Source organism: Vibrio casei (assembly GCF_002218025.2).
Lineage (GTDB): Bacteria > Pseudomonadota > Gammaproteobacteria > Enterobacterales > Vibrionaceae > Vibrio > Vibrio casei.
In genome coordinates this window covers 1-57,671 of sequence record NZ_AP018680.1, presented here as the reverse complement: position 1 = coordinate 57,671, position 57,671 = coordinate 1, and the positions used below count along the sequence as shown (strand labels likewise).

General features: G+C 40.6%; 57 protein-coding genes, 1 pseudogene and 1 riboswitch. Of the genes and pseudogenes, 26 read left to right on the top strand and 32 right to left on the bottom strand.

What is annotated here, in order from left to right:
* Positions 1 to 312: 312 nt before the first annotated feature.
* Positions 313 to 768, top strand: a complete 456-nt coding sequence (locus VCASEI_RS00290; RefSeq protein ID WP_086958996.1) for an RNA recognition motif domain-containing protein — start codon at positions 313 to 315, stop codon at positions 766 to 768.
* Here VCASEI_RS00290 and murI read toward each other — a convergent pair.
* Together murI and VCASEI_RS00280 are read right to left on the bottom strand one after the other, a co-directional pair.
* Positions 731 to 1,537: a glutamate racemase gene (gene murI / locus VCASEI_RS00285; protein WP_086958998.1), complete on the bottom strand. Its 807-nt coding sequence runs from the start codon at positions 1,535 to 1,537 to the stop codon at positions 731 to 733. The genes VCASEI_RS00290 and murI overlap by 38 nt on opposite strands.
* 137 nt (positions 1,538 to 1,674) lie before the next feature.
* Positions 1,675 to 3,492, bottom strand: coding sequence for a TonB-dependent receptor domain-containing protein (locus VCASEI_RS00280; protein WP_089110377.1), 1,818 nt, complete (start codon positions 3,490 to 3,492; stop codon positions 1,675 to 1,677).
* A gap of 35 nt (positions 3,493 to 3,527) precedes the next feature.
* Positions 3,528 to 3,775, bottom strand: a riboswitch (cobalamin riboswitch).
* A 166-nt stretch (positions 3,776 to 3,941) separates the two neighbouring features.
* On the opposite strand from VCASEI_RS00280, the gene trmA reads away from it, so the two are divergent.
* Positions 3,942 to 5,051, top strand: a complete 1,110-nt coding sequence (trmA, locus tag VCASEI_RS00275; protein WP_089110383.1) for a tRNA (uridine(54)-C5)-methyltransferase TrmA — start codon at positions 3,942 to 3,944, stop codon at positions 5,049 to 5,051.
* A gap of 71 nt (positions 5,052 to 5,122) precedes the next feature.
* On the opposite strand, the gene fabR is transcribed toward trmA, so the two are convergent.
* Positions 5,123 to 5,746: an HTH-type transcriptional repressor FabR gene (gene fabR / locus VCASEI_RS00270; RefSeq protein ID WP_086959002.1), complete on the bottom strand. Its 624-nt coding sequence runs from the start codon at positions 5,744 to 5,746 to the stop codon at positions 5,123 to 5,125.
* Between the two features lie 257 nt (positions 5,747 to 6,003).
* Here fabR and sthA point away from each other — a divergent pair, with 257 nt between their 5' ends.
* Positions 6,004 to 7,404 (top strand): Si-specific NAD(P)(+) transhydrogenase, encoded by a 1,401-nt coding sequence (sthA, locus tag VCASEI_RS00265; protein ID WP_086959004.1) that lies wholly within the window; start codon positions 6,004 to 6,006, stop codon positions 7,402 to 7,404.
* A gap of 69 nt (positions 7,405 to 7,473) precedes the next feature.
* Here the strand turns inward: sthA and dinF are convergent, their stop codons facing one another.
* The 3 genes from dinF to lexA form a co-directional block, all read right to left on the bottom strand.
* The gene (gene dinF / locus VCASEI_RS00260) at positions 7,474 to 8,823 is read right to left on the bottom strand and encodes an MATE family efflux transporter DinF (protein WP_089110376.1); all 1,350 of its coding nucleotides are present in this window, start codon (positions 8,821 to 8,823) and stop codon (positions 7,474 to 7,476) included.
* A 78-nt stretch (positions 8,824 to 8,901) separates the two neighbouring features.
* Positions 8,902 to 9,738: a class I SAM-dependent methyltransferase gene (locus VCASEI_RS00255; RefSeq protein WP_086959008.1), complete on the bottom strand. Its 837-nt coding sequence runs from the start codon at positions 9,736 to 9,738 to the stop codon at positions 8,902 to 8,904.
* 86 nt (positions 9,739 to 9,824) lie between these two features.
* Entirely contained in the window at positions 9,825 to 10,448 is a 624-nt protein-coding gene (lexA, locus tag VCASEI_RS00250; RefSeq protein ID WP_086959010.1) for a transcriptional repressor LexA, read from the bottom strand.
* A gap of 362 nt (positions 10,449 to 10,810) precedes the next feature.
* Here lexA and plsB point away from each other — a divergent pair, with 362 nt between their 5' ends.
* Positions 10,811 to 13,237: a glycerol-3-phosphate 1-O-acyltransferase PlsB gene (gene plsB, locus VCASEI_RS00245; RefSeq protein ID WP_089110375.1), complete on the top strand. Its 2,427-nt coding sequence runs from the start codon at positions 10,811 to 10,813 to the stop codon at positions 13,235 to 13,237.
* 129 nt (positions 13,238 to 13,366) lie between these two features.
* Here the strand turns inward: plsB and ubiA are convergent, their stop codons facing one another.
* From ubiA to ftsY, 8 genes are all read right to left on the bottom strand, one after another.
* The gene (gene ubiA / locus VCASEI_RS00240) at positions 13,367 to 14,221 is read right to left on the bottom strand and encodes a 4-hydroxybenzoate octaprenyltransferase (RefSeq protein ID WP_086959013.1); all 855 of its coding nucleotides are present in this window, start codon (positions 14,219 to 14,221) and stop codon (positions 13,367 to 13,369) included.
* 5 nt (positions 14,222 to 14,226) lie between these two features.
* The gene (locus VCASEI_RS00235) at positions 14,227 to 14,775 is read right to left on the bottom strand and encodes a chorismate lyase (RefSeq protein ID WP_086959014.1); all 549 of its coding nucleotides are present in this window, start codon (positions 14,773 to 14,775) and stop codon (positions 14,227 to 14,229) included.
* Positions 14,776 to 14,878: 103 nt separating this feature from the next.
* Positions 14,879 to 15,706, bottom strand: a complete 828-nt coding sequence (gene glpG / locus VCASEI_RS00230) for a rhomboid family intramembrane serine protease GlpG (protein WP_086959015.1) — start codon at positions 15,704 to 15,706, stop codon at positions 14,879 to 14,881.
* Between the two features lie 50 nt (positions 15,707 to 15,756).
* Entirely contained in the window at positions 15,757 to 16,080 is a 324-nt protein-coding gene (glpE, locus tag VCASEI_RS00225) for a thiosulfate sulfurtransferase GlpE (protein ID WP_089110374.1), read from the bottom strand.
* 482 nt (positions 16,081 to 16,562) lie between these two features.
* Positions 16,563 to 17,417: an RNA polymerase sigma factor RpoH gene (gene rpoH / locus VCASEI_RS00220; protein ID WP_086959019.1), complete on the bottom strand. Its 855-nt coding sequence runs from the start codon at positions 17,415 to 17,417 to the stop codon at positions 16,563 to 16,565.
* Positions 17,418 to 17,690: 273 nt separating this feature from the next.
* Positions 17,691 to 18,662 (bottom strand): permease-like cell division protein FtsX, encoded by a 972-nt coding sequence (ftsX, locus tag VCASEI_RS00215; protein WP_086959021.1) that lies wholly within the window; start codon positions 18,660 to 18,662, stop codon positions 17,691 to 17,693.
* Positions 18,652 to 19,326 carry a cell division ATP-binding protein FtsE gene (gene ftsE / locus VCASEI_RS00210; RefSeq protein ID WP_086959023.1) on the bottom strand — a complete coding sequence of 225 codons (675 nt, stop codon included), beginning with the start codon at positions 19,324 to 19,326 and terminating at the stop codon, positions 18,652 to 18,654. Before ftsE ends, ftsX begins: the two co-directional genes overlap by 11 nt.
* A gap of 72 nt (positions 19,327 to 19,398) precedes the next feature.
* The gene (gene ftsY, locus VCASEI_RS00205) at positions 19,399 to 20,673 is read right to left on the bottom strand and encodes a signal recognition particle-docking protein FtsY (protein ID WP_086959025.1); all 1,275 of its coding nucleotides are present in this window, start codon (positions 20,671 to 20,673) and stop codon (positions 19,399 to 19,401) included.
* A gap of 203 nt (positions 20,674 to 20,876) precedes the next feature.
* On the opposite strand from ftsY, the gene rsmD reads away from it, so the two are divergent.
* Together rsmD and VCASEI_RS00195 are read left to right on the top strand one after the other, a co-directional pair.
* Positions 20,877 to 21,476, top strand: coding sequence for a 16S rRNA (guanine(966)-N(2))-methyltransferase RsmD (gene rsmD / locus VCASEI_RS00200; RefSeq protein ID WP_086959027.1), 600 nt, complete (start codon positions 20,877 to 20,879; stop codon positions 21,474 to 21,476).
* Positions 21,477 to 21,491: 15 nt separating this feature from the next.
* Entirely contained in the window at positions 21,492 to 21,764 is a 273-nt protein-coding gene (locus tag VCASEI_RS00195; protein WP_086959030.1) for a DUF1145 domain-containing protein, read from the top strand.
* A 23-nt stretch (positions 21,765 to 21,787) separates the two neighbouring features.
* Here the strand turns inward: VCASEI_RS00195 and VCASEI_RS00190 are convergent, their stop codons facing one another.
* Both VCASEI_RS00190 and VCASEI_RS00185 read right to left on the bottom strand, forming a co-directional pair.
* Positions 21,788 to 22,450, bottom strand: a complete 663-nt coding sequence (locus VCASEI_RS00190; protein ID WP_086959032.1) for a lysoplasmalogenase family protein — start codon at positions 22,448 to 22,450, stop codon at positions 21,788 to 21,790.
* Between the two features lie 821 nt (positions 22,451 to 23,271).
* Positions 23,272 to 23,637 (bottom strand): DUF4145 domain-containing protein, encoded by a 366-nt coding sequence (locus tag VCASEI_RS00185; protein WP_086959183.1) that lies wholly within the window; start codon positions 23,635 to 23,637, stop codon positions 23,272 to 23,274.
* A 175-nt stretch (positions 23,638 to 23,812) separates the two neighbouring features.
* Between VCASEI_RS00185 and VCASEI_RS00180 the strand changes: the two genes are divergently transcribed.
* Entirely contained in the window at positions 23,813 to 24,145 is a 333-nt protein-coding gene (locus VCASEI_RS00180) for a DUF2500 domain-containing protein (RefSeq protein WP_086959034.1), read from the top strand.
* Here the strand turns inward: VCASEI_RS00180 and VCASEI_RS00175 are convergent.
* On the bottom strand, positions 24,142 to 25,155 hold the full coding sequence (locus tag VCASEI_RS00175; RefSeq protein ID WP_089110373.1) for an acyltransferase: 1,014 nt from the start codon (positions 25,153 to 25,155) through the stop codon (positions 24,142 to 24,144). The genes VCASEI_RS00180 and VCASEI_RS00175 overlap by 4 nt on opposite strands.
* A gap of 219 nt (positions 25,156 to 25,374) precedes the next feature.
* On the opposite strand from VCASEI_RS00175, the gene VCASEI_RS00170 reads away from it, so the two are divergent.
* Both VCASEI_RS00170 and VCASEI_RS00165 read left to right on the top strand, forming a co-directional pair.
* On the top strand, positions 25,375 to 26,388 hold the full coding sequence (locus VCASEI_RS00170; protein WP_089110372.1) for an alpha/beta fold hydrolase: 1,014 nt from the start codon (positions 25,375 to 25,377) through the stop codon (positions 26,386 to 26,388).
* A 118-nt stretch (positions 26,389 to 26,506) separates the two neighbouring features.
* Complete coding sequence (locus tag VCASEI_RS00165) at positions 26,507 to 27,343, top strand: Cof-type HAD-IIB family hydrolase (protein WP_089110371.1); 837 nt, start codon at positions 26,507 to 26,509, stop codon at positions 27,341 to 27,343.
* Positions 27,344 to 27,422: 79 nt separating this feature from the next.
* Here VCASEI_RS00165 and VCASEI_RS00160 read toward each other — a convergent pair whose 3' ends face one another.
* Positions 27,423 to 27,875, bottom strand: a complete 453-nt coding sequence (locus VCASEI_RS00160) for an EVE domain-containing protein (RefSeq protein WP_089110370.1) — start codon at positions 27,873 to 27,875, stop codon at positions 27,423 to 27,425.
* A gap of 130 nt (positions 27,876 to 28,005) precedes the next feature.
* On the opposite strand from VCASEI_RS00160, the gene VCASEI_RS00155 reads away from it, so the two are divergent.
* A complete protein-coding gene (locus tag VCASEI_RS00155) occupies positions 28,006 to 29,046 on the top strand; it encodes a hypothetical protein (RefSeq protein ID WP_086959043.1) in 1,041 nt (346 codons plus the stop codon).
* A gap of 34 nt (positions 29,047 to 29,080) precedes the next feature.
* Positions 29,081 to 29,704: a tRNA-uridine aminocarboxypropyltransferase gene (locus VCASEI_RS00150; protein ID WP_089110369.1), complete on the top strand. Its 624-nt coding sequence runs from the start codon at positions 29,081 to 29,083 to the stop codon at positions 29,702 to 29,704.
* Positions 29,705 to 29,876: 172 nt separating this feature from the next.
* Here VCASEI_RS00150 and VCASEI_RS00145 read toward each other — a convergent pair whose 3' ends face one another.
* The 7 genes and pseudogenes from VCASEI_RS00145 to lptM form a co-directional block, all read right to left on the bottom strand.
* Positions 29,877 to 30,182: an NIPSNAP family protein gene (locus VCASEI_RS00145; protein WP_086959047.1), complete on the bottom strand. Its 306-nt coding sequence runs from the start codon at positions 30,180 to 30,182 to the stop codon at positions 29,877 to 29,879.
* A 27-nt stretch (positions 30,183 to 30,209) separates the two neighbouring features.
* The gene (gene yigB, locus VCASEI_RS00140; protein WP_089110382.1) at positions 30,210 to 30,944 is read right to left on the bottom strand and encodes a 5-amino-6-(5-phospho-D-ribitylamino)uracil phosphatase YigB; all 735 of its coding nucleotides are present in this window, start codon (positions 30,942 to 30,944) and stop codon (positions 30,210 to 30,212) included.
* 28 nt (positions 30,945 to 30,972) lie between these two features.
* Positions 30,973 to 31,905: a tyrosine recombinase XerC gene (xerC, locus tag VCASEI_RS00135; RefSeq protein WP_086959049.1), complete on the bottom strand. Its 933-nt coding sequence runs from the start codon at positions 31,903 to 31,905 to the stop codon at positions 30,973 to 30,975.
* Positions 31,895 to 32,614 (bottom strand): DUF484 family protein, encoded by a 720-nt coding sequence (locus VCASEI_RS00130; RefSeq protein ID WP_086959051.1) that lies wholly within the window; start codon positions 32,612 to 32,614, stop codon positions 31,895 to 31,897. The genes xerC and VCASEI_RS00130 overlap by 11 nt, the downstream gene beginning before the upstream one ends.
* A 68-nt stretch (positions 32,615 to 32,682) precedes the next feature.
* Positions 32,683 to 33,513 (bottom strand): diaminopimelate epimerase, encoded by an 831-nt coding sequence (gene dapF / locus VCASEI_RS00125; RefSeq protein WP_086959052.1) that lies wholly within the window; start codon positions 33,511 to 33,513, stop codon positions 32,683 to 32,685.
* A gap of 60 nt (positions 33,514 to 33,573) precedes the next feature.
* The gene (lysA, locus tag VCASEI_RS00120; RefSeq protein ID WP_086959055.1) at positions 33,574 to 34,827 is read right to left on the bottom strand and encodes a diaminopimelate decarboxylase; all 1,254 of its coding nucleotides are present in this window, start codon (positions 34,825 to 34,827) and stop codon (positions 33,574 to 33,576) included.
* A gap of 137 nt (positions 34,828 to 34,964) precedes the next feature.
* Positions 34,965 to 35,063 (bottom strand): annotated as a pseudogene (lptM, locus tag VCASEI_RS19585) (LPS translocon maturation chaperone LptM); the annotation flags it as partial.
* Between the two features lie 121 nt (positions 35,064 to 35,184).
* On the opposite strand from lptM, the gene cyaY reads away from it, so the two are divergent.
* Positions 35,185 to 35,499, top strand: coding sequence for an iron donor protein CyaY (cyaY, locus tag VCASEI_RS00110; protein WP_086959058.1), 315 nt, complete (start codon positions 35,185 to 35,187; stop codon positions 35,497 to 35,499).
* A 232-nt stretch (positions 35,500 to 35,731) separates the two neighbouring features.
* Complete coding sequence (gene tusA / locus VCASEI_RS00105) at positions 35,732 to 35,980, top strand: sulfurtransferase TusA (protein ID WP_086959060.1); 249 nt, start codon at positions 35,732 to 35,734, stop codon at positions 35,978 to 35,980.
* 84 nt (positions 35,981 to 36,064) lie between these two features.
* Here the strand turns inward: tusA and VCASEI_RS00100 are convergent, their stop codons facing one another.
* Positions 36,065 to 36,301 carry a hypothetical protein gene (locus tag VCASEI_RS00100; RefSeq protein WP_089110381.1) on the bottom strand — a complete coding sequence of 79 codons (237 nt, stop codon included), beginning with the start codon at positions 36,299 to 36,301 and terminating at the stop codon, positions 36,065 to 36,067.
* 94 nt (positions 36,302 to 36,395) lie between these two features.
* A complete protein-coding gene (locus VCASEI_RS00095; RefSeq protein ID WP_089110367.1) occupies positions 36,396 to 36,944 on the bottom strand; it encodes a manganese efflux pump MntP in 549 nt (182 codons plus the stop codon).
* A gap of 189 nt (positions 36,945 to 37,133) precedes the next feature.
* Between VCASEI_RS00095 and glyQ the strand changes: the two genes are divergently transcribed.
* From glyQ to VCASEI_RS00075, 4 genes are all read left to right on the top strand, one after another.
* Positions 37,134 to 38,063 carry a glycine--tRNA ligase subunit alpha gene (gene glyQ, locus VCASEI_RS00090; RefSeq protein ID WP_089110366.1) on the top strand — a complete coding sequence of 310 codons (930 nt, stop codon included), beginning with the start codon at positions 37,134 to 37,136 and terminating at the stop codon, positions 38,061 to 38,063.
* A 2-nt stretch (positions 38,064 to 38,065) separates the two neighbouring features.
* On the top strand, positions 38,066 to 40,147 hold the full coding sequence (gene glyS, locus VCASEI_RS00085; RefSeq protein ID WP_089110365.1) for a glycine--tRNA ligase subunit beta: 2,082 nt from the start codon (positions 38,066 to 38,068) through the stop codon (positions 40,145 to 40,147).
* 160 nt (positions 40,148 to 40,307) lie between these two features.
* The gene (locus VCASEI_RS00080) at positions 40,308 to 41,336 is read left to right on the top strand and encodes a potassium channel family protein (protein ID WP_174208752.1); all 1,029 of its coding nucleotides are present in this window, start codon (positions 40,308 to 40,310) and stop codon (positions 41,334 to 41,336) included.
* A 150-nt stretch (positions 41,337 to 41,486) separates the two neighbouring features.
* The gene (locus VCASEI_RS00075) at positions 41,487 to 42,746 is read left to right on the top strand and encodes a valine--pyruvate transaminase (protein WP_089110379.1); all 1,260 of its coding nucleotides are present in this window, start codon (positions 41,487 to 41,489) and stop codon (positions 42,744 to 42,746) included.
* Positions 42,747 to 42,840: 94 nt separating this feature from the next.
* Here the strand turns inward: VCASEI_RS00075 and VCASEI_RS00070 are convergent, their stop codons facing one another.
* The 5 genes from VCASEI_RS00070 to dnaA form a co-directional block, all read right to left on the bottom strand.
* Complete coding sequence (locus VCASEI_RS00070; RefSeq protein WP_089110364.1) at positions 42,841 to 43,275, bottom strand: Hsp20 family protein; 435 nt, start codon at positions 43,273 to 43,275, stop codon at positions 42,841 to 42,843.
* A gap of 342 nt (positions 43,276 to 43,617) precedes the next feature.
* Entirely contained in the window at positions 43,618 to 46,056 is a 2,439-nt protein-coding gene (gene gyrB / locus VCASEI_RS00065) for a DNA topoisomerase (ATP-hydrolyzing) subunit B (protein WP_086959074.1), read from the bottom strand.
* Positions 46,057 to 46,074: 18 nt separating this feature from the next.
* On the bottom strand, positions 46,075 to 47,154 hold the full coding sequence (gene recF / locus VCASEI_RS00060) for a DNA replication/repair protein RecF (RefSeq protein ID WP_089110363.1): 1,080 nt from the start codon (positions 47,152 to 47,154) through the stop codon (positions 46,075 to 46,077).
* Complete coding sequence (gene dnaN, locus VCASEI_RS00055; protein ID WP_086959078.1) at positions 47,155 to 48,255, bottom strand: DNA polymerase III subunit beta; 1,101 nt, start codon at positions 48,253 to 48,255, stop codon at positions 47,155 to 47,157.
* Between the two features lie 64 nt (positions 48,256 to 48,319).
* Positions 48,320 to 49,729: a chromosomal replication initiator protein DnaA gene (dnaA, locus tag VCASEI_RS00050; RefSeq protein ID WP_086959079.1), complete on the bottom strand. Its 1,410-nt coding sequence runs from the start codon at positions 49,727 to 49,729 to the stop codon at positions 48,320 to 48,322.
* 331 nt (positions 49,730 to 50,060) lie between these two features.
* On the opposite strand from dnaA, the gene VCASEI_RS00045 reads away from it, so the two are divergent.
* From VCASEI_RS00045 to mioC, 9 genes are all read left to right on the top strand, one after another.
* Positions 50,061 to 50,822 carry an amino acid ABC transporter substrate-binding protein gene (locus VCASEI_RS00045; protein ID WP_086959083.1) on the top strand — a complete coding sequence of 254 codons (762 nt, stop codon included), beginning with the start codon at positions 50,061 to 50,063 and terminating at the stop codon, positions 50,820 to 50,822.
* Between the two features lie 321 nt (positions 50,823 to 51,143).
* Entirely contained in the window at positions 51,144 to 51,815 is a 672-nt protein-coding gene (locus tag VCASEI_RS00040; protein ID WP_086959085.1) for an amino acid ABC transporter permease, read from the top strand.
* The gene (locus VCASEI_RS00035; RefSeq protein ID WP_086959087.1) at positions 51,812 to 52,549 is read left to right on the top strand and encodes an amino acid ABC transporter ATP-binding protein; all 738 of its coding nucleotides are present in this window, start codon (positions 51,812 to 51,814) and stop codon (positions 52,547 to 52,549) included. The genes VCASEI_RS00040 and VCASEI_RS00035 overlap by 4 nt, the downstream gene beginning before the upstream one ends.
* Positions 52,550 to 52,772: 223 nt before the next feature.
* A complete protein-coding gene (gene rpmH, locus VCASEI_RS00030) occupies positions 52,773 to 52,907 on the top strand; it encodes a 50S ribosomal protein L34 (RefSeq protein WP_017024264.1) in 135 nt (44 codons plus the stop codon).
* A 46-nt stretch (positions 52,908 to 52,953) separates the two neighbouring features.
* The gene (gene rnpA, locus VCASEI_RS00025; protein ID WP_238321410.1) at positions 52,954 to 53,277 is read left to right on the top strand and encodes a ribonuclease P protein component; all 324 of its coding nucleotides are present in this window, start codon (positions 52,954 to 52,956) and stop codon (positions 53,275 to 53,277) included.
* Entirely contained in the window at positions 53,244 to 53,501 is a 258-nt protein-coding gene (yidD, locus tag VCASEI_RS00020; RefSeq protein WP_086959090.1) for a membrane protein insertion efficiency factor YidD, read from the top strand. Before rnpA ends, yidD begins: the two co-directional genes overlap by 34 nt.
* 2 nt (positions 53,502 to 53,503) lie before the next feature.
* Positions 53,504 to 55,159: a membrane protein insertase YidC gene (gene yidC, locus VCASEI_RS00015; protein WP_089110362.1), complete on the top strand. Its 1,656-nt coding sequence runs from the start codon at positions 53,504 to 53,506 to the stop codon at positions 55,157 to 55,159.
* Positions 55,160 to 55,295: 136 nt separating this feature from the next.
* On the top strand, positions 55,296 to 56,657 hold the full coding sequence (gene mnmE / locus VCASEI_RS00010) for a tRNA uridine-5-carboxymethylaminomethyl(34) synthesis GTPase MnmE (RefSeq protein WP_086959094.1): 1,362 nt from the start codon (positions 55,296 to 55,298) through the stop codon (positions 56,655 to 56,657).
* A 39-nt stretch (positions 56,658 to 56,696) separates the two neighbouring features.
* Positions 56,697 to 57,137 (top strand): FMN-binding protein MioC, encoded by a 441-nt coding sequence (gene mioC / locus VCASEI_RS00005; protein ID WP_086959096.1) that lies wholly within the window; start codon positions 56,697 to 56,699, stop codon positions 57,135 to 57,137.
* Positions 57,138 to 57,671 lie beyond the last annotated feature (534 nt).

The following is a 57,671-nucleotide window of genomic DNA, read 5'->3' as shown; positions in this document are numbered from 1 at the left end:
TTTTGAAACTTATTTTCTAATCCTTTTTGAGAAGGTTTTGACCTCTGACTCGCAGCGCCGTTAGGCTGTGTGCTCCGTGTCAGTGAGGGCGCATTATAGAGAAGCTCATCATATTGGCAAGTACTTTTTATAAAAAAACAATCAACCGCTTAAAATTAAACCAAATCATTATTTTATGATTATAATTTAAACATTTGAGCGGTATCACAGCAATAAGTTGGCAAATGTTAGTTATTAAACGTAAGATCAATATGTCTATTATTAATATAGATGTATTCTTACTTTCTTTTATTCAACATGTAGTATGCAAATATGAACTCAAAAAAATCGATTATTATGATCATCGCTCTTGCAGTACTTGGAACCGCTTTATTTTTCTCGTTAAATACGATTCACCCAGCTATTAGCTTTTTAATTGGTGTTGTCGCAACCGTTTTTATCCAATCAGTTTCAACGTCAACCCAGTCTAGCTCTAATTCAGAGAAAGCATCGACTCAAACCCTTTATGTTGGAAATCTTCCTTATAAGGCTAATGAATCAAATGTGCGCCAAGTTTTCTCTGAACATGGTGAAGTTTTTGCTGTTCGTTTGATGAAAGACAAAAGAACCGGAAAGCGCCGTGGATTCGGTTTTGTTGTCGTAGCGGAATCAGATGCCGACGAAGTTATTGCCGCTTTGAATGAAAAAGATTATATGCAAAGAACTTTAAAAGTTCGCGTTGCTAATGATCCTAAGCATCCTGAAGGCGGAATGTCTGAACTGGACTAAACCCAAACTGTTGTAACCCCTTATTCAGTGCCGCGCCTTCCCAGGGAGCGGCACTGCTGTATATAAAATGTTGCTTTTGAACTTCACCCAAATGTTTAATTTTCGATAACGATATTTTACCTTGCACTAAGTCTCTGACTCTTTTTGCTATCGCTAATCCAGAATCAACCAGAGTGACATCCAGACCTAAAACAGTTTGTATCTCATCATGTAACAATGGAAAATGAGTACAGCCTAAAACAGCAACGTCAATCTGCCCAATTAATGGGCTTAATACTCCCTTCAACTCAGCCATATCAACCCTTTTTCCTCTTAGCTTTTCTTCTGCCATCATAACTAATCGAGTCGTCCCAAGTAATTTAACTGGAATTAACGGTGAAAACTCATCAATTAAATCATGAGTATACTTCCGATTAACTGTCGCAGGAGTAGCAATTAATCCAATCGCTTTTTTTGATATTAAGGCGGCCGGTTTAATAGCAGGCACAACCCCTACAATAGGAATAAGCAATTGTTGGCGTAGAAACGGCAGCACAATGGTACTGGCAGTATTACAAGCAATAACTACCATATCGATATTTAAGCGTTCCACTATCGTGCACACCAAAGATGTCACACGAGAAATTAATATTTCAGGTTTTAGCTCCCCATATGGATACGCTTCGTTATCAAATAGATAAACATAATTCAGCATAGGTAATTGACTCTGTATTTCCTGAAAGACAGAAAGCCCTCCTACTCCTGAATCAAAAATCAAAATATTGGCCAACGTCTTCACCTACTTAACATCAAAAGTACCGACTCATGATTATAACGGAACTGGTTTAGTTTATATTCATACAAAATAAAAAAGTGCTCACCAATCATGATGAACACTTTATATTAATGTAATAAAAAATCTAACACCTAGAATTGATAGGCAATTGAGCCGTAGTAAGATCTTTCCGGTTGAACGTATGTGGCAGCCGTTTCATAATCGGCATCGAGTAAGTTGTCGATACGCGCCGATAAAACCCACTGACGGGTCAACTTATAACTCGCAGCTAGATTCACCAAGCTATAACCATCTAGACGAACATCGCCAGAGTCATATCGCTTACCTTGATAAAGGTAGCTAATATTCGCCTGCCAAGAATCCGCTTGATAACCTACTTGCCATTTAAAGTTATCTCGGGCGATACGAATAGCATCTTTACCTGTGTCTTTATCTTCTGGATCTAAATACTCTAAAGAGACTTGATGGCTTAACAAACCTGTATTAAAGCTACCAACCCATTCGACACCTTGAATAATAAGGTTGTTATTTGTACAAGTTGAAAAAGCCGATTGACAACTAATACGGTTATCGACATCGTTATAAAAACCTGCGAAACGCCAATTTAAAAAGATGTGTTCCCCCTCTAAAGCAACTTCATAATTTGTTGACTCTTCAGGTTGTAAGTTAGGATTCGCAAAACCGGGATAATACAACTGATTAAAAGTAGGCGCTTTAAAGCCAGTGCCAACGTTCGCCGTTAAGCGCAACGCTTCAACAAATTGCCAACCAGTGCCTAGTTGCCATGTAGTTTTATCACCAAATTGTTCATTGTCATCAAAGCGAACACTACCTTCGAGCTGAACGACTTCTCCATCATGGCCCAATGTTAAGTAAGCCGCCTTATTATCACGCTCTTTCACGTCATAAATAGTATCGGAATCCCCCACATCATCGTTAATATACTCAGCACCAAAGCCCACGCTATTCACTTTAGTAAATTGATAATTATTACGCCAAGTCACTTGTTGTCTTTGCGTTACTGTTTGAGAAGACGGTACGTTATGTTGTGTTTTTGACTTATCTTGGCTGTTACCTAAGGTTAAATTAGACACAAAGCGCTCTGTAGTATAAATAACTTGCCCATTCATACTGTAGTTATCCGTCTTATTTTGGTCTGCACTCGCACCCCAAGCAGGATTATAGTCATATTCTGTCTGGCCTTGATGATAATAACCATTCATACGGATCAACCAATTTGGATCTAATTGCACTCCCCAATCTGCCACGAAGTTATTATTCTCCAATCCATCACGATCATCATCACCAAAAGTAGCAACGTTATAACCATCTGAATGCTGATACTGTGCAGTAATGTTTAACCAAGCTTTATCGCTTGGTACCATAAAGGTGCTGGCAGTATAACTTTGATACCCATTCGAACCACCGGTCGCTTGTACACTCCCTGTCGTTTCTTGGTTATTACCACGTGTCATAATATTGATCACACCGGCACTCGCATCGGCGCCATACACAGCAGCTCTTGAGCCTCGTAAATATTCAATTTTTTCAATACCAGCTAACGGAAGCTGACTAATATCAGAATACCCTAACGTAGCACTGCCGAGCCGAACACCATTAAATAGAATGACAACATCGCTGCTACCACGTACATAAATACGGCTTGGTTGGTTATAACCACCATTAGAGCTAAGCTGCACGCCTGGCAATTGTCTTAATACTTCAGCCAATGTGTTTGCTTGAGATGCCAGAATATCTTGCTTGGTAATTTCAACGATAGGTGTCACTAAATTGGTAACCGGATCGGTTCTCTTGATCGCAGTCACTAACATAACATCGGTCGCTTGAGCTGACGACGATGCCACATCTTGTGCTTGAACATATAAAGGCAGAAAAATACTACTACCAACGACAGTGCTGATGATAGTATCTAAGGTTGTTTTTTTCATTATTGTAGTCCTAAAACGCGAGAAACATAGCGAGCTATTGCTCTGAATCACTGGCAGGTTTTCGGACTTAAAGCTCAACAAAACAAAATTTGTTTCATTACCTACTTCTTTCGACTTCCCATCTCATCCCTGTGAGACAGTGTCAACATACCTAGATTAAAGTACTTGAAAGTTTCGTTCTTCTCACCGCTGCGCGTCAGTTCTGGATTTACACCAAATTCCCTTTTAAACCACCCACTTTCATTACAAAAACTTGTGGTCACCAGCTGCATGCATCCTAAGGTGCTAGGATTTTCATGTCTACCTATAGTTAATAAGAATAGATGACTTTCTTATTATTCATTCAAAAAAATGATGGATTAACGACAAAACTGGACATCTCCCTCTCGATGGATAAAATCTGCCCTCCTTGTTCTAATCCTGTTCTGTTCAAAGTAAAAGGTTTTTTTATGTCTAACCAAACTGGCGACACCGATCGCTACACAAAACAATTAAATGAAAAACTACAACGTTTAGATGAAATGTTTGGTGACTTTACAACACCTAAAGTGGAAATTTTTGAATCCCTAGAACAGTATTACCGTATGCGCGCTGAGTTTAGAGTTTGGCATGAAGGCGAAGATATTTATTACATCATGTTCGATCAAAAGACGCGTGAGAAATACCGAGTTGATCAATTCCCAGCCGCCAGTCGTTTAATCAATGATCTCATGCCAATGCTGCTTGATGCGATTAAAGATAACCGTAGCCTGCGCCATAAACTTTTCCAAGTAGACTTCTTATCCACCCTTAGTGGCGAAATTTTAGTTTCTTTGCTTTACCATCGCCAGCTTGATGATGAATGGAAAAAAGAAGCCCGAGCTTTAAAACAACGTCTGAATGATGAAGGATTCAACTTAGATTTAATTGGCCGCGCTCGCAAAATAAAAATTGTCATGGATAAAGATTATGTAGTCGAAAAACTGCACGTGAATAGCAAGCCTTACATTTATCAGCAGGTTGAAAATAGTTTTACTCAGCCAAACGGCATTGTGGCGCAAAAAATGTTAGAATGGGCCGTTGATTGCACCCAAGACAGCCAAGGTGATTTACTCGAGCTCTATTGTGGTAACGGTAACTTCTCACTCGCGTTAGCACAAAACTTTGAACGGGTACTTGCAACCGAACTAGCCAAACCATCGGTAGATTCTGCGCAATACAACATCAAAGCAAACAACATTGAGAATGTACAAATCATTCGTATGTCAGCGGAAGATTTTACCGATGCAATGGAAGGCAAGAGAGAATTTCGTCGATTAAAAGATAATAATATTGATTTAGCCAGCTATAACTGTAATACCATTTTCGTCGATCCACCTCGTTCAGGTATGGATGAAGGAACTTGTAAAATGGTGCAAGGTTATGAGCGCATTATGTATATCTCTTGTAACCCAGAAACCTTGAAAGACAATTTAGAGATTCTAGCGCAAACCCATAACATTACTCGCTTTGCTCTGTTTGATCAGTTCCCATTCACCCATCATATGGAAGTGGGTGTTTTCCTTGAACGAAAAGAATAAATGATAAAAACAAAGCCGCAGAGTTTAACCTCTGCGGCTTTTGTTGTATCAATCCAACCAGATGAACTTAACTAGTCATCAATATACTTCTTTTTGGATTGAGTTCGCATCACTACTGCCCCTTTCGACAACATTCTTAATTGAAGAATCATTCGCTCGGCTAAGGCTTCCCTTGCTTCTAGCTCTAAATCCAGCGCCTCAGCACCAGAGGTGAATACAATGGTAACCGACGCTTCCGCTTGAATGGATGCTTGCTCCCGCCCCATACCAACATGGACTAGATACTCAGCCAATTCAGCACCAAAATGTTGAACCTCACGAGCCACTGCCATACGAAACTCAGCAGACGTTCCAGAACGTTCACGTAATAATAGACGGAAAATATTTGGGCTTTTCTCGATAAACTCCATAAAAGTGTGGACTGATGTACGAATCAAACTCCCTTCGGCAACAATACGTTGACGAGCTTGACGCATAAGTTGGCGCAATAATAAGCCACCTTCATCCACCATCACCAAACCAAGCTCATCCATATCCTTAAAATGGCGATAAAAAGAAGTCGGTGCGATCCCAGCCTCTCGAGAAACTTCTCGTAAACTTAAATTGGAAAAACCGCGATCTGCACTCAACTGCCCGAAAGCAGCATCAATTAAAGATCGACGCGTTTTTTCTTTCTGTTGAGCTCGAATACCCATAATTCTTTTCTATTTATCAACCAGATGTCTAATATACCGATAAATTGAGTCATGTCCTATTGATGCTATAAAATAATTTTATTCTCTTCCTTGTAAATTACGTTATGAAAGTTCGATCTATGTGATCGCAACGACTGTCTGTCATGCTGACCATTTACCCATAAAATGAATAGGTTAATATCCCATTCATCAGTATCAATAAAATGACTCGTTTAATTAAACGCTTATCAGTCATTTAGGTAAAGCAAGGGAGCAGCATGAAAGATTCAACACACTTTGATGTCATAGTCATCGGTAGCGGGCCTGGTGGCGAAGGCGCCGCTATGGGATTAGCAAAAGCAGGATTAAATGTTGCGATTGTTGAAAAAGAAAGTAGTGTTGGGGGCGGGTGTACTCACTGGGGAACCATCCCATCTAAAGCACTTCGCCACGCCGTTAGCCGCATTATTGAATTCAACAGCAATCCACTTTTTTGCAAAAATAACACCAGTTTAACCGCCTCTTTTTCCGATATTCTTAATCACGCCAAAAGTGTTATTGATAAACAAACACGACTTCGCCAAGGGTTTTACGACCGAAATGATTGCGCTTTAATATTTGGTAGTGCGCAATTTACTGGTAGCCATAGTATTTCTGTTGCTCAAGCAGATGGCACTTTTGAGCATTACACCGCAGATAAATTTGTTATTGCGACCGGATCTCGCCCATACCAACCTGATGATGTCGATTTTAAACATGAACGCATCTACAACAGTGATACCATTTTAAGCCTTAAACACGATCCAAGGCACATCATCATTTATGGTGCAGGAGTGATTGGCTGTGAATACGCCTCTATTTTCCGTGGATTAGGCGTCAAAACGGATCTCATAAATACCCGAGATCGCCTTTTAGCCTTCCTTGATAACGAAACTTCCGATGCACTTTCTTACCACTTTTGGAATAGTGGTGTCGTAATTCGTAATGATGAAACCTATCAAAAAGTCGAAGGGACAGATGATGGAGTCATTGTTCATTTAGAATCCGGTAAGAAAATGAAAGCCGATTGCCTACTCTATGCCAATGGCCGAACCGGTAACACAGACAAACTTAACTTAGACGCTGCGGGACTAACACCTGATTCTCGAGGGCAACTATCGGTCAATAAACACTATCAAACCGCCGTCGAGCATGTTTATGCGGTTGGTGATGTGATTGGTTACCCAAGCCTTGCCAGCGCCGCTTATGACCAAGGTCGATTTGTCGCTCAAGCGATCGCAAGAGGAAAAGCCGATAACTTCTTAATTGATGATATTCCAACGGGTATTTATACCATTCCTGAAATCAGCTCTGTCGGCAAAACCGAGCAAGAATTAACCGCAGCAAAAATCCCGTACGAAGTTGGCAGAGCATCATTTAAACACTTAGCTCGAGCACAAATTGCCGGTAAAGATATTGGTAGCTTGAAGATTTTATTCCATCGAGAAACTAAACAAATTTTAGGGATTCATTGCTTTGGAGAAAGAGCGGCTGAGATCATCCACATTGGACAAGCTATCATGGAGCAAAAAGGAAAAGCGAATACTATCGAGTATTTTGTTAATACCACCTTTAACTACCCAACCATGGCAGAAGCATTCCGAGTCGCGGCATTAAATGGTTTAAATCGTCTTTTTTAAATCATTTATAAAAAACAAAAAGGAGCCTATATTGGCTCCTTTTTCTCGCTCTATTTTTTATTTATAAAATTACACCGATTCGATAAAACGTTGCGATTTCCACTGGGTAATAAAAATCACCGCCAAACCTACACCTCGCATTCCCATAAAGCACACCATTGACATCCACAGCGCGTGGTTACCCCAAGAAGAAAAACTAAAATACAAAGCAAAAAAGCACAACATCGCAATAAGCATACTATTTCTCATGTCTTTGCCTTTAGTCGCCCCTACAAAAATACCATCGAGTAAAAAACACCACATCGACACAATTGGCATCACAATCAACCAAGGTAAATATATATCCGCTTGCGCTTGTACATTGGGAATATCCGTAATCAACCTCACAAGACTATGACCAAACAAGAAAAACAAAATAGTCAGCATAAGGCTGCAGACTAAGCCCCAAAATGACGTACCAACAAGCGAATTTAATAATTGATCGCGACTTTTGGCCCCCACGGCTTTTCCCACCATAGCTTCCATCGCATAAGCAAAGCCATCCATGCCATATGACACCATCATTAAGAAGCTCATGAGTACCGCATTAGCAGCAACAACATTATCGCCTAATGCTGCACCTTGAAAAGTCATAAAACTGAATACCGCTTGCAAACATAAAGATCGCAAGAAAATATCACTATTCAAACGCAGCATTCTTCCCATATCTTGCGTCGCTAAAGGCAATGACGACAATACATGGGGTAAGTGTTGTTTTACCCACGTTCTCGCTACAAACAGCAACCCCAACATCAAGCCAGTATAATCTGCTAATACGGATGCCCAAGCCGCTCCGGCCACCTTCCAATCAAAAACCAAAACAAATAAAACATCTAAAATAATATTAGTTAGGTTAGTGATGATCACGAGCCACATCGGAGCTTTCGCATTTTGGGTTCCTAGCAACCAACCTAGAATAACAAAATTAGCTAACGCAGCAGGCGCACTCCACACGCGAATCGAGAAATACTGCAAACCATAATACTTCACCTCTTCACTAGCATTACTTAAAGAAAAAATCAGATCAGCAATTGGAGAATGAAAAAGAAGCAATAAACCAGCAAGAATCAAAGCAACCAGCATGCCTTGTAACCAAACTTGAGCGAGTTTTTGGGGGCTTTGCTCACCTTGGGCTTGAGCCGTTAGGCCCGTGGTCGCCATACGCAAAAAACCCAGCAGCCAAAAAGTCACACTGATCATAGTACTACCTAACGCCACGCCACCCAGATACCAAGCAAAATCCAAATGACCAATTACCGCGGCATCGACTAAACCTAAAAGGGGAACCGTAATATTAGATAGGACCATAGGAATAGCGAGCACTAACACCTGCTGGTGAAGCGAGCGCTGAGATAAGATATGTTGGAGTTGTTTGATCACTGAAACCTCACTTAATGAAGCTACAGTTTACCTTGCTTTAGAAAACGAAAAAACAAACAAAGAAAAAGAAGCGATTTTCTACCAACGAACGTGTAATAAAACAGGCGTCAATCTGTGTTTCATAAAAGGTAATTTTGACACAATACGCTGCCAAGCACTCCAGCGTTTGCAGTCGTGTTCCAGCGGAGAACGCAATGTAATACGATAAATCCACGGCAACCAAGACACCACACTCGATACTGGGTTTTTTAATCCATGTCGGTACTGTGCACATCCCATTCGCTTTCCCCAATACGATTCTGTACGATCGCCGGCTAAGACAATACATGCTTCTGCATGAGCAAAGTGGCACCCCACTTTTTGAACGAAATGCGCCACTTGATTTCTTTGTTGAGTTAACAAGGCTTGCTCACACACTAATAAAATAGGTGAATCTTCAGGTATATTTAATTCAGAAAGCCATGACATATCAGGCACAGAACCACACACCATGTTATAACGCTCACTATGATGAAATAGCTTTTGTCGCCACACCAAGGTTTCATCAACATCCACTTCGACCCAATGACACAATCCATTATCCAATCGATAAAAACGCGTATCTAACCCGGCACCCACATTAATCACATACGCTTTCGGATAAAGCGTTAAAAAACGTCTGACTTCCACATCACACAATTGCGTTAAAGTCGCATGAAGTAATTGCTTTTGATCAATATCTCCAGCTAAACAATCATCTGATAAATGGCAACGCTGGCACGCTCTTGCGGCAATAGGATCATACACTAAGCCATCATCAATTAAACTTTCACGGCTACGCAGCCATAATGGTTGTAATAAATCAGCAGGTACTTGATAAGTACAAGGGGGAGAATCCGTCGGCGTATGAACCGGAATAGAAGGTGAGGATGTCATCAATTAACCTCCAAGGTTGAGATTAATTGATGATAGTGATTATCATTTAGATTTTCAATCTGAAATCACATTAATATTCAATTAAATTACATCCAAGTGTTGTTCCGAATAATACCAACAGCAATCCCTTCAATAGTCAGATGTTGTTGGGTCAAATCAACTTGAATCGGGCTAAATTCTTCGTTTTCGGCATGTAATAAAACGGTTGAACCTTTACGTTCTAATCGCTTAACAGTAACATCATCATCAACACGAGCAACAACAACCTGACCGTCTCGTACATCTTGTGTTTTGTGCACCGCTAATAAATCACCATCAATAATACCAATGTCTTTCATACTCATACCCTGAACACGTAATAAGAAATCAGCTTGAGGTCGAAACATCGTTGGATCAACTTGATAATGGTTTTCAACATGCTCTTGAGCCAATATCGGCTCACCGGCCGCAACTTTACCAATTAAAGGTAAGCCTTGCTCCTCTAGTATTTCTTCTTCCGTCTGGACAATGCGAATACCACGAGAAGCCCCAGGAATAATTTCAATCACATTTTTACGTGCAAGCGCCTTTAAATGTTCTTCCGCGGCGTTTGCTGAACGAAACCCCAATTCACGAGCTATTTCAGCACGAGTCGGCGGCATTCCGGTTACATCAATCTTATCTTTGATCAGTTCAAATATTTGTTGCTGGCGAGGGGTTAAGGGTTTCATACTCCACCTGTCTTTTTATACAGTTGACTGTGAGTATATACAGTAAATTTTGATAACTCCAGAGAAATGAATCGCTTTTTAATCCATTACTGATAAAAACGACCTATTGCAACAATCACTTAAATAAGATGCCAAATAATAATTGACGCCATTTCCCTTTCATCCATAAAAAAGAACACCTAACTATTTTTAAAATAGACGTAATTTGTCGCTATAAAGGGTTTAATTTACATTAAATAATCGCATTTTAACTGAATATACTAATCGCCTTGCTTGGTTTCTGCTATTCTTGGCAGCGCATTTTTTAGATCGACGATCCTCTGATCGCGACACGTTTTTTATTTTTGAGGCTATACAACGCTATGTCTTATGGACACATGATTTCTCGTTCATTTCTCAAACTACCTCTTTCTTTCTTAGTAAAAGGTAAAACCATTCCAGCCAACCCGGTCGAAGAGTTACAACTCGATTTAGGCAAGCCTATCGTTTATGCCATGCCGTTTAATTCGGATATTGATCTTATCTCTTTGCAGACTCAAACCAAGGCGCTTGGTTTACCTGATCCTCTTACACCACTAGTAATTAATGGCAAAGAGTACGATCGCTTTGTTTTCCTTACCTCAAAAGGAATGACAGCACACAGTAAAAAATTACTGCCTAAGCGATCCGTCGATCTCTTTACTCAATTACTTAAATTACATCAAATCGATTCTGAACTTGATATTCAAATGCTACCAACCTCCATATTATGGGGAAGAAAGCCTAACCAAGAAGGTAAAGAAAAATCCTATCTTGAAGCAATAAGCGCCTGCCAGAAAACCCGTTTGTTACTTTCTTCTGGGCGTGATTGCCTAATCCGTTTTAGTCCGGTGGTGTCATTACGTTACATGGCTGATACTCATGGTGTCGATGAAATCATCGCTCATAAATTAGCGCGAGTGGCTCGCATTCACTTCTCACGCCAAAAGCTCGCGACCTCAGGTCCAAGCTTGCCGCAACGTCAGGTTTTATTTGATCGCTTACTTAAATCACCTGAAATTCAACAAGCGATAGCCGATGAAGCTAAAGCAAAAAATATCTCGTTAGAGAAAGCACAAAAACAAGCGCAAGATATTTTAGATGAAATAGCTGCCGACTTTTCCTATTCACTCATTAAAGTGGGCGCGAAATTTTTAGGTTGGCTATGGAATAAACTCTACCAAGGCTTAAATATCAATAATATGGCCACGGTACGTAAATTGGCTCAAGATGGTCATGAAATCATTTATGTACCTTGTCATCGTAGCCATATGGATTACTTACTGTTGTCTTATGTACTGCATCATGAAGGCATGGTTCCGCCTCATATTGCTGCGGGTGTCAATCTCAACTTCTTTCCAGCCGGCCCCATTTTTCGTCGCGGTGGCGCATTCTTTATTCGCCGAACCTTCAAAGGCAACAAGCTTTACTCAACCATTTTCCGCGAATATCTAGCGGAGCTCTTTACCAAAGGCTATTCCGTTGAATTTTTCTCTGAAGGTGGTCGTTCACGTACAGGCCGATTGCTACAAGCCAAAACAGGAATGTTAACGATGACAATCCAAACGATGCAACGAGGCTTAAACCGCCCAGTAACACTCGTGCCGGTTTATATTGGCTATGAGCATGTAATGGAGGTATCCACCTATGCCAAAGAATTAACCGGCAAACGCAAAGAAAAAGAAAATGCCGGAATGGTCTTAAAAACCATCCGAAAACTGCGTAACTTTGGACAAGGCTATGTGAATTTTGGCGAACCCATTAATCTCAATCAATATCTTAATGAGGAAGCTCCAGGTTGGTCGAGTAAAGAGAATGACCTCACCGCCACTCAAAAACCACAATGGATGAATCCCGTAGTCAGTAAATTGGCCAACCATATGATGACCCGTATTAACGATGCCGCGGCAACTAATGCATTAACCTTATGTGCTACCGCGTTACTGGCTTCCAACCAACGGGCACTTTCACGTAACAAACTTGAACAACAAATACAATGTTATTTATCGTTGTTAACTCACGTGCCTTATACCAATAACAGTACTGTGCCTAATTCAAGCGCATCAGAGTTAGTTAAACATGCGGAAAAACTAGATAAATTTGTGGTTGAATCGGATGACAAAGGCGACATTATTTCACTTGATCGTAAACAATCTATATTGATGACTTACTACCGAAACAATATTATTCACTTGTTTGTTGTACCGTCTTTGATCGCACACTTAATCGTACAAAAAGAACATATTTCAAGACGCGATTTACAACGAGCCATTGCCTTGATCTATCCATTTTTAAAAGCAGAGCTCTTCTTACACCACCAACAAGATGAACTGGAAGGCTTTGTGAATGAATTGGTGGATGAGCTGTTGCGCCAACAATTAATCTTAGAACAAGATGATGAGCTGTCGATTAATCCAAGTAAAGTCCAAACGCTTATTCTATTATCACGAACCATTGTTGAAACTCTGCAACGCTATGCCATTGCGTTAACCCAGTTGGTTGCTATTCCAGATATAGATAAATCAAGCTTAGAACAACAGAGCCAAAGTATCGCCCAACGTCTTGGTCGTTTACATGGCATTAATGCACCAGAGTTTTTTGATAAAGGCGTGTTCACGACCTTTTTCCAAACGTTAAAGCAACAAGGTTATATTGAATCAGCAGAAAGTGCAGCCAATAATAAAACCCAGGTTCTGGTCGATTTATTAGGTGAATTGCTCTCCGCAGAAATTCACCTTACTTTACAAGAAAGCATTTTGAAACGCAGCTAAACATCTCCCCCCAAAGAAAAACGCCGCCTTATTCATGCATAAGGCGGCGTTTTTCTTTCTGATTGAATATGTATCGGTAAATATCTATCTCTTAAAGCGTTAAGCGGATAATCACAACCGAGCCTCTTACTATATCACGCTCATCAAGATACCCACCGCAATCACCATGCCGACATAGTTGTTGTTTAAAAAAGCAGTGAAACAAGCATCTCGGTCGCGATCTTTGATCAAACGTTGCTGATATACAAACAAAGCGGCTGCAGCAAGCAGCCCCCAGTAATAGCTTTGAGATAATGATAACCACGAACCAAGTACCATCAGCAACAGCAAACTTGCCAACTGTAATAAACCAATAATTAATTTATCAAAGCGACCAAATAAAATCGCTGTCGACTTGATGCCTATTTTCAAATCGTCATCGCGGTCAACCATGGCGTATTGAGTGTCATAAGCAATGGTCCAAAGCACATTAATGGCAAAAACCAACCATACTTCTGTAGGAATCGATCCTGCTTCTGCCGCCCATGCCATCGGAATAGCCCAGCTAAAAGCTAAGCCTAAAAAAAGCTGAGGAACGTGAGTATAACGCTTCATAAATGGGTATATAAACGCTAAAACCACGCCCACTAGCGACAGTTGAATGGTCAGCCAATTCATACTCAATACTAATAAAAAAGATACCAATACTAGTGAGAAAAATAATACTAAAGCTTCTTTGCTACTCACCAAACCTGAAGGTAATGGGCGATTTTTCGTACGCTTTACATGCCCATCCACTTTACGATCAGCAAAATCATTAATCACACAACCTGCAGAGCGCATTGAAAATACACCTAATACAAACACCACAAATACATTCCATTGTGGAATTCCATTGGCAGCTAACAGCAACGCCCACACCGTAGGCCACATCAACAATAACGAACCAATTGGCCGATTCATACGAGTAAGCTGCCAATACGCGGCTGCTTTTTCCATATTCATATCATTCAATCCTTGCGATAAATAGGGGACGGTGGAAGAAACAACTCGGCGACTAACATGGGTTTTTGATTCATCCACAAGCGTGAACTTCGGGCAGCTAAATTGCCTAATTCACAATCAATTTTCCCTAAATGTAGCCCATCACGAGCCACCTGATCCGCTTGAAAAACCGTTAAACCTAGCGGTACTTCTCCTTGAGAAGTGAGATCAAACTGCTCATCCGATAGTGACGAACGAGGAATCAAAGTACTTCCCAATAGCCAAGGAATATCATCAGCCGCTAAGACTACCTCACGAAGTAAACACTCTTCAATTACCGCGCCTCTGGCAAACAGCATAGAGCATTGAAAATCGGTTAAGGATTTAGCCGGCAAAATACGTTGATTCACCAAATGAGCCGTCAACTGATGACACTGCTTAGAAAATAAACGAGATAAAGAGCCTTGTTCAAGCAACCAATCAGGATCGAAAGAGTCAGCAAAATGAAAAGACTGAACCTGTTGCCAATCAATTCGAGCGAAAATATTAAAGTGTTGAGAATAATCTTGTTTCATCATGCTTTCATATACAACATCAATGACAATGAATTGCCATTGTAACAATAGAAAGGAATGCCGAATATCCGGCAACCACAAAAGGCGTCACTACACCACAGAATTACACTTTCTTTCGACCTTCTAATGCCGCTAATCCACAACCGGCAAGCAAACCCACTAAATGCGCAGAATTAGCAATTGCCATAAAAGGTTGCACAAAACCTAACACCAGCCAAGCCAACATAAACACCACTAATGGGCGAGGAATAAATAATCCTTTGTCCGGTCTACGCCAACCAATAACCCACAAATAGCCCATTAAGGCATACACAACACCAGATAAGCCACCAAAGTTGGCGCCTTCAACCCAGTATTGTGCAGCACCAGATAAAGCTGCAGACAATACAAAAATTTGTAATAGCTTACCAGAGCCTAATTTCTTCTCAATATCACCGCCAAATTGCCACCACCATAGTAAGTTAAAGGCAATATGCGCAATCGAAAAATGCAATAAAGCATGCGAAATCCAACGCCATAATTGCCATTTCTGTTGAGGATCGGCAGGAAAGTGTAAAGCTTGAAAAATTTGCGATCCTAAACCAAATATTTGTAAAGCATAGATAACCGTACAAACTAACATAACCAACAAAGTAAAAGGCCCAGCTTTTGCTTTAATCAGCGCCATAAAATTAGGAGTATGATAATGAAATTGCTGAGTACGAGAATCGGCTACTTCCCATGAAGCCTCTTGATATTTAGCTGCATGGGGGTTTTCAAGAAATATTGCCAGTTCGGCTTCCGTTTCAACTTGATACTCAGCCTGTTTTAACCACAAAGCAAACTGACCATCTCCCTCTGGCATCATCTGCACTTCGATATGACGAGACGCCATGTAATCAATAAATGCTTGCGCTAAACGAGGGTTATTTAAAGCGACTAACCGAACCATACTACCTACCTAGATTTTCTTACTTTCAATCTACTTTTAAGCGAATAACTTTACGCCATTTTTACCATAGGTAAACCACTTCGTTGCCACGCTTCAAAGCCACCATCCACACTATACACTTCTTCATAGCCTTGGTTTACCAAATATTGAGCGGCACCTTGGCTGCTGATCCCGTGATAGCACATAACCAAAACCGGTTGATCAAATTCCACTTCATTCATTAAATCAACGATGGTGTCGTTGGTTAAATGTTTGGCGTGTTCAGCATGTGCTACGGCAAAAGATTGAGGATCACGAATATCCAATAATACTGCCGGCCTCATCGTTAACATCTCTTGCGCTTGAGCGACATTAATATGTTGAAATTGATCCATCTTGTTTCCTTTACTTGATATTCAAACATTAAAAACCGGCCGCTCCAATTTAACAATTTAAACTCAAGTAAGCCGGAGAAATCATGCCCAGTATAACGTATCCCACAATAAACAAAGACAGATATAAATTAAGGTCAAAATAACTGTCCATATTTTAACCATTTGTGGATAAAGCTGTGAATTACGTTGATAAAGTGTTTTTCTAAATTTGGATCCACAACATGTAGTGATGATCCTGATCTAAATGTGTGTAACTGGTTTTTTATCCCCATCGATCAACAGCGCTCTACACTATATATAGTGTGTCCAATGGACGATAGACACATGGTTTCTCCACACATTTACCCACAGATTTCGATCGTGACATTAATAACATTGATCATAAGATATGATCTCATAAAAAAAGCCAAGATCAGGCGATCTTGGCTTTTCAAATTTAATACGATTCTACTGCCACATTTTAGTGACTCACCGCCTGAATATTAAAACTCACCAACCGCAAGTTTCAACTTTTTCATTGCATTCTTTTCAAGTTGGCGAATACGCTCTGCAGACACATTATAAGTTTCCGCTAACTCTTGTAGCGTTGATTTTTGATCATCCAACCAACGAGAACGAACAATATGCTGACTACGTTCATCTAACGTCGCTAAAGCATGGCCTAAACGATTGTTAGTATGCGATTCCCAGTTATCGGCTTCAACACTTTCTGCGATGTCCGATTGCTTATCTTCAAGATAAAGCACTGGCGCCGTATAAGATGAGATTGAATCATCATCTTCTGAAGGCATCTCGAATGTCGCATCTTGAGCCGCTAAACGAGATTCCATTTCACGGACTTCTGTCGTGGAAACCCCAAGCTCTTTTGCAACCGTTTCAACTTCACCGTTATTAAACCAACCTAAACGCTTTTTCGATTTACGTAAATTAAAGAATAATTTACGTTGCGCCTTAGTGGTCGCAATTTTCACAATACGCCAATTACGTAGCACGTATTCATGAATTTCAGCTTTAATCCAGTGAACAGCAAAAGAGACAAGACGAACGCCCACTTCAGGGTTAAAGCGTTTCACAGCCTTCATTAAGCCGATGTTCCCTTCCTGGATTAGGTCTGCAAGAGGCAGACCATAACCTGAGTAACCACGAGCCACATGAACCACAAAGCGTAGGTGTGACAAAATCAAGCCTTTTGCAGCTTCGATTTCACCGTTGTAATGTAATCGCTCTGCTAAGTCACGCTCTTCTTCAACAGTCAGCATTGGATAACTGTTTGCTGTGCGAATGTAGCTGTCTAAACTATCTGCGGTGACAAAAGCCATTGGATATGCGTTTGACATTCAATTCCTCACTTGACTCTAGTTGAACTCTTTTAAAACATATTGCTGTATTTCAACCCACCTATTCTGGACTTAAATAAGCCTATCTTCAAGGGGGTAACTATTATTCATAGCAAATTCACAGAATGCAAGAGATTGCCTACATCTTATTTAATACGAACTAGAAACAAATTAAATATATGATTAATTCCTAGATTTAAAAGACTTAAACGTATGTCGAACTATTTATCAAAGCCTATAATTTCCGGTATTCGGTTATTAGAGGCCTAAAATTTAAACAGGTTCAATTTCTTTTAAATGTTTTCTTGCTGATAAATTGGCCGCGATCCAACCTAATGTAGAACCAAGCATCAATAATAAAATACTTTCATCCCAACCTAAACTGGTTAAGCTAAAGTGGCTATCATAAAGATTGGCGAGGTTATCCACAGCACCACTGACTAATAATGTGATCATCATTGTCATTAACCAAGCAATAACCGCTCCTAGAAAACCTAACCATAAACCGGTATACAAATAAGGTCGAAGAATAAAACGATCGGTGGCACCAATCAGCTTCATTACTTGAATCTCTTCTTTATGGGCCAGTACATTAAAACGTAACGTATTACCCACAATTAAAAAGACCGACACCAACATCAATACCGCAAACGAACACGACACTATGTACGCAAGATGTTTAATGGCATCTAAACGTGCAAACCAATCTTCATCCATCCGCACATCAGTGACATCACTTTGTGCTTGAAGTTTCTTAGATAAAGCTTTCGCGATATCAGTTTGTTGGAATTCCGTCTTAGGAAGAACAATAAGCACAGGAGGTAAAGCGGTATCACTTAATAATGACATCGCTTTTTCTAAACCGGCAAACTGACTTAAATCATCTAAGCCTTGTTGTGATGAAATATATTGCACCGATTGAACTTCTGACCAACTTTCTAGCTGATCTTTCAATACCATTAAGCGAGCTTCTGGGGTGCCTTCTTTTAAATAGACACTCATCTGTGAAGCGGTGTTCATATCTTGAGCCACTGTCGCTATATTCTTCCCCGCCGTATAAAAAGTGGCAGGTAGTGCAAGCGACATAGCGACCACAGCTAATGTCAAAATGGTGCCAAGCGGGCGCTGCATTAAATTATTAAATGCAATTTTGGCCTGTTTAATATGAGAACGGATAAATCCTTCAGAGGCTGGCCGTGCGGGTGCGTTAGATTTTTTAACCGCGTTAACTTTCTTATTGGCCATAACGCTCAACCTCACTTAAAAAACCTTGGTTTAATTCAAATCGACGATATTGAGGACGGCTATTCACCAATTCCAAGTCATGGGTCGCTAAAATAATCGAAACACCAGCACGATTAAATTCTTCGAGTAAATGTAATACCTGATGAGATAAATCATAATCAAGGTTACCAGTAGGCTCATCAGCCAATAATAGGCGAGGGCGATTCACCACTGCTCTAGCAATGCCGACACGTTGTTGTTCACCACCGGATAATTGACGAGGCAAACACGGCGCTTTATCTAACATGCCAATCTTATCTAAAGCGGCAGAAACACGGCGTTTGATTTCATTTTCCGAAGCGCCTTCAATCCGCATAGGCAATGCCACATTATCGAAAACAGTGCGATCCATCAATAATTTATGATCTTGAAAAATGATGCCAATGTTGCGACGTAAAAAGGGAATATCACCGCTTTTTATTCGGCTAATATCATGATCATTAAAAAGTATTTTTCCATCACTTGGGCGTTCTATCGCGCAAATAAGTTTTAATAAGGTACTTTTACCGGCACCAGAATGGCCACCAAGAAATGCCATTTCACCACGACGCAAATGAAAATCGACCTTTTGCAGAGCCTGATGACCACCACGATATACTTTGCTGACTTGTTGAAAGTTGATCATTTTTTTTCCTTAAACACCAGCTTCAAATATCGGCCTGAATTAACAGTTTTCATTCCAAGACCTGATATACGTTTATTCTTCTCTACTAAATAGCGCTTCAATGAAATCTTGAGCTTCAAACGGGCGCAAATCATCAATCCCTTCACCGACACCAATATAACGAATTGGAATTTTAAATTGGTCGGCTAAGGCAAAAATGACGCCACCTTTTGCGGTGCCATCCAGCTTAGTTAAATTAATGCCCGTTACGGGTGCAACATCGCTGAATAATTTTGCTTGGCTTATTGCGTTTTGCCCTGTGCCTGCATCTAACGTTAGCATCACTTCATGTGGTGCAGAATCGTCAATTTTTTTCATAACACGGACAATTTTACGCAACTCTTCCATTAAATGACTCTTATTTTGCAAACGGCCTGCCGTATCTGCAATCACTACATCAACCCCACGAGCACGCGCGGCTTCAATCGCATCATAAATTACCGATGCACTATCTGCGCCAGTATGTTGAGCAATAACTGGCACATCATTACGCTGCCCCCAAACTTGAAGTTGCTCAACCGCGGCAGCGCGAAACGTATCTCCCGCGGCTAAAATGACCGACTTACCTTGGGATTGAAATTGCTTAGCCAATTTACCAATGGTGGTCGTTTTGCCTACACCATTCACACCCACCATTAAAATAACGTATGGAGTTTTGCTGGCATCAATCTCTAATGGCCGCTCAACATCCGATAAAATATCGGCCATTTCTTGCTTTAATAAACCATATAAAGCTTCACCATCTTGCAAATCTTGACGAGACGCTTTTTCGGTCAAACTATCTATAATTTTAACCGTAGTATTCATTCCCACGTCAGCAATAAGTAATTGTTCTTCTAGTTCTTCAAATAGTTCATCATCAATTTTTTTGTCTTTGAATAACCCAAAAAAACCCGCGCCAATGTTTTGTTTCGTGCGCTGTAAACTACGCTTTAAACGAGCAAAAAAGCTTTCGGTCGGTTTCGTTTGTTCTTGAATTCGATCGTTTTCTAAAGCTTGAACTTGTTGAAGCTCAATCGGTTGTTCGAGATCACCGTCGAGTACTTGATCTGCTAGATCTTCATTTCCCGCCACTTCAACCGACATTTCTAACCGTTCAGAGTCATCAGCCACATCAACTTCAGTAGCCAATTCCTTTGATTCTACAATCGCCTCTGGCTCAACGGTTTCGCTATCCGTAACACGTTCACTCGACTCATCAAATTCAAGAGACCGTTGCGCTTCCGCTTGATTGTCAACCGATGATTTGTTTTCTTCATCAGCAAAACCAAGCCATGAGAGTAAACCGCGTTTCTTTTTAGCTGTCATGGAAAATCCTAGCATTCACTTTGAATTAAAGTGACTAAATTAATGATATTAATATTGGTATTACAATCCTGCCGCATATCGTTGACCATAATATCAAATCAATGCCAATCAGAAAAACGACAAAACTCTGAACACACACTCAGAGGCTTGATATACTATCACTTTATCTGTGGTCTAAAAAATCTATCTGCGGTTTATTCTCTATGCAAAGACGTAAAGCGACAAACACATCAAACAGTAAGCCAACTACTGGCTTTGTTCGGATCATCAGTGGTTTATGGCGAGGACGAAAGCTTCCCGTGCATGATGCTCAAGGGCTGAGACCCACCACGGATAGAGTAAAAGAAACGTTATTCAATTGGTTAGCAGCCGATATTCCTCATGCACGTTGTTTGGATCTTTTTACTGGCTCAGGTGGGTTAGGGTTTGAAGCGGCATCACGTCAAGCTGAATTAGTAACGATGATAGAAATCAATAAACAAGCATACCAACAATTAGTAAAAAATACTCAACAGTTAAAAGCAAGTAATATTGAATTAATTCAACAGGATGCTCTATTATTTTTGCAAAAAACAGGAACACCTTATGATGTGGTGTTTATCGATCCGCCTTTTCGGCAAGGGTTATTAGAAGACACCATTACGCTACTGGAAAACAATAGCTGGTTAGCACCTCATGCTCAAATATACATAGAAACAGAAAAAGAATTAGTCTTGCCAAGACTCCCCGAGCATTGGTTATTACACCGAGAAAAAACCGCAGGCCAAGTCAGCTATCGCCTTTATCAAACCCACCATGAATAACAGCAGGTCATTCACATGAAAAAGATCATTAATATTATTGCCAAGTTATTTATGTTGGTAGTTTGGGGAGTCTTTATCCTTAATTTTATCCGACCTTTTCCTGGTTTTACTCATGTCGCGCTCAATGTCATGGCGATATTTATGATCTTCATGCATGGATTACAAAGTTTACTGTTTTCAGGTAATGCATTAGGCAAAGAAGTCACACTGACTAAATGGGAAAAGCTTTCCATCTTCCTATTTGGAACCTTTGCTTTAATAGATATTAAAAATAAATACTTAAAGTAACAAAATTAGCTAGCACTACATGATTATCTCAATATTAATGGCGCTAAAATCAAAGCATGTGCTCCAAAATAACTCAGAGTGATCCACTCCTTGGAAAATCGAAAAGGTTGCTTAAAGTGATGAATAGCCCACATTAATACGGAAATAGACAATAAAAGAGTTCCAAAGAAACCACTAAAATCGAGCATTAATCGATGATAGCGCCATACCTCCCCAGCAGCCCACGACAATTGCCATAACATAACCGCAACGATTGCTGATTGAACGGCAAATCGATCAAGTAAAGGTAGTAATAGAAAAAACACCACAACAATCAAAGCAAACAGAAACACGGGCACCGCCCATGTTAACGCTTGAACTTCCATCCAAAATGCCAAGCTATAACCAAAGCAAGCAATAGAAAAGCACATAAACTGCCACTTTTTATATATAGAGATTTGTCGCGTATCGGATTCTCTTTTATATCGAGAAGAGTAAGTTTCAAGCGCATCACATGCAATAAAAAACACCAAGGCAAAGCCTACCCATAAATGTGAAGAGCTCAAAAGACTTGGGACATAAAAAATAAACAATAGAAAACAAACAAACATAAGCAGTTTAATGAAAAAGAATAACTGCGTGTTTTTTTTACCTAAAACGCTAAGTATCGCGAGCATAAAAACGCCCATTACAAGCCAATACCACATGCACTTCCCCTTTCAATTTATCAAGTTAGTTTAGAGAGACCTTTGTTTAAGGTAAAGATGAAAATAACCGCAGCATTCGTTTTTTCTTTCTCAAGTACAAACTCATAATATGAAAACAAACAAAAAAAACACAAAACCCTCACTTGAGGCGTCAAGCATTCAAAAAAACAAGTTTACCTGCTCAAAAAACAAACATAAAAAATAACCACTTAAATAACAATAATTTAAATAACAATTAACTGTACTAATAACCACCACACAGGTCTAAAAAATAATTGATAACTTATTATCAACCCTACTCACTATTCTTAATGAGATACAATCTCAATTTCTGTCATATTTCAGTCAAAAAATACAATAAAAAGGCAATAAATTAATAAAACCAAACACAGGTGACCAACCATAGTAAAACCATAACTAAAATTAAAAAGTAAAATAAAGATATAAAAAAAATAAATAAATCTGTTAAATTTCAATAATTTGACATAGGTACATTCAAACAAATAAATGAAATCAATGATTCCATTATTATAATAGACAATGTTAATAGATCTATTAACCATAAAATATTGACATTAAACTTACATTTTCAAGCCATTTTTAAATAGATCTAGATCAACTGCTTTTTTTTTGTTATATTAGCTGCATATTCAATCAACCAGAAGGAAGTTTTCTCATGACTACATCTCAAAGACAAGGATTGGTATTAATTGCAGTAATGGTTGGTTTGATGACTCTACCAATGATTTCTTAATTGAATACCAAACAAAAAAAGGACGCATAGGCGTCCTTTTTGTTTATTATCAATACATTATATTAATTTATAGATATTTCATAACGACATCCCAATGGATGGTATAAAACAATAATGCCCCTATCGTCATTAAAATAACCAAAAAAATAGCCACTCCCCAAATAAATTTACCACTTCTTGGTGTCAGCTCTTTTTCACATTCGATACAAAGTTGAATAAAAGCTTCTTTGTCTTTCAATTGATAATCATCATCATCTAATAATTGCTGCCTAATACTAGAAATATAATGAATTTTTTGAACAACATCGTGAGGTAAACGACTTGCACAGCTTTCTGTTAACTCTAGTAAACCTTGCCCTGTCGCATGATATTGTTCCCTTAATAAACGCTCCAAACGGCGAGTATGGGAAACTACTTTTTCAATGTCTGACACCACTCCCCCTCATCATCCAATCATAATGGATAGATTTCGTTTACTATAATCCACACTACAACAAGATAACTTAAAGAAAACTAGCGATTCCTCGAGAAAAAACCAACTTGATCACGGTTGATTCTCTTAGACGAGCTAATATCATCAAATAAATTAACTACTTAGAATTCGTTTTATGCCAATAACCTTATTAATATGTATATTGTTACTCATTGCCTTAGCCGCTTGGATGTATATAAGTTTCCATAAAAAACATAACTTAGGAGAAGATGCTCCCGAAAAAAAAGTCAATGTCATCGTATTAGAAAAGCAAAGCATCAATATTCCTAACGCCGCCATCGGTGACGATGACCAAGAATATTGGATTTATGTACAAAAGTTACCTTTAGGCCCAAAACGTGAGTTTAAAGTAGGCATTCATTACTTTAGTGCACTCAACACTGGGGATAAAGGTGTTCTTACTTATAAAGGTCATCGTTTTATGCATTTTGCCTTAAAACGAGATTAAGGCAAAAGCCACCGAGTTTTAGAGGAACGAGCAATTAACCAACTTAAACCTAATGCACCAGCTCCACTTAATACTATCCACAATGGAATAACCCAAGCAGAATGTCCTTGATACCAACCATAATTTTTCATTGGCCATAAAAAGATTGGGTGAAGAATATAAATACCTAAACTGTAAGTACTAATAAATCCAACTACTTTACGCACTTTGCCAGACAGCCTTTCTCCGTAAAAACGACAGACCATGAACAACATACTGGCCGCTAATACAGTATTTAACGTCTTATACGATAACCAACGCCCTACCGTATATTCATTCACACCCAAACTTCCACCGATTACCATTCCGACCGTCGTCAACAAAGCCAAAATGCCCATTAAAGCGAAAATAACCACAAAAGAAGAGGTTAACGGTACCTTTTGGTAACAGACATATCCCAATAACAAGTAACCACTATAAAGAAAATATTGATTACTCCACGGGCCATCAATACCGAACAGAAATAAAGTGGTGCATAACAACCACAATACCACCGTCACATACAACGTTGTATCATCGATCTTACGAACAAATATTTGATAAAATGGAATCAATAAATACAGTGGGATAAAATAATAAAAGAAACCAAGATGGTAATACGTTTCATGATGAAGGCTATCACTTAACACTTGTTGACTAACTGATGAATCAAAACCGGTAGATGTCCAACCGGATAAATAGGCATAAAACAACGACCATACAACAAAAGGTATGAAGACCTTGCCCAAGCGACGTTGAACATAATATTTAAAATTAAAAGATCGAGCATCACTTAGAAGCAAAGCCCCTGAAATCATAATAAAAACAGGAACCGCCCAACGTGACACGCTATTCACACTCACCGCGGTCGCCCAGTTTGAAAATGAAATCACGCCAAGTTCGTTACGATAAGGAGCAAGCACATGAATGGCGATAACCGCTACCGCCGCTACACATCGAAGTAAATCAAAGAAAAATACGCGTTGATTCATAAAAAGCCACTTTATTAGTGTTATACCGATAATTAATAACAATAAAGCAACCGCACCAATCTGGCTATAAGCTGACCAAAACTTAACGAAGTACTTAAGTGAAAAATAGCTTCATTATTTTAAATGACCATAATGAAATACGGAGATAAGGGCTGTGGTTCAAGGCAAAAAATGGCATAGTAACAGCAGTAGCAACGGTGTTATTGATTGGAAAGCCACATGAAGCAAACTACCTCAGAGCAACCCCGATGGAATAGTGAAGAAAATTTAATTGAATTTTCAGAGCAAACATTAGCGCCATTTTGGCAAACCAGAAACGATGGGTTCATTGAAGGTCAACAAGGAAAAAAACTCTATTGGGTTTCCTTTACCAAACCAGAACATACCAAAGCGATCGTGGTCGTTAATGGGCGTATTGAAAGCGTGAATAAATACCAAGAAGTTTTTTGGGATTTATTTCAACAGGGCTACGATATTTATTCTTATGACCACCGAGGTCAAGGGCTATCTGAACGTTGTTGTGCCGACAAACAAATGGGCCATGTGGAGTTTTTTGATTTTTATATCAAAGATTTGCATCACATTCTTAATCACTTTCAATTAAACCACTATCAACAAAAATTCTTTCTTGCCCATTCCATGGGGGGGGCAATTACCACACGCTACCTGCAAACACATCAACAACATGGCTTTGATGGTGTAACATTAAGCGCGCCAATGATAGGCATTCAAATGCAATGGTATTTACGCCCATTTTCGAGTCCACTTAGCAAATGGATGTCAACACGAAGTACCATGCCTGTTTATGCACCAGGGCAAACGCCTTACCATGCTAAACCCTTTGAAACGAATAATTTAACCAGCAGCGTTTTACGTTACCAATGGTTTAGAAGCTTATATGAGCAAATCCCTGATATACAATTAGGTGGGCCGAGCAGCCATTGGGTTCATCAATCCTTGTTAGCCGCAAAACAATGCAATCAACAAGCACAGCAGATCAATGTGCCTTTATTGCTGATACAAGCCAGTGAAGATAGCGTTGTGGATAATGCAGCCCAGCGTCGATTTATCAATAAGCTTAATAAAAAACAGCCTCCACTTGGAAAATTGGCTGTTATTGAAGGTGCAAAACATGAACTACTATGTGAAGCTGATTGTTTTCGTAACCAAGTGCTCGATCAAACTGTCGACTTTTTTAACTCGATGACTGAAAGACATTCAAAACCTGTGTAAGCAAGGTATAACAATCGAAAAGAGGAAACTTGAAACAGCAAGCTTTACCCTCTTTTTCCCATTGAGTTTACCGTACAATAATCGGGCATTTATTTTTAAGATTAATAAAAGAGGCAACATGGCGAACCCTATTTCTTTAGAATCATCTTTAAACCATAATTTTCATATCGTTGCCTCCGATCTTGACGGCACTTTGCTCTTACCTGATCACACCCTTGGTGAGTTTACCAAGCAAACGCTACAAAAATTGCACCAAAAAGGGATGACGTTTATTTTTGCCACAGGCCGCCACCACGTTGACGTCGAAAGCTTTCGCGCTAGCGCTGGCATTCCCGCTTACATGATCACCTCAAATGGTGCCCGGGTTCACTCGCCTGATAATGAATTACTCTATAGCAAAAACCTGCCTGAAGATGTGATTCAGCCGATTGTCGATATCATCAAACAAGATCCAGACCACCGCATTCATATCTATCGCAGCAATGATTGGCTGACGGATAAAGAAGATCTAAAACTCAGCAAGCATCACCAAGAGTCTGGCTTTAATTATTCATTATTCGATACTGATAACGCGCCAACTGAAGACATTGCTAAGTTGTTCTTTACTCATACCGATCATGATCATTTAGCCGCTTATGAACAGCAGCTAAAAGAACAGTTTGGCGACCGCATCAGCATTGCCTTCTCAACGCCTTGGTGTTTAGAAATGATGGCACCTAATGTCTCAAAAGGTGAAGCATTGCAAGCTGTTGCCCAAAAGTTAGGTAAAGAACTGGAACATTGCATATCGTTTGGTGATGGCATGAACGATGTTGAAATGCTCGCAGCCGCGCATAAAGGCTTAATCATGGGCACCGCTCACGACAAAGTGATGAAAGCGCTACCAAACAATGACATTATTGGTAGCAGCATCGACGAAGCCGTGGCGCACTACCTAGAAGATCACTTGTTATAATACCTAGTTCAACAAGTAACTGAATCAAAAATGGCAGCTCAATTAAGCTGCCATTTTTATCTACCCATCGGGTATAACTCTATTCTTTATCTAAAATCGTCTGCCATTCAAATTCAGTCACGGGCATGATCGATAAACGATTTCCTCTTTTCACCAAAGGCATATTTTCCAATTCAGGCATGGCTTTCATTTCCGCCAAACTAATAATGCGGCTGGTTTTACGAACAAATTCAATATCCACCATTACCCATCGTGGGTTGCTCGGATCAGACTTAATATCAAAATAAGGGCTTTCTGGATCAAATTGAAAATGATCGGGATAGGCTTCCTTGACCACTTTTGCGATGCCCGCCACTCCGATTTTTTTGCAAGAAGAATGGTAGATCAAAACCTCATCACCTACTTTCACTTCATCACGCAACATATTACGGGCTTGATAATTGCGGACTCCCTCCCAACACGCGACATTTTGCACTCGCAAAGTATCAATCGAAAAAGTGTCGGGTTCAGTTTTAAATAACCAATATGCCATAATGAACCTTCTGTTTTGCTGTCAGTCTACTAAATAACCTGAAATTACCCAGAAATTACTTGGTTATATAAAGAAATAACCATCGTTAAATAAATTATTTGGTTGCGTACAATTAAGGAATAAAAATACCATGAAGGCTTATACAATCCCATTGAGTTTTTCTGCACTATTGTTACTAAGTGCATGTTCCAGTCAACCGGATGAACCGCAACTACTGGCACAAAGTGAGCCGATTGAAATGGCCAGCAGCGAAGCTCAGTCTTCTGCACACAACGATATTTCAGAGCAAGATTTCATATTAGCGAGTCAGCAACAAGCCAAAGACAAGGTAGCCGAGCAATTCGTGGGAACTTATCAAAGCCAACCAACTGCCGGTTTAACGACCAGATTAGTGCTGAATGCCGACCACACCGCGACTACCCATTATGATTATCAAAATGGTGATAAAAGCCTAGTTGAAACGGGTTATTGGCAACAACAAGATCAGCTAGTGCATGTGTTAATGACTCAACATGAAAATACTCAAATGAAAGCGCTGCGTGTGTTTACCGTTGATGGTTTTCAACTTAAAGCCCAAAAAGAAATCATCAATGGTGGCGAATATAACTTAGGTACTGATGGCTTAACGCTACAAAAAATGAAAGTCGAAACGACTATGGTCGAAGCAGGACAAAAAAGCACCCAAGGCCCGGTTGATGCACTGACAGTTACGAGCATTAAAGGCAGCAATCAATACGATGCCAAAGTCGATGCTACCTTGCGCAGGTACTTTAAAGACCACCGTACCGAGCCAGAAAACAACCATTATCGCTGGCTCACTTACGATATTAACAACGACCAACAACCTGAATTATTTATCTTAACTGACTGGTGTGGCTCCGGCGGTTGCACCATCTTAATGTTTGAAAACCATAATAATGAATGGCGCTTTAACAGTCGAATCACGCAAGTACGCACACCTATTCAAGTTAGCAATTATCATCACTTTGGTTGGCGTGATTTAATCATTCCAGTGAGTGGCGGTGGGGCCAAAGCCGAAGAACATATTATGGAATATACGGGGGTAAGCTACCCAGTCAATGCATCCACGGCACCAGTCAGTGATAAAAAGGGCAATGTAACCCTATTCTCCGATAACATCAGTGCAGCGCAGCAAGGAATAAAAATGTAAACTGCTCCGGTGTTTACCTATTAGCAGAGCCAATATGCCAACATCACAATCAACTCAGACCGCAGCTTGCCCAAGTTGCGGCCTAAATTATCAATGTATTTGTGCTCACCGTCCTATGCTTGATAGCACTACACAGATTGCTCTACTGACGCATCCAAATGAAACCCGACGCGTCACCAACACCGGAAAACTTCTCACCCATAGCTTACCTAATTGCCAAGTGCATATTTGGGATCGCGTTAACCCACCCGTTGAACTAGTAAAGCAAATTGCCGAACAACCAAGTTATTTATTGTTTCCAAGTGAAGAGGCAATTGAAGTGAGCGTGTTACAGGCTTCGATAAATACCAATGAGAGCCAAAGCTCGCCATTATTTATTATCTTGGATGGCACCTGGCAAGAAGCCAAGAAAATGCTCAATAAAAACCCGTGGCTACAAACCTTGCCAAAAGTAGTATTGTCGAGTGAACAAACATCGAACTACCGCCTACGACGTAATCAAGAAGTAGGAAATCTATGTACTTGTGAGGTTGGAATATCGCTGTTGCAGCAACTAGAACCACAAAATGACTTTTCATCACTACAACAGTATTTTGAATTATTTTTAAAGGTGTATGAGGCGGATAGGCAGCATCGAGTTCTCACTGCTCGTGACTAAACGCCAGGCTTATCATAGCTTTACTTCAGCCACTCATCACAAACGCAACGTCATTCCTTCCGAGTCTAGGCGAGAGCAGGAATCTACCAACCACCATCTAAACAGTACAGAAAAGCGGAATTTCTAATAGTGCCTTGGTCACTTCAAGGATGACAATGAAATATAAACCAACTTACTTAAATACAGGCCTAAAAAAACTACGCTCATAACTAATAATACAATCGACTTGCTCGGCAAACTTAACCGCTTGAATGCATTGTGCATCTTGTAATGATTTTATACGGTAATCTTCATAAGCCGATAAACTCGGAAAAGTAAATAAAGCTAGAGCGATATTATTCGCACCTTCCGAGGGCAAGAAATAGCCATTATGTTGTCCGCCAAATTTCTCAACTAAAGGAATCCACATCTTGGCGTACTCTTCAAACTCATTAACCTTTTTAGGGTCAATGACATAATGAACGTAACAAGTAATCATATTAATTAAACTCCTTCACAAGATAACTTAGGTATTCAGCTCATCACCTAAAAAACACAACAAATCCTCAATCGAAGTAATCTCCACATCCGGCAGCACTCGTCCATAATCTTCATGTTTGAGCGATTTTTGATAATCATTAATCCAACAAGCTTGCATACCGACGTATTTCGCCCCTGCCACATCGGAAATCAGGTTATCACCCACATGTAAGACATTTTCAGCAAGTAAACCAAGGTGCGCTAGAGCGGTTTCGAACATTTGACTATGTGGTTTTGCCCAACCATCTGGGCCGGCGTTGAGCACCAAATCAAAATACTCACCAAGGCCAATTTTATCGGGATTGACGTTGCCGTTGGTAATCGCGATCAACGGCATCTGCTGTTTCAGTTTGGCCATCACTTGATGAGTAAGATCCGGTACTTCAATCTGGTGACGCCAAATCAGCACTTGATCCATAGCAGATTTAGCAGCTTGAGACGCTTTGGGATCATCGTAACCCAAATGCATTAATCCCTGACGAATTTGCTGAAAGCGCCATTCAGACACATCACTTTGTAGAAAAGGAGTTTGCTTGGCGAGATCAAATTTTAACGAGCGCCATTGGGTATTATCCATCTGTTGACTGACCGGATGATGGACATGCATCCAATCTGCCATTTTTTGCTCTAGTCCCATAATCACTGGATGGTTATCGTATAAGGTATCATCAAGATCGAAGGTCATTGCTTTAATGGTGGGGATATTGCGATAGAAACGCACAGACATAACCACTCCTTATTGATGGAATTTAATCGTCGGATTTTTTCTTTTTTCGAGCTCTTGGGTGAGCACTATCGTACACGTCCGCCAAATGTTGAAAGTCCAAATTGGTGTAAATTTGAGTGGTCGAGATATTTTCATGCCCGAGTAATTCTTGCACAGCTCTTAAATTACCGCTCGATTCCAGCATGTGGGTGGCAAATGAATGGCGTAATTTATGCGGGCTAATGTGGCTAGAAACCCCCTGTTTAATCCCCCATTCTTCCATGCGTTTTTGCACGTTGCGGTGAGAAATACGGGTACCACGTTTGGACACAAATAACGCTGGTTCACCTTCACTGGCGAGGCTAGGGCGTACTTTCAACCAGCAAACCAACCACTCTTTCGCCTGGCCTGAAAAAGGTGCTTTACGCTCTTTATTACCTTTACCGATAACACGAATTTCACCTTGGCTAAACTGCACGTGATTTATATCAATCCCAACCAATTCAGCTAAACGTAATCCAGCTCCATACATTAATTCCATCATAGAGCGATCGCGAATAGAGAGCGGATCGTTGTCATTCACATCAAGTAACTGACCGACGTCATCAATATCTAAATTTTTTGGTAATGGCCGTTTTTTCTTAGGCGCTGATACCCCTTTGGCAGGGTTGGCTTCTAAGATATCGATTGAGATTAAATAATCAAAGAAACTGCGCAATGAGGATAAACGTGTTGCAATGCTGCTGGCTTTTAAGCCTTCGCGCATGCCTTTACTCGCGAGTTGTCTCACCCAACCAGCATCCACTTGTTGCCAGTCTTTAATACCAAGCACAATGAGCTGCTGAGTCATGATGGAAAGTTGGCGTTGATAGTTTGACTGTGTGTGAGCGCTTAACCCTTTTTCATGATTCAAATAATCATAAAAACGCTGTAATGGCCCCGCCAAGGCATCCGGTACATTCACATTAGGATTCATTGGCACAGTTTAAGGTTTTTACTGGTTGATTAATCATTTCTTGATCAAAATTCGCGACCAAAAAAGCCACCAATGACGATAAATGACGTAAGAATAAAGTATCCATCTCAGGTTGAAAGTGCCCACCTTCTTGGCTGGAAAAGGCTAATAAACCCAATGAAGAAGATTGGTGATGCAGCGGCAAAACCACATAAGACCCTAATTCTGCAAGCTCATCTTTGGCAAAGCGATCGCCGCCAAAAAGAGCATGACGATCATGACGATTCAACCGACCAAGGTAAGCATCTTTGCCATTCAGGTGATTAGTTAAAAAACGCTTGTAGGTTTCTGAAGATAAGTGCCACGAGTTATCAACCTGATTCAGCAACAATAAATGTGCTTTCAACCCCATTTTTTGAGTATGTTCTGTCATCAGTTCATTGAGTTGGAACAATGAATCACAAGCAAGCAGTTGCTGCTGCATGTCCATCAATTGATGAAAAGTACGGTCATTTTTTGCCGCTAACGACATGAGTTGCGTAATGTCCTCTTCCAGTTCTTCAATGCGCTGACGCTGACGGCGCATTTGTATTTCAACCAAGGATACCGCACCTTGTTGTTGGTGCGAAAAAGACAAACGCTCTACCAGTTCAGGACGTTCCTGGAAAAAATCACGATTATCTTTTAAATACTCGGCCACGGTTTCGGCGGTTAAATGATCCGGCTGCATTACTCACTCAATTTGTCATTTTATCTATTATAATTTCTGCACCTTGGCTCTATTACACCTTGGTAGCATTAACACGTAATTTGTCCATCATAAACATGAGCAACAGGCCCTGTCATATATAATGGTTTTCCTTCGCCTTGCCAGTAAATCTTCAAGATACCTCCTGGCAATTGCACAGTTACATCAGAATCCAATAAGCCTTGGTCAATACCGACAGCAACCGCGCCACAAGCGCCACTTCCGCACGCTTGAGTCTCTCCTGCGCCACGTTCGTATACTCGTAGTTTCACGTTATTACGATCAATAACCTGCATGAAACCCGCATTAACACGCTCTGGAAAACGTTCATGTGATTCAAGTAATGGGCCAACAGTATCAACATCAAAAGTGTCCACATTATCTACAATGGTCACAACATGAGGATTCCCCATACTGACCGCACCGCAAAATAAAGTATGTTCACCCGCTCGAAGAATATAGGTTTTTTCAGCTTGCTTAGCTTTAAATGGAATTTTACTTGGCTCAAAGATCGGCTGTCCCATGTTGACGGTCACAGTATCTAAGCTTTCCACTTTTAAAACCATGCGACCTTTTTTGGTACTGACATTAATACTGTATTTATTGGTTAAACCCTTCATACGGACAAAACGAGCAAAACAGCGCGCGCCGTTACCACATTGTTCCACTTCACTGCCATCGGCATTAAAAATACGGTAATGAAAGTCCGTTTCTGGATCATAGGGCGCTTCTACAACCAATAATTGATCAAAGCCCACGCCCGTATGACGATCGGCTAAGCGACGGATCAATTCCGGTGAAAAGAAGATGTTTTGAGTAATGCAATCGACCACCATAAAGTCGTTACCCAAACCGTGCATTTTAGAAAAATGGAAATGCATATCGCCTCATTTATTCAAATAAAACACCCCAGTCAAAACCTAGGGCGTAAATTGCTAGATTTATTGCGGCAGGATACTTTCGAGTTCCCACAAAGATGTTAATTCTTCACGTTTACGCACCAAATGTGCTTGATCACCATCAACAATCACTTCAGCAGCACGAGCGCGAGTATTGTAGTTTGAAGACATCACAAACCCATAAGCTCCAGCGGAGCGAACCGCCAATAAATCACCTTCTTCCAACACAAGTTCACGATCCTTGCCTAAAAAGTCACCAGTTTCACAAATAGGGCCCACTAAATCGTAAGTTGTCACGTCACCTTGGCGAGGGACAACGGGAACAATATCCATCCAAGCTTGATACAAAGAAGGACGAATTAAATCATTCATCGCCGCATCAATTATGGCAAAGTTCTTATGCTCAGTCGGTTTAAGGAGTTCCACTTTCGTCAATAAAATACCCGCATTCGCGGCAATAGCACGACCAGGTTCAAACACTAACTCAAGATGACTACGATTATCTAAGCGCGACAGCAACGCTTTAGCATATTCAGATGGTTGAGGAGGCAATTCATCGCGATACACCACCCCCAAGCCACCACCAACATCTAAGTGGCGGATATTAATACCTTGCTCAGTTAACGCATCAATCAAGGCCAATAGGCGATCGGTGGCATCAATGAAAGGCGTTAGATCCGTTAACTGGGAACCAATATGACAATCAATACCCTGAATATCTAAATGTTCCAAACTGTTGGCAAATTTATAGACTTCTGGCGCGTGATCAAACGCAATACCAAATTTATTATCTCGTAATCCCGTTGAGATATAAGGATGAGTATGCGCATCAACATCCGGGTTAATTCGCAATGAAATAGGTGCTTTAACACCTAAATCACCCGCCACTTTATTTAAACGCTCAAGCTCAGGTTCGGATTCAACATTGAAACATTTGATACCCAGCTCCAATGCCCGCTTCATCTCTGAAGAGGTTTTTCCGACCCCAGAAAAAACAATTTTTTTCGGATCACCACCAGCGGCAATCACGCGCTCTAGCTCACCACCAGATACGATATCAAATCCAGAACCCAAGCGCGCTAATACGTTCAATACACCAATATTTGAATTCGCTTTTACCGCATAACAGACCAAATGAGGATGATCTCCCACTGAAGAATCAAACGCTTTCCAATGACGCTCAAAAGTGGCACGAGAATACACATAAAGAGGTGTACCATACTGTTGTGCTAATTGTGTAAGAGAGACGTCTTCAGCCCAAAGCTGACCATCATCCTGATAATTAAAAAAATCCAATGTTCTCGTCCTTATTATGCTTGTTGCTCAGACTCTGGCAATGTAGATTGAGCTGCGCTGACTTCAAATGATTCTTGAGGTTGTGTTGTCACACTCCCATCCGAACCTTTAATCGTGACCGCTTCAGTATTAGCGGGCTTTGGCGCATCTTCAGGTAAATACAACGGGCCGGTTTGACCGCACCCGGCTAATGCTGTTAACGCCAGCATAAACAGCGCTAAAATATACTTTTTCATTTTGATATCGTGATTAATAATTCAATGCCCCCTATAATCGCACCACACACAAGAAAAGCAATAGCCAAACACCATACCCATTTCAACTAAGCTGGGTATCCAAGCAATAGGATTAACCAATATGAACGATACCGAATTTCACCAATTGGTCGACATTCAAATGACCATCATTGAAGAAGCCATTGACGAATCAGGAGCAGATATTGATTTTGATGTTTCAGGCAACGTAATGATGCTCGAATTTGAAGACCGCAGCCAAATCATTATTAACCGTCAAGAGCCTATGCATGAGATTTGGTTAGCCTCTAAATCTGGTGGCTATCACTTTAAATACACCGATGGAGATTGGATATGCTCGAAAACCGGTGCGATTTTATTTGACCTTGTTAAAACTGAATGTGAAAAACATGCCGGTGAGAGTATTGATTGGTCATAACGTTAACCAAGCATAGATAAAAACCGCCAGACGCGATCACACGCTGGCGGATATTCTAAAAAAGTGAATAAAATAGATTCAGATTGGAAGCAAGAAAATAAAAATATCCTTCTCACTTTGTAAATCTAGTGAACACATAAAAGTTTGCTAAGCCCATATTGCCTTTTTCTTCTACACCAGTATGATCTTGAATAAACTTTCGTACCAAATCACATTATAGAGTTCATAAGCCATGTCACTTGATGCTAAAAATGCGACCAAAATACTCGACGCCCAAGGATTACGCTGCCCAGAACCAGTAATGATGGTAAGAAAAACGATCCGGACAATGCAAGAAGGTGAAGTATTACTCGTTACAGCTGACGATCCTTCCACCACTCGTGATATACCAAGCTTCTGCCGTTTTATGGATCATCAGCTGCTTAGTGTTGATACAGACAACATGCCTTATCAATTTTTGATCAAAAAAGGCTTAAACTGATTCAAAATATAAATGCTACCCTATAAAAAAGGCAACCAATAATGGCTGCCTATTATTCTATTATTCTATTATTCTATTATTCTATTATTTATGTTCAAGCCGAGTTAAGCGCACCGTCAGCTCCTTTAACTCTTTTTTCATCGGAATAATGTACAAAATGCGAATCCAGGACTCAACCGCAAGCGCGGCTAAAATAATCGCACCTGCCACCATTGGCAGCCACATATCGGTGACCATCATGCCAATTAATGTTAATGCCAAACCAAAGGTAAATAAGTAACTTTGACTCTTTGGGGTCATACCTGCGTAACGTGTTAACATCATCATCACCTCTATAACTACCTAATTACTCTATAACCACCCACTCTTAGTATAGAAACAGAAATGACAACAAGATGAACTAACTCAAAAAAACTTAAACTAGCAAAAACTTAAAAGCGATAGCGATCAAAACAATCCCGCCCAATAACTCAGCTTTACTTTCTAACCAGGTTCCGCTTTTTCGGCCAATAAATACTCCGATAAAGCTAAATAAGAACGTCACAATACCAATCAAAGCACACGCTAAGAATGGATTAACATCCAGCAATGGCAAACTAAAACCGGCAGCCATTGCATCAACACTGGTGGCAATCGCCAGAGTTAACATCACTCGGTGAGTAATCTGACAAAAATCTTCTTCGATACCTTCGACAAACGATTCATAGATCATTTTGCCGCCAATAAACAGTAACAATACGAACGCAATATAAGGCGCGTAACCTTCAACCCAACCTAGTACGCCATGCCCACCTAAGAATCCAATAAACGGCATTACCGCCTGAGCCAGGCCAAAATACACACCCGCTTTTAAGGCGAGTGATATTGGTTTATTGGTTTGGCTGGCAAGTTTTGCCCCTAAACCTATCGAAACGGCAAAAGCATCCATACTCAGAGCTAACGCTAAAAACAGAACATCGAACATTATCTATTACTCACACTTTATTATTTTTAGCCGTTTATGGCGCTTTTATCGCAAAAGGATATAAGTTCCGCTCTTTTCATTCAATCAATAAAGCTTTTACTGTAATCACAGATTGAGGCGAATAAGTGAACTCGCTATACTAATCCACTATTTTAAAAGATCGCGCGAACTGAGTAGGCAAATCACATTATGCAAAAATACGACGTCAAAACCTTTCAAGGAATGATCCTCGCGCTGCAGGATTATTGGGCCCAAGTTGGCTGCACCATTGTTCAACCTTTAGATATGGAAGTAGGCGCGGGAACTTCTCACCCGATGACTTGTTTACGTGCTATCGGCCCAGAGCCAATTGCGGTTGCTTATGTCCAGCCATCACGTCGCCCTACCGACGGTCGCTACGGTGAAAACCCAAACCGTTTGCAACATTACTATCAATTTCAAGTGATCATCAAACCGTCACCAGATAATATTCAAGAACTGTACCTCGGTTCACTCGAAACACTGGGTATTGATACGTTGGTGCATGACATTCGCTTTGTAGAAGACAACTGGGAAAACCCAACTCTGGGTGCTTGGGGTTTAGGCTGGGAAGTATGGTTAAACGGTATGGAAGTAACACAATTTACTTACTTCCAACAAGTCGGCGGCCTTGAATGTAAACCAGTAACTGGCGAGATCACTTACGGTATTGAGCGCTTGGCGATGTACATCCAAGGTGTTGATTCTGTTTACGACTTAGTATGGACAGATGGCCCATTAGGCAAAGTAACCTATGGTGATATTTTCCACCAAAACGAAGTCGAACAATCCACTTACAACTTCGAACACGCTGATGTGGATTTCCTATTTAGCTTCTTTGACCAATGTGAAAAAGAATGTCAGGAGCTACTTGCACTTGAAACGCCGCTTTCACTGCCAGCTTACGAGCGCATTTTAAAAGCAGGTCATGCGTTTAACTTACTGGATGCGCGTAAAGCGATCTCGGTCACTGAACGTCAGCGTTATATTTTACGTATTCGTAATTTAACCAAATCCGTTGCAGAAGCTTACTACGCCTCTCGTGAAGCATTGGGATTCCCGATGCTTAAAAATACATCCAACACTAGCGAGGAGAAGTAATCATGGCGAAGAATTTCTTAATCGAACTCGGAACAGAAGAGCTGCCACCAACACAACTTCGCACGCTAGCGGAAAGCTTTGCAGCTAACTTTGAAGCTGAATTAAAAGCCGCGGATATCGCTCATGCTGGTGTTAAATGGTACGCCACACCTCGTCGCTTAGCGTTAAAAGTAACCGACTTGGAAGAAGGTCAACAAGATAAAATCGTTGAAAAACGTGGCCCTGCCATTGCATCTGCGTTTGATGCTGATGGTAACCCAACCAAAGCCGCTCAAGGCTGGGCTCGCGGCAATGGCATTACGGTTGAACAAGCCGAGCGTGTGAAAACCGATAAAGGCGAATGGTTACTGCACAAACAACAAGTCAAAGGCCAAGCAGTAAAAGATTTAGTGGTTGATATGGCCGCTAAAGCACTGGCTAATCTTCCGATCGCTAAACCAATGCGTTGGGCTGATAAAGACATCCAATTTATTCGCCCAGTCAAAACCCTGACTATTTTGTTAGGTAATGAGCTGATCGAAGGTGAAATTTTAGGTGTGGCGTCTGCTCGTACTATCCGCGGTCACCGCTTTATGGGTGAACGTGAATTTATTATCGACAATGCCGATCAATATCCAAGCTTGCTCGAAGAACGCGGTAAAGTAATGGCCGATTACGAAGCACGTAAAACTATTATTCTGCGTGATTCTCAAAAAGCCGCGACTGCAGTTGGCGGCAGTGCCGATCTAGAAGATGATTTAGTCGAAGAAGTAACTTCTTTGGTCGAATGGCCGGTTGTGTTAACCGCGAAATTTGAAGAAGAGTTCTTGAAAGTGCCTTCTGAAGCCTTGGTTTACACCATGAAAGGCGATCAAAAATACTTCCCAGTCTATTCTTATGGTGAAGGGGACGACAACAAGAAGCTACTGCCAAACTTCATCTTTGTGTCAAACATCGAATCAAAAGATCCACGTCAAGTAATTGAAGGTAATGAAAAAGTGGTTCGTCCACGTTTAGCCGATGCGGAGTTCTTCTTCAACACAGACCGTAAGCGCACGCTAGAATCTCACCTGCCAGAGCTTGAAACGGCTATCTTCCAAAAACAATTGGGTACCATCAAAGATAAAACCGATCGCATCACTGAATTAGCTGGCTTTATTGCTGAACAAATCGGTGCTGACGTTGAGAAATCAAAACGCGCAGGCCTATTAGCCAAATGTGACTTAATGACTTCTATGGTATTTGAATTCACCGACACCCAAGGTGTTATGGGCATGCACTACGCACGTCACGACGGTGAAGACGAAGAAGTAGCAGTAGCACTAAACGAGCAATACATGCCACGCTTTGCTGGTGACTCACTACCAAATTCAAATGTCGCCGCTGCGGTTGCGATGGCTGATAAACTCGATACGCTGGTGGGTATTTTCGGTATTGGCCAAGCGCCAAAAGGTTCTGACCCATTTGCTTTGCGTCGCGCTGCACTCGGTATTTTGCGCATCATCGTTGAGAAAGGTTATAACCTAGACTTGGTTGAATTAATTGCTCAAGCCAAAGCTCAATTTAAAGTCGAATTAAGCAATAAAAACGTAGAAGACGACGTACTTGAATTCATGCTTGGTCGCTTCCGCGCTTGGTATCAAGACGCTGGCTTTAGCATCGATATCATCCAAGCGGTATTGGCTCGTCGCCCAACCAAACCATTAGATTTCGATCAGCGCGTAAAAGCGGTATCACACTTCCGTGGACTGGATGAAGCCGAAGCTCTGGCGGCCGCCAACAAGCGTGTCGGTAATATTCTGGCTAAATTTGATGGTAAATTGAGTGCCGACATTGATCTTACTTTATTGCAAGAAGATGCTGAAAAAGCATTAACGGAAGAAGTTGAAGTAATGACCGAAGCACTCGAACCTGCATTCGCAACGGGTGATTACCAACAAGCGTTAAGTAAGTTGGCAGCACTGCGTGAGCCGGTCGATGCCTTCTTTGATAACGTGATGGTTATGAGCGACGATGAAGCACTGAAGAAAAACCGTTTAACTCTGCTGAACAACTTACGTAACTTGTTCTTGCAAATTGCCGACATCTCTTTATTGCAAAAATAAGCGCGTCAAAAAGATAAAGTAAAAGCCAATAATGTGAGCCGATAAAAGTTGTTACCAAAAGACTCTTGGGATTAACGTTGATATTGGTCATGATAAGCCCAAGCTATAATTAGCTTGGGCTTTTTATTTTTGAGTACGAAAAGAAAAGGATTAAATTTACGTGCCAATATTGCAACAGCTTCACCGCTGGTTCACGGCTAAATTCAATCGACTCAGTGGGCAAAACCTACTGTTCGCTTTACTGATCTACTTGGTCATCGCTTGGGGTTTATTGGATTTTGCTCAAGAAGAGGCTTTAACACCTTTTTCTGATTTTATTTATTACATCATGGTCACGGGATCAACCGTCGGTTATGGCGATATGTCACCTCAAACCGAAATGGGAAAATGGGTTACCGCTCTCTTTATTATTCCGGGTGGTGTTGGTTTATTCGCAATGGTAGTCGGGCGTTTGGCAACTAACGCTATCCAACTATGGAAAGCACGATTAATGGGGCACAGAAAAGTGAACGTAGAAAATCATATTTTAATTTTAGGTTGGAGCGAACAACGCACTCCGCACTTAATCGAAATGTTGTTGCATGAAATCAAAAGCAGTCATCAAGATATTGTATTATGTTCAGCACAAGAAATTGAAAACCCTTTCCCAAGCAAAATTGAATTTGTCCATGTCAGTTCATTTACCGACGAACAAGGCATGGCTAAAGCCGGCATGAGTAAAGCCAAAACTATTATCATTGATTTGGACAGTGATAACGACATCATGGCGGCTGGGTTGAATTGTGCTAATGAAAATCCAGATGCGCATATCGTGACCTACTTTAGAGATGCACATCTTGGTACTCTACTTAAACAACACTGTAAGAATGTCGAATGTATTCCATCCATTGCTTCAGAAATGATAGCCAAATCTGCTGTCGATCCAGGCTCAAGCCAATTGCATTATGAACTAGTCAATAACGCGCTAGGAATGACGCAATATATGGTCAAATATCAAGGCCAACCCACCAGCTTTAATACCGTTTTTTCACGCTTTAAACAGCAATATGATGCGATTTTAATTGCGGTGAACCAAGGTGATGGCTTAACGCTTAATCCACCCCTCGAACATACCATCAAAAAAGATGATATATTGGTGTATATAGCCGATGAAAGAATAACCGGCATTGATTGGAAGCAGTTTATTTAAATGATCACAATTCTCATTCCATCTGCCAAAAACCATGAATAACCATCATGGTTTTTTGTTGCACGTCTTTCACGTTCCCTCTTTCTATCAATTACACAATCAGGTATGTTCAGCATTCAATTGGTAACCGTAATGTTGGATATAAAAGATATGCAATTCTCTCAGTTTGGTAATAAGTTTAATCGCTACTCAGGTATTACCCAGTTAATGGATGATCTCAATGATGGTTTACGCACTCCCGGTGCCATCATGCTCGGTGGTGGTAATCCTGCCGCCATTCCAGAAATGCTCGAGTACTTTAAACAAGCCAGTACTGATATGCTCGAAAATGGCGACTTGATTGCCGCCATGACCAATTACGACGGGCCACAAGGGAAGAATGTATTTCTTCAAGCCCTCGCTGAATTATTGAAGAACACCTACGGTTGGAATATTAGCGAGAAAAACATCAGCCTGACTAACGGCAGCCAAAGTGCCTTCTTCTCATTGTTTAACCTCTTTGCCGGTAAACAAGCCGACGGTAGCCATAAGAAGATATTATTGCCACTGGCTCCAGAATACATTGGTTACAGCGATGCCGGTATCGATGAAGATATTTTTATCTCTTACCATCCTGAAATTGAAATGCTGGATAATCGTATGTTCAAATATCATGTCGATTTTGAACAAGTGCATATCGATGACTCGGTTGCCGCCATTTGTGCCTCTCGCCCAACCAATCCAACTGGCAATGTGTTAACCGATGAAGAAATACGTAAACTGGATAAACTTGCGCGTGACAATAATATTCCACTGATCATTGATAACGCGTACGGCACACCTTTCCCCAATATTATTTTTGAAGACGTCACCCCGTTTTGGAATGACAACACCATCTTATGTATGAGCCTATCGAAGCTAGGCTTACCGGGTGTGCGTTGCGGAATTGTGATTGCCAGCGAAGCCATGACGCAAGCGATGACCAACATCAATGGCATCATCAATTTAGCCCCTTGTAGTATTGGCCCAGCCATCGCTCATCACATGATCAAACAAGGGGATTTACTGCCATTAAGCGAGAATGTGATTAAGCCATATTACCAAGCTAAAGCGCAACATGCGGTCGAGCTATTACAAAGTGCTATTCCCGATCTACGCTTTAAAATCCATAAACCGGAAGGCGCGATTTTCTTATGGTTGTGGTTTGATGAACTGCCGATCACCACTATGGAACTCTACCAACGCTTAAAAGCCCGTGGAGTGCTCATTGTTCCGGGAGAGTATTTTTTCTTTGGGCAAGAGAATACAGATGAAAAATGGGATCACGCCCATCAATGTCTACGCATGAACTACGTACAAAGTGATAAAGATATGCAACGTGGCATTGAGATTATTGCTGAAGAAGTGAATAAGGCATATCAAGCAAACTAGCTTCAATAATATAAGCGCAATTACAAAAAAGGGTGCCCAATTGGCACCCTTCTCTTCCTTTAGTCGCTGACTAGATTAGCAATGTTCTAACTTACTAGTTTTCTAGCAGCTCTTTACCGTTAATCGCGATTTTACGTGGTTGCATCGTTTCTGGGATTTCACGTTCCAAATCGACGTGCAATAAACCATTTTCCATATTCGCGCCTAACACTTTTACGTAGTCCGCGAGCTGGAATTTACGCTCAAAATCACGCTCTGCGATACCTTGATAAACGTAGTTTTTGCCTTCTTCCGGCTGACGTTCACCACGAACAATTAACATGTTTTCATGCTGAGTAATATCAAGATGCTCTTCCGAGAAACCGGCCACCGCCATCGTAATACGGTAGTGGTTATCGTCTTTTTTCTCGATATTGTATGGAGGGTATCCGCCTGAGGTATTTTTGGCGTTATTGGTTTCCATTAGGTTTAATAAACGATCAAAACCAATGGCGTTACGGTATAAAGGTGAGAAGTCTACATTACGCATAATACTATCCTCTAATTTAAGCAATAGTGTGCAAGTTTTCGACCCGAGCCGAAACTCGCGATTTAATTTAAGTGCCTATCTATAACCCTATCGGCGAAATAGACTTAGCGTTGCAAGGGCCCACTCTTTGTCTTTATCGCAAAGTCTTTATAAGAAAAAACTTCAGAGTCAGAGCTTATCGGCATCCCTTTCAAGATCATATATAAGGTCGAAAAAATGGCTTTCAAGGGGATAATTGGAAATTTTTTAATCTATTTTTTATCCCTAGAAAACAAAAAACCCTTTGCGCGAACAAAGGGCTTTTAAAGATTTCAGTTAGCGTTTCAGACTACACGTCTAAGTCTAAACATCTAGGTTAGCTACTTTCAATGCGTTGTCTTCAATGAACTTACGACGAGGCTCCACTTGGTCGCCCATCAATGTCGTGAACAATTCATCGGATGCAACCGCATCATCAATGGTTACTTGCATCATGCGACGTGTTTCTGGGTCCATGGTAGTTTCCCAAAGTTGATCGGGGTTCATTTCCCCTAGACCTTTGTAACGTTGTAGTGAAAGACCACGACGAGACTCTTTAATCAACCAATCCAATGCTTCAGAGAAACTCGACACTTCTTGAGTACGCTCACCACGTTTAGCATAAGCGCCTTCTTCAATTAAGCCATCTAATGCTTCCGATAAATCCGCTAAACGACCGTATTCTTTAGAGTTTAGTAAATCTAAAGACACAACGTATTCGTGCATGACACCATGAGTACGAACAACAAGTTTAGCAATACTCACCCCTAACTCTTCGTGTTTTTCAACTTCAAGAGAGTATTGGCTCGCACCGACTTCTTTCGCGTTCAATTGCTCAACAAGCTTTTGTCCCCAAGCTTGAACTTGAGTCGCATCTTTAGACATCTCAGCGGTTAAGCGAGGAATATATGTCAGTTCATTAATCATCGCATATGGATAACGACGACTCATTCTCTTAACTAGCTTCATACCTTCATTGTATTGAAGAACCAATTTCTCAAGCGCTTCACCAGTTAATGCTGGCGCGTCAGTATTCACATATAGGCCCGCATTATCTAAAGCAAGCCCTGCTTGATAAAGCTCCATCGCTTCTTCATCTTTAATGTATTGCTCTTGCTTGCCTTTCTTCACTTTATAAAGTGGTGGCTGAGCAATGTAGATGTAACCACGTTCGATAAGCTCTGGCATTTGACGGTAGAAGAAAGTCAAAAGCAGGGTACGGATGTGAGAACCATCGACATCGGCATCGGTCATGATGATGATGTTGTGGTAACGCAGTTTATCTGGGTTATATTCGTCGCGGCCAATACCACAACCAAGTGCGGTAATAAGCGTTGCTACTTCTTGTGAAGACAGCATTTTATCAAAACGTGCTTTTTCAACGTTTAGGATTTTACCTTTCAGCGGTAAAATCGCTTGGTTTTTACGGTTACGTCCCTGCTTGGCTGATCCGCCAGCAGAGTCCCCTTCCACTATGTATAATTCAGAAAGAGAAGGATCTTTTTCTTGGCAATCAGCCAGTTTACCGGGTAAGCCGGCTAAATCTAACGCGCCTTTACGACGAGTCATATCACGAGCTTTACGCGCCGCTTCACGAGCACGAGCCGCATCAATAATTTTGCCACAAACTATTTTTGCTTCACCAGGATTCTCAATTAAAAATTCCGATAGTTTCTCGCTCATCGCCGATTCAACCGCTGATTTCACTTCAGAAGAAACCAGTTTATCTTTGGTTTGGCTTGAGAATTTTGGATCAGGTACTTTTACCGAAACCACCGCAGTTAGGCCTTCACGAGCATCATCACCCGACGTCGCCGCTTGGGCTTTCTTCGAGTAGCCTTCTTTGTCCATGAAGTTATTCAAGGTACGGGTCAATGCGCCACGGAAACCCGCTAAGTGAGTCCCACCATCGCGTTGTGGGATGTTATTGGTAAAACAGTACACGCCCTCTTGGAAACCATCGTTCCATTGCATCGCCACTTCAACGGTAATGCCGTCTTCTTCACGAGCATGGTCAAAATAGAAAATCTTTTGGTGAATCGGCGTTTTGTTACGGTTTAGATGTTCAACGAAAGCGCGAATGCCCCCTTCAAACATAAAGTGATCCGATTTATCTTCTTCGCGCTCATCGGTCAATTTAATTGAAACGCCTGAGTTTAAAAATGACAATTCACGTAAACGCTTAGCAAGAATTTCGTAATGGAATTCGATATTGGTAAACGTTTCTTCACTTGGCCAGAAACGAATACGAGTTCCTGTGTCTTCTGTTTTACCTATGACGGCCAACGGTGATTGAGGCACACCATGCTTATAAACTTGTTGGAAAATTTCGCCTTTACGCTTGATGGTCAGCTCAACTTTTTCAGACAAGGCGTTAACCACAGAAACACCTACACCGTGTAAACCGCCAGACACTTTATAAGAGTTATCATCAAACTTACCACCCGCATGCAATACGGTCATGATAACTTCAGCGGCAGAAACCCCTTCCTCTTCATGCATTTCAGTTGGAATACCACGGCCATCATCACTAACGGATACGGAGTTATCTTCATGGATGGTGATTATGATGTCTGAACAATGGCCAGCTAATGCTTCATCAATTGAGTTATCGACGACCTCAAACACCATGTGGTGAAGGCCGGTACCATCATCGGTATCACCGATATACATTCCTGGACGCTTACGTACAGCATCTAGCCCTTTAAGTACTTTAATACTCGATGAATCATAGCTATTTGCAGAATCATTGTTATTCGACATGAATTGTTCTCGCCTTAATTATCCTTGCTCTATTTTGCCATGTTCCACATGAAACATCCTGCTATTTTCACTTTGCATTTCAACAATGTGACTTGCAGTAATAGAGCTTACAAAAACCTGTGCCTGCGTTTGCTTTAAATACTCAGCAAGACGCCCTCGACGTTGACCATCTAGCTCTGAGGCAAAATCATCAATTAAATAAATACACTGCTTACCTGTGGTATCAGTTAGATGCTGACCTTGCGATAAACGCAAAGCACACACCATGAGCTTTAACTGCCCACGAGACAAAACATCTTCCACCGGTGTCGCATTAATTTTTAGTTTTAGATCGGCTTTATTCGGTCCACTAAAGGTGTAACCGAGTTGCTGATCACGCTCGAAATTCTTTTGTAAAATTTCAGCATAGGGCGTGTCTTTATCCCACCCTCTATAATACTGAATTTTCACTTCAAATTCAGGTAAAAATACACCACAAATGTGTTCTGCCACTTGTTTTAACTGTGTGACATAGTCAAAGCGCCACTGGCTAATGGTTTCCGCCAATTCGGCCAGTTCTTTATCCCAATAACTCAGTTCTTGATAACCTCTCGCGGTTTTCAATAAGGCGTTTCTTTGCTTAATTAAACGCTTTAATCGCGCCCATTTTTCATAAAAACTCGGTTGAGTATGAAATACCCCCCAATCAATGAAGGCACGACGAAATTTAGGCCCTTCGGTCAAAAGCTCAAAGCCTTCGGTGTGAATTAATTGCAGAGGCAAGATTTGCGCCAGTTGAGCAATTTTCTGCCCACTTTGGCCACCAATTTTGACTTCGCTGCTGCCATCTCGTTGTTTATTAATACCAATCGGCAACTCAAAATCATCATCAGACAAAAAGCGCCCATGGACAAACAACTCGCTTTGTTCATTTTGGATCACTCGCCCGGTTAAGGTGCTTTTAAATGAACGGCCATGCCCGAGCAAATAAATCGCTTCTAATACGCTGGTTTTACCGCTGCCATTGGGCCCGACAAGAAAATTAAAGCCTGATGATAACGAGATATCACAGGCTTCAATATTGCGAAATTGCTTTATAGATAAACGAGTTAATGGCATTTATAAGCGAATCGGCATAACAACATACATTGCTGAGGTATCTTCGATATTTTCAACCAAAGCACTGGCATTAGCATCACTCATCGACATACGCACCGTTTGGCATTTTAGAGTATTCAAAATATCCAATACGTAGCTCACGTTAAAACCAATTTCTAATGGCTCACCTTGATAGTTCACATCAAGGTTTTCTTCTGCTTCTTCTTGCTCTGGGTTATTAGCAGTAATACGCATTTCAGAGCCAGCTAAATTTACTCGCACGCCACGAAATTTTTCATTCGATAAAATCGCTGCTCGTGAAAACGATTGACGCAACGCTTCACAATCCGCTTCTAGCGTTTTATTGGTTGATTGCGGCATGACACGGCGATAATCTGGGAAACGGCCATCAACAAGCTTAGAAGTGAAGGTAAACTCGTTTACATTGGCGCGAATGTTCGAGCTACCAATTTGCAACGTCACTTGCTCATCAGGGCGATCCAATAGCTTAACCAATTCTAGAACACCTTTACGCGGTACAATCACTTGTTGTTGTGAATACTCACCCACTAACGCGGTTTCAGCAACCGCCATACGGTGACCATCGGTCGCAATCGAACGCAAAGTCGTTCCCTCAATTTCAAACAACATGCCATTTAAGTAATAACGAACATCTTGATTCGCCATCGAAAATTGTGTTTTTTCGACTAAGTGGCGTAATTCAACCTGTGTGATCGTTACTTCCACTTCACTTTGCCAATCTTCAATGTTTGGGAAATCTGCGGCCGGTAATGTTGCTAATGAAAAACGACTACGACCTGATTTTATCAATAATCGTTCATCATCCAGAGTGACATTAATCGGTGCACTATCGGGTAAACCACGACAAATATCCAAGAATTTACGTGATGGTACCGTCGTACTGCCAGGTTCAAAGTCACCCTCTAGCGCCAAACGACACACTAACTCGACTTCTAAATCGGTCGCGGTAATCGACAATTCACCATTATCAACTTTAATTAATAAGTTACCCAAAATAGGTAAGCTTGAGCGACCACCAAGAGCACCAGAGACCTGCTGCAAAGGTTTAATCAATTGAGTGCGTTCAATGGTAAATTTCATAATCTACTCTAAATAATCTCATTCTGTTAAAAACACGGCCTAGGCTTATATTATTAATAATCGATTAAGAAGATAACGTACGAATCAAGTTCGAATAGTCTTCTTTAATATCATGACTTTCTTCTCGGAGTTCTTTTATTTTCCGACAAGCATGAAGCACCGTGGTATGGTCGCGACCACCAAAAGCATCACCAATTTCTGGCAAACTGTGGTTGGTTAACTCTTTTGATAATGCCATCGCCAATTGACGAGGACGAGCAACCGAACGGGAGCGACGTTTAGATAATAAATCAGCCACTTTAATTTTGTAATATTCCGCCACGGTTTTTTGGATATTATCGATCGTGACCAGCTTTTCTTGCAATGCGAGCAAATCACGCAACGCTTCACGCACAAAATCAATAGTAATCGGACGACCAGTAAAATTAGCATTGGCAATCACACGGTTTAGTGCCCCTTCCAACTCACGTACGTTTGAACGTAAACGCTTAGCAATAAAGAAAGCCACTTCATCAGCAAGAGTTATTTGGTGATCTTCGGCTTTTTTCATCAAGATCGCGACACGGGTTTCCAGTTCCGGTGGCTCGATCGCCACGGTAAGTCCCCAACCAAAACGAGATTTCAAACGATCTTCTACCCCGTTGATCTCTTTTGGATAACGGTCAGAAGTGAGAATGATTTGCTGATTACCTTCTAATAATGCGTTGAAGGTATGGAAGAATTCTTCTTGCGAACGCTCTTTATTGGCGAAAAATTGAATATCATCGATAAGCAAAGCATCTAGGCTACGGTAATAACGTTTAAATTCTTCAATCGCGTTATTTTGTAGTGCTTTTACCATATCTTGCACAAAACGCTCTGAGTGCATATACACCACACGAGCATTCGGTTTACTTTCAACAATCGCATTCCCCACCGCGTGCAATAAGTGAGTTTTACCTAGGCCAGTTCCACCATATAAAAACAGTGGATTATAAGAAACACCAGGATTGTCTGACACTTGTTTTGCTGCCGCAAGACCGAGTTGGTTCGATTTACCTTCAACAAAGTTATGAAACTTATGTTTAGGATTAACGTTAGAACGATGATTTACGTCAATCACTACTTCACGTTGACCAGTATCCCAAGATTTATTCAAAGGACGACTTTTTTGAACTTGAGCTGGCGCAGAAGACTCAGCGGCCACATCTGCAGCCGTTCTTTTTGGCGCGACATTTGAAGAATGAACAGGCTTACTGCCAACTTCAAAATGAAGGTTGGGCGTATCTGCCCCACAAAACTCATTCAATAAACGATTAATACTGTTGAGATATTTATCACGCACCCAATCCAACACAAAACGGTTAGGAGCAAATAAAGTGAGAGTATTGTCATTGAGTTCAGCTTGAAGAGGTCTTACCCACATACTGAATTCAGTTGCTGGAAGCTCTTCTTGAAGCTGTTGCAAGCATTGCAACCATAACGAAGACGACACATTAACCCCACACGAAATGAAATGATCTGAAAGGAATGTAATTCTACATCCTGACTAGCAAGATCACCAGTACTAGATCCTTAGATCAGTGAATAAGATCTAAGTTATTCACAGTTTTTTCTATTGCTATTCCAATTTTTTGCCAAACCAAACGCTTAAAACGATTTTTAGGGTGTGTATAACCTAAAAAGAGGATAAAGTTACCCACAGATACTATGCTAGTAATTTATGCCATTTTAAGATCATTGGTTATGGTTAATAACATCTTGTTCTTAGATTTATCAATAGCATTTAACGTAGCATAAAGGCCTAATCATCTGGAGAATAAACCATGAGCCGAATTATCAATAAAGTTGTTACTGCTGCTGCACTCTTTTTTGCTGTCACTCAATTTGCACAAGCTGATAATCAAGAAGTCAAAGTAGGTATGTCAGGAACTTACTTCCCTTTCACATTCCAAAAACTTGATAAATTACAAGGCTTTGAAGTCGATTTATGGGATGAAATAGGCAAGCGTAATCATTATGACGTGAAATACGTGACCGCTAATTTTTCAGGATTATTTGGTTTATTGGAAACAGGTCGTATCGATACGATTTCAAATCAGGTCACTATCACCGATGCACGTAAAGCCAAATACATCTTCTCAGACCCATATGTCGTTGATGGCGTACAGATCACTGTCAAAAAAGGCAATGAATCAATTCAAGGTGTCGACGATCTTGCAGGAAAAACGGTTGCGGTTAACTTAGGGTCTAACTTTGAACAAGTACTTCGTAGCTATGATAAAGATGGCAAAATCAATATCAAAACTTATGATGCTGGTATTGAACAAGATGTGGCTTTAGGTCGCTCAGATGCTTTCGTCATGGACAGACTTTCAGCATTACAATTGATCAAACAAACAAACTTACCACTGCAATTAGCCGGTCAACCTTTTGAGACAATCGAAAATGCATGGCCATTTGTAAATAATGACAAAGGCCAAAAATTACAACTTGAAGTCAATAAAGCACTTTCATCTATGCGTGAAGATGGCACCTTAGGCAAAATTTCAGAAAAATGGTTTGGAGCAGATATTACGAAAAAGTAATACCCAATCTACATTTAAGAACCGCTTCATTATTCAAATAAAGAATAGAAGCGGTTTTTTATTTCATCATCGAAAATCGAATTTTTTCAATAATCTATTATCAAATAAGCTATTTTTACTAATATGATATTAAAAGTAATCAAAGCACTCACTGGAAACTAGACCGACCTTACTCAATAATCAATTCTCTAGATACTGCATATTGAAAGTATTGCGCATTGAAGCAAAGTCGCTCACTATCGCCTATCGCTGACAAACAAAATGCTTATAAAAACAAGTTTACTGGCAATTTAGCCTATTTGAAGGACATTATCTTTAGTCATGAATTTTGATTTTAATTACATGCTGGATCTTCTGCCTATTTTATTTAAATACTTAGGCACAACATTAGAAATGGCAATATGGGGCGTTATCTTCGCTCTTATTTTAGCGGTTATTGTCGCCAATATTCGCGTGTTTAAAGTGCCAGTTTTAAACCAGATTAGTCAACTGTACATCAGCTTTTTTCGTGGAACGCCACTATTAGTACAACTCTTTTTACTGTATTACGGACTACCACAAATTTTCCCCATTATGGTTGGTATTGATGCCTTTACTGCCGCCGTCATAGGGTTAACCTTACACTTTGCTTCTTATATGGCAGAAAGTATTCGAGCAGCCATTATTGGTATTGATAGAAGTCAAATGGAAGCCAGTTTATCTATAGGCATGACGCGTTATCAATCCATGCGTCGAATAATACTCCCTCAAGCTGCTCGTGTGGCACTGCCTTCTTTAATGAATTATTTCATTGATATGATTAAATCGACCTCACTCGCCTTCACTCTGGGAGTGGCAGAAATTATGGCAAAAGCACAAATGGAAGCCTCTTCAAGTTTTCGATTCTTCGAAGCATTCTTAGCGGTTGCTTTGATCTATTGGGGAGTCGTATTAGTACTCACTCAAGTGCAAACCTGGGCTGAAAATAAATTGAATAAGGCATATCAACGATGATCACGATTTCAAATCTTCACAAATCGTTTGGTCACACCGAAGTGCTTCGTGGTGTGGATATTGACATTAAAAAAGGCGAAATAATCGTCATCATTGGCTCAAGCGGTACGGGTAAGTCGACCCTTTTACGTTGCGTTAATTTCCTAGAATGCCCCGAACAAGGCGAAATCAGTATTAATGAAGTTAAAGTCAATGCCGAAAAGCACACCAAAGCCGATATATTAGCATTACGTCGTAAAACCGGTTTTGTCTTCCAAAATTACGCATTATTTTCGCACCTTACTGCAAGACAAAATATTGCCGAAGGATTAATCACGGTCCGAGAATGGAAAAAAAATGATGCACTTAAGTATGCACAGAAAATTCTTGATGATATTGGTTTAGGTGATAAAGGCGACAGCTATCCAGCAGCATTGTCTGGTGGTCAACAGCAACGAGTGGGTATTGGTCGAGCAATGGCATTTGAACCAGAACTGTTACTGTTTGATGAGCCGACTTCAGCACTCGATCCTGAATGGGTGGGCGAAGTACTTTCGCTAATGAAAAAACTGGCAAAACAACATCAAACCATGCTGGTGGTGACTCATGAGATGCAATTTGCCAGAGAAGTAGCCGATCGAGTGATCTATATGGCGAACGGAAAAATTGTTGAACAAGGAACGCCAGATCAAATATTTAAAGATCCAACCAATCCACAGCTTATTAAGTTTTTAAATCAGGTAGGGATCCAATAAGGATCCTTGCACTTAAGATAAGAAACCGTATAATCCGCACACGGATTTTTAGGCCAACGACCATAAAAGGGTGCATTAAATGCGCTTTATTAGGTCATGTAGCATTGACTCTTTGACGGTCAATGATTACAATTCCGCCTCTTTGTTGAGAGGTGTCGGATAAAACATCTCACACCGGGTTTAACAAGAACCTATAAACTACTGATCAGTAAAGGTAATTACCATGAAACGCACTTTTCAACCTACTGTTCTTAAGCGCAAACGTACTCACGGCTTCCGTGCTCGTATGGCTACTAAGAACGGTCGCAAGACAATTAATGCACGTCGTGCAAAAGGCCGTAAGCGCCTTTCAAAATAATTCTTGAATTATTTTGACTAAGTCTACTTTTACTCGGGAGTTACGTTTGTTAACTCCCGAGCATTATCAAAATGTCTTTCAGCAAGCTCATCGAGCCGGCTCCCCTCATTTCACTATTATCGCTCGCAATAATACACTCTCCCATCCAAGACTTGGATTAGCTGTTCCGAAAAAACAAATCAAAACCGCCGTTGGTCGTAATCGATTTAAACGTTTAGCTCGTGAAAGCTTTCGTCTAAAACAACATCAATTGCCAAATAAAGATTTTGTCGTAATTGCAAAAAAGAGTGCCCAAGATTTGAGTAACGATGACGTTTTTAAGTTATTTGAGAAGTTATGGCATCGCCTATCTCGCCCTTATCGTGGTTAGCAATTAGGTTAATTTACCTATATAAAGGAATCATTAGTCCTTTGCTTGGACCTCGATGTCGCTTTACTCCAACGTGTTCTACTTATGCTGTAGAAGCAATCAGTGCGCACGGTTTTGTAAAAGGGTGTTGGTTATCTGGCAAACGTCTATTAAAATGCCATCCTTTACATGCTGGGGGATATGACCCTGTCCCACCAAATCAAAAACACGACAGAGATAAATAACAATGGATTCTCAACGTAATATCCTGTTAATCGCTTTTGCTCTAGTAAGTTTTTTATTGTTCCAACAATGGAATAATAAGGATGCTCAACCAGCTCAAACTAGCGTGCAGCAGACTCAAACTAATAACGACGGTAGCTTGCCTCATGATCCAGCTGAAAATTCAGCCGATCCATTAGCGCCTCAGCAAGTTAAAAACAAACCTGCAGCTTCAACCATCAAAGTAACCTCTGATGTGTTAACGCTTGCTATCAACCCGGTTGGTGGTGATGTTGTTTCAGCTAGGTTAAATAAATATAATGCTACGTTAGATTCTAAAGATTCTTTTGTTTTACTAAAAGAAACGCCTGAGCATGAATACATCGCTCAAAGCGGTTTGGTTGGCCCTCAAGGTATTGATGTTAGCAGTTCTAAACGTCCTCAATATCAAACGACAGCGCAAAGTTTCCAACTTGCTGACGGTCAAGATGAATTACGTATTCCCTTCACCTATAGCGCAAATGGCATTGATTACACCAAAACCTTCATTGTAAAACGCGGAAGCTACGCGGTTGATGTGGTTTATGATATCAAAAACCATTCAGGTCAAGATGCGACTCTAGGAATGTATGCCCACCTACGCCAAACCATGGTAGAAGGTAGCGGCCATATTGGGATGCCTGTTTATACTGGTGGTGCATTCTCAACATCAGATAACCATTATAAAAAATATAAGTTTGACGAAATGCAGGACAAGAACCTGAATATCAAACTTGAAGATGGCCAAGGCTGGGTTGCAATGTTGCAACACTACTTCACGTCAGCTTGGATTCCTCGCGATCAACCAGGCACCATTTTATATTCACGTGTGATTGGCAACTTGGCTGATATTGGTGTTCGTACCCCAAATCAAGTGATCGCAAATGACCAAACAGGTCAAATAAAAGCGACGTTATGGGCTGGCCCTAAACTTCAAGATGCCATGGAAGCAACTGCTCCAAATCTTGATCTCGTGGTTGATTACGGCTGGTTATGGTTTATTGCCAAGCCTTTACACTCATTACTCTCATTCCTACAAGCTCACATCAGTAGTAATTGGGGGATAGCCATTATCTTATTGACTTTCATTGTTCGTGGTGCGATGTACCCACTGACAAAAGCTCAATACACTTCAATGGCCAAAATGCGTATGTTACAGCCGAAAATTACTGCGATGCGTGAGCGTCTTGGTGATGATCGCCAACGCATCAGCCAAGAAATGATGGCTATGTACAAAGATGAAAAGGTTAACCCACTGGGTGGTTGTTTCCCTATTCTTCTACAAATGCCTATCTTCATTGCACTTTACTGGGCATTAATGGAGTCGGTTGAATTACGTCATGCACCATTCTTTGGTTGGATTCACGATTTATCTGCGCAAGACCCTTACTACATCTTGCCTGTATTAATGGGTATCTCGATGTTAATCATCCAAAAGATGAGCCCAACAACCGTGACAGATCCAATGCAACAGAAGATGATGATGTTTATGCCACTCATCTTCATATTCTTCTTCTTATGGTTCCCATCAGGCTTAGTGCTTTACTACCTAATGTCGAACATCGTAACCTTGGTACAGCAAACATTAATTTACCGAGCGCTCGAGAAAAAAGGTCTGCATTCGAAGAAGATCAAAAACTAATCTTCTCAGATAATACAGTCACTAAAGGCGGCCTTAACGGTCGCCTTTTGCTTTATTTATTACGCTATAAAAGTATTGTTTCATTTACTCAACGAATTACAATTGATTCGCGCCCACTACTAAAATGGTTGTTATTATGAAATCAGAGACAATTGTCGCTCAAGCTACCGCCCTTGGTCGTGGTGGCGTTGGTATAATCCGAGTTTCAGGCCCGCAAGCCAAACAAGTTGCAGTGGAAGTATTAGGGAGAGAGGTAAAACCTCGTTATGCAGAATATTTACCCTTTTCTGATGAAAATGGCACTCAACTTGATCAAGGAATTGCGCTTTATTTTCCTAATCCCAATTCCTTTACTGGGGAAGATGTATTAGAACTGCAAGGCCATGGTGGGCCAGTAGTGATGGACATGCTGATCAAACGCATTCTAAAAATTAAAGGGATCCGCGCAGCCAGACCTGGTGAATTTTCTGAGCGCGCTTTTTTGAATGATAAAATAGACTTAACTCAAGCAGAAGCGATTGCTGATCTTATCGATGCAAGTTCAGAGGAAGCCGCAAAATCAGCTTTAAATTCACTACAAGGGGAATTTTCAGGGCGAATAAATAAGTTAGTAGAATCTCTTATTCATTTGCGTATTTATGTTGAAGCCGCCATTGATTTTCCTGAAGAAGAAATTGATTTTCTTGCCGATGGAAAGGTCAGCACTGACTTACAAATAATTATTGATAATCTCGCCTCTGTCCGTAAAGAAGCCAATCAAGGAGCCATCATTCGTGAGGGAATGAAAGTCGTGATTGCTGGTCGCCCTAATGCGGGTAAATCCAGCCTTCTTAACGCACTTTCAGGTAAAGAGTCCGCTATTGTTACCGATATAGCAGGAACCACCCGAGATGTCCTTAGGGAACATATTCACATAGATGGAATGCCGCTGCATATTATTGATACAGCCGGTTTACGCGAAGCCTCTGATGAAGTAGAAAAAATTGGTATTGAACGGGCATGGGAAGAAATAAACCAAGCCGATCGCATTCTATTCATGGTAGATGGCACCACAACCAATGCAACCGATCCCAAAGAAATTTGGCCTGATTTTGTTGAACGCTTACCTGAAAATATTGGCATGACTGTGATCCGAAATAAAGCCGATCAAACAGACGAAATTTTAGGGATCTGCCACATCAATAATCCAACCTTGATTCGCCTATCCGCAAAAACAGGTGAAGGCATTGATGCATTACGTGTACATTTAAAAGAATGCATGGGATTTTCAGGGGGCAGTGAAGGCAGCTTTATGGCTCGTCGTCGTCACTTAGAGGCTCTAGATAAAGCCTCAGATCACCTTGCAATAGGACAAGAACAGCTCGAAGGATATATGGCAGGTGAGATCTTAGCAGAAGAACTTAGAATCACTCAACAACACTTAAATGAAATTACCGGTGAATTCAATTCAGATGACTTACTAGGCCGAATTTTTTCATCATTTTGCATCGGAAAGTAATGCTATCCAATCAGTATCAATTTATATCAAGGAGTGACTATGATTCATATCATCACAGGCAGCACATTAGGTGGCGCTGAATATGTAGGGGATCACTTAAGTGATTTATTGGTAGAACAAGGCGTAGAAACAACTATCCATAACCAACCCGATATAAGCCAGATTAAGGCTCAAGGTACTTGGTTGATCATCACTTCAACACACGGTGCAGGTGACTATCCAGATAATATTGAACCTTTCATGACAGCATTAAAAACAGCTCCTCCGAAAATGTCTGATGTTAAATTTGCTGTTATCGCGATTGGTGATTCAAGTTACGATACTTTTTGTGGTGCCGGTAAAGAAGCCAGAGCAACATTATTAGATATTGGCGCCGAAGAACTTTGTCCTCATCTAGAAATTGATATACTCGAAACTCCAGTTCCAGAAGATGCAGCAGAAACTTGGATAAAGCATAATATAGCCGTTTTTATAGACTAAACATAAAAATAGTATGCTCATAAATATCCAATTTTTTAGAAAAAAGGCAGGTTAAATACCTGCCTTTTTCTGTTTTTATTCACATGAAATTTTATTTATTTTAATTTCTTCTCAAAATAAATATCTAACCGCTCATTTTTTAACCTGTTTTTTTGTGGATAACTAATGTTTTATCCTGTGATTTTAACCTATTTATACACTGGATAACTATTAAAATTAGAATGCCTGTGTATAACTAGCCATTTAGATCCCAGCTAATACAGAATAAGATCATGCTTAGATCACAAGAAATGATCTTACTAAACACTATGATCTTTATGATCATTTTTTGATTATCCACAAGATCATGTCTCCTTAATAGTAGATCTAATAAAAGATCTATATAAAGATCTTATATATATTAAAGCCTTTGAAGCCTTTATTTAATTAGACAAATCGATTCTCACAGATGATTAAAAAAGGTAGAATAGCGCTCCTTTTATTGTCTAGATCATTATGAAAATGATCGTTAAATTGAATTCTTGAGGTCTGATC

Bases quoted from the DNA above. Each gene is read 5' to 3' on its own strand.
- glpG (WP_086959015.1), bottom strand. From the start codon at position 15,706: ATGGTTCGGTTAGTCGCTTTAAATAACCCTCGTTTAGCGCAAGCATTT.
- mioC (WP_086959096.1), top strand. From the start codon at position 56,697: ATGATTCATATCATCACAGGCAGCACATTAGGTGGCGCTGAATATGTA.
- sthA (WP_086959004.1), top strand. From the start codon at position 6,004: ATGAAAGATTCAACACACTTTGATGTCATAGTCATCGGTAGCGGGCCT.
- VCASEI_RS00045 (WP_086959083.1), top strand. From the start codon at position 50,061: ATGAGCCGAATTATCAATAAAGTTGTTACTGCTGCTGCACTCTTTTTT.
- gyrB (WP_086959074.1), bottom strand. From the start codon at position 46,056: ATGTCGAATAACAATGATTCTGCAAATAGCTATGATTCATCGAGTATT.
- VCASEI_RS00040 (WP_086959085.1), top strand. From the start codon at position 51,144: ATGAATTTTGATTTTAATTACATGCTGGATCTTCTGCCTATTTTATTT.
- recF (WP_089110363.1), bottom strand. From the start codon at position 47,154: ATGCCATTAACTCGTTTATCTATAAAGCAATTTCGCAATATTGAAGCC.
- VCASEI_RS00235 (WP_086959014.1), bottom strand. From the start codon at position 14,775: ATGAAACAAGATTATTCTCAACACTTTAATATTTTCGCTCGAATTGAT.
- rpoH (WP_086959019.1), bottom strand. From the start codon at position 17,417: ATGTCAAACGCATATCCAATGGCTTTTGTCACCGCAGATAGTTTAGAC.
- VCASEI_RS00170 (WP_089110372.1), top strand. From the start codon at position 25,375: ATGAAGCAAACTACCTCAGAGCAACCCCGATGGAATAGTGAAGAAAAT.
- glpE (WP_089110374.1), bottom strand. From the start codon at position 16,080: ATGGATCAATTTCAACATATTAATGTCGCTCAAGCGCAAGAGATGTTA.
- ubiA (WP_086959013.1), bottom strand. From the start codon at position 14,221: ATGAATATGGAAAAAGCAGCCGCGTATTGGCAGCTTACTCGTATGAAT.
- ftsE (WP_086959023.1), bottom strand. From the start codon at position 19,326: ATGATCAACTTTCAACAAGTCAGCAAAGTATATCGTGGTGGTCATCAG.
- plsB (WP_089110375.1), top strand. From the start codon at position 10,811: ATGTCTTATGGACACATGATTTCTCGTTCATTTCTCAAACTACCTCTT.
- VCASEI_RS00280 (WP_089110377.1), bottom strand. From the start codon at position 3,492: ATGAAAAAAACAACCTTAGATACTATCATCAGCACTGTCGTTGGTAGT.
- ftsX (WP_086959021.1), bottom strand. From the start codon at position 18,662: ATGGCCAATAAGAAAGTTAACGCGGTTAAAAAATCTAACGCACCCGCA.
- VCASEI_RS00290 (WP_086958996.1), top strand. From the start codon at position 313: ATGAACTCAAAAAAATCGATTATTATGATCATCGCTCTTGCAGTACTT.
- VCASEI_RS00035 (WP_086959087.1), top strand. From the start codon at position 51,812: ATGATCACGATTTCAAATCTTCACAAATCGTTTGGTCACACCGAAGTG.
- dnaN (WP_086959078.1), bottom strand. From the start codon at position 48,255: ATGAAATTTACCATTGAACGCACTCAATTGATTAAACCTTTGCAGCAG.
- VCASEI_RS00165 (WP_089110371.1), top strand. From the start codon at position 26,507: ATGGCGAACCCTATTTCTTTAGAATCATCTTTAAACCATAATTTTCAT.
- VCASEI_RS00195 (WP_086959030.1), top strand. From the start codon at position 21,492: ATGAAAAAGATCATTAATATTATTGCCAAGTTATTTATGTTGGTAGTT.
- VCASEI_RS00150 (WP_089110369.1), top strand. From the start codon at position 29,081: ATGCCAACATCACAATCAACTCAGACCGCAGCTTGCCCAAGTTGCGGC.
- VCASEI_RS00130 (WP_086959051.1), bottom strand. From the start codon at position 32,614: ATGCAGCCGGATCATTTAACCGCCGAAACCGTGGCCGAGTATTTAAAA.
- ftsY (WP_086959025.1), bottom strand. From the start codon at position 20,673: ATGACAGCTAAAAAGAAACGCGGTTTACTCTCATGGCTTGGTTTTGCT.
- VCASEI_RS00100 (WP_089110381.1), bottom strand. From the start codon at position 36,301: ATGTTAACACGTTACGCAGGTATGACCCCAAAGAGTCAAAGTTACTTA.
- xerC (WP_086959049.1), bottom strand. From the start codon at position 31,905: ATGAATCCTAATGTGAATGTACCGGATGCCTTGGCGGGGCCATTACAG.
- trmA (WP_089110383.1), top strand. From the start codon at position 3,942: ATGTCTAACCAAACTGGCGACACCGATCGCTACACAAAACAATTAAAT.
- VCASEI_RS00255 (WP_086959008.1), bottom strand. From the start codon at position 9,738: ATGACATCCTCACCTTCTATTCCGGTTCATACGCCGACGGATTCTCCC.
- VCASEI_RS00095 (WP_089110367.1), bottom strand. From the start codon at position 36,944: ATGTTCGATGTTCTGTTTTTAGCGTTAGCTCTGAGTATGGATGCTTTT.
- mnmE (WP_086959094.1), top strand. From the start codon at position 55,296: ATGAAATCAGAGACAATTGTCGCTCAAGCTACCGCCCTTGGTCGTGGT.
- rpmH (WP_017024264.1), top strand. From the start codon at position 52,773: ATGAAACGCACTTTTCAACCTACTGTTCTTAAGCGCAAACGTACTCAC.
- lexA (WP_086959010.1), bottom strand. From the start codon at position 10,448: ATGAAACCCTTAACCCCTCGCCAGCAACAAATATTTGAACTGATCAAA.
- VCASEI_RS00070 (WP_089110364.1), bottom strand. From the start codon at position 43,275: ATGCGTAATGTAGACTTCTCACCTTTATACCGTAACGCCATTGGTTTT.
- VCASEI_RS00075 (WP_089110379.1), top strand. From the start codon at position 41,487: ATGCAATTCTCTCAGTTTGGTAATAAGTTTAATCGCTACTCAGGTATT.
- VCASEI_RS00190 (WP_086959032.1), bottom strand. From the start codon at position 22,450: ATGTGGTATTGGCTTGTAATGGGCGTTTTTATGCTCGCGATACTTAGC.
- VCASEI_RS00180 (WP_086959034.1), top strand. From the start codon at position 23,813: ATGCCAATAACCTTATTAATATGTATATTGTTACTCATTGCCTTAGCC.
- yidC (WP_089110362.1), top strand. From the start codon at position 53,504: ATGGATTCTCAACGTAATATCCTGTTAATCGCTTTTGCTCTAGTAAGT.
- VCASEI_RS00175 (WP_089110373.1), bottom strand. From the start codon at position 25,155: ATGAATCAACGCGTATTTTTCTTTGATTTACTTCGATGTGTAGCGGCG.
- yidD (WP_086959090.1), top strand. From the start codon at position 53,244: ATGGCATCGCCTATCTCGCCCTTATCGTGGTTAGCAATTAGGTTAATT.
- VCASEI_RS00145 (WP_086959047.1), bottom strand. From the start codon at position 30,182: ATGATTACTTGTTACGTTCATTATGTCATTGACCCTAAAAAGGTTAAT.
- glyS (WP_089110365.1), top strand. From the start codon at position 38,066: ATGGCGAAGAATTTCTTAATCGAACTCGGAACAGAAGAGCTGCCACCA.
- fabR (WP_086959002.1), bottom strand. From the start codon at position 5,746: ATGGGTATTCGAGCTCAACAGAAAGAAAAAACGCGTCGATCTTTAATT.
- rsmD (WP_086959027.1), top strand. From the start codon at position 20,877: ATGCAAAGACGTAAAGCGACAAACACATCAAACAGTAAGCCAACTACT.
- VCASEI_RS00155 (WP_086959043.1), top strand. From the start codon at position 28,006: ATGAAGGCTTATACAATCCCATTGAGTTTTTCTGCACTATTGTTACTA.
- dapF (WP_086959052.1), bottom strand. From the start codon at position 33,513: ATGCATTTCCATTTTTCTAAAATGCACGGTTTGGGTAACGACTTTATG.
- glyQ (WP_089110366.1), top strand. From the start codon at position 37,134: ATGCAAAAATACGACGTCAAAACCTTTCAAGGAATGATCCTCGCGCTG.
- tusA (WP_086959060.1), top strand. From the start codon at position 35,732: ATGTCACTTGATGCTAAAAATGCGACCAAAATACTCGACGCCCAAGGA.
- VCASEI_RS00160 (WP_089110370.1), bottom strand. From the start codon at position 27,875: ATGGCATATTGGTTATTTAAAACTGAACCCGACACTTTTTCGATTGAT.
- cyaY (WP_086959058.1), top strand. From the start codon at position 35,185: ATGAACGATACCGAATTTCACCAATTGGTCGACATTCAAATGACCATC.